Source organism: Hyphomicrobium sp. (genome assembly GCF_035548195.1).
In the GTDB taxonomy this organism is placed as follows: domain Bacteria; phylum Pseudomonadota; class Alphaproteobacteria; order Rhizobiales; family Hyphomicrobiaceae; genus Hyphomicrobium_B.
The window spans coordinates 1-57044 of sequence record NZ_DASZTY010000026.1; the positions used below are offsets into that span (position 1 = coordinate 1).

The 57044-nt window shown below is 59.0% G+C and carries 54 protein-coding genes and 1 tRNA gene (1 of these 55 running past the window's edge); 22 read left to right on the forward strand and 33 right to left on the reverse strand.

The features are described from left to right. Nucleotides 1–300 precede the first annotated feature (300 nt). The 3 genes from VHB22_RS11730 to uvrA all read right to left on the reverse strand — a co-directional run bounded on the left by VHB22_RS11730 (nucleotide 301) and on the right by uvrA (nucleotide 5021). Nucleotides 301–1005 carry a phage Gp37/Gp68 family protein gene (locus tag VHB22_RS11730; protein ID WP_325457243.1) on the reverse strand — a complete coding sequence of 235 codons (705 nt, stop codon included), beginning with the start codon at nucleotides 1003–1005 and terminating at the stop codon, nucleotides 301–303. 46 nt (nucleotides 1006–1051) lie between these two features. Then, nucleotides 1052–1939, reverse strand: coding sequence for a three-Cys-motif partner protein TcmP (gene tcmP, locus VHB22_RS11735; RefSeq protein ID WP_325457162.1), 888 nt, complete (start codon nucleotides 1937–1939; stop codon nucleotides 1052–1054). A 64-nt stretch (nucleotides 1940–2003) separates the two neighbouring features. Next, nucleotides 2004–5021: an excinuclease ABC subunit UvrA gene (gene uvrA / locus VHB22_RS11740; RefSeq protein WP_325457163.1), complete on the reverse strand. Its 3018-nt coding sequence runs from the start codon at nucleotides 5019–5021 to the stop codon at nucleotides 2004–2006. A gap of 460 nt (nucleotides 5022–5481) precedes the next feature. Here uvrA and VHB22_RS11745 point away from each other — a divergent pair, with 460 nt between their 5' ends. Further along, entirely contained in the window at nucleotides 5482–6102 is a 621-nt protein-coding gene (locus tag VHB22_RS11745; protein ID WP_325457164.1) for a hypothetical protein, read from the forward strand. Nucleotides 6103–6876: 774 nt separating this feature from the next. Here VHB22_RS11745 and rhuM read toward each other — a convergent pair. Together rhuM and VHB22_RS11755 are read right to left on the reverse strand one after the other, a co-directional pair. Continuing rightward, the gene (gene rhuM, locus VHB22_RS11750; protein ID WP_325457165.1) at nucleotides 6877–8007 is read right to left on the reverse strand and encodes a RhuM family protein; all 1131 of its coding nucleotides are present in this window, start codon (nucleotides 8005–8007) and stop codon (nucleotides 6877–6879) included. 135 nt (nucleotides 8008–8142) lie between these two features. Next, nucleotides 8143–8535 (reverse strand): YkgJ family cysteine cluster protein, encoded by a 393-nt coding sequence (locus VHB22_RS11755; protein WP_325457166.1) that lies wholly within the window; start codon nucleotides 8533–8535, stop codon nucleotides 8143–8145. A gap of 340 nt (nucleotides 8536–8875) precedes the next feature. On the opposite strand from VHB22_RS11755, the gene VHB22_RS11760 reads away from it, so the two are divergent. After that, complete coding sequence (locus tag VHB22_RS11760) at nucleotides 8876–9385, forward strand: single-stranded DNA-binding protein (RefSeq protein WP_325457167.1); 510 nt, start codon at nucleotides 8876–8878, stop codon at nucleotides 9383–9385. A gap of 927 nt (nucleotides 9386–10312) precedes the next feature. Here VHB22_RS11760 and VHB22_RS11765 read toward each other — a convergent pair. Further along, entirely contained in the window at nucleotides 10313–11266 is a 954-nt protein-coding gene (locus tag VHB22_RS11765) for a cation diffusion facilitator family transporter (protein ID WP_325457168.1), read from the reverse strand. 119 nt (nucleotides 11267–11385) lie between these two features. Here VHB22_RS11765 and VHB22_RS11770 point away from each other — a divergent pair, with 119 nt between their 5' ends. Beyond that, a complete protein-coding gene (locus tag VHB22_RS11770; protein ID WP_325457169.1) occupies nucleotides 11386–11583 on the forward strand; it encodes a hypothetical protein in 198 nt (65 codons plus the stop codon). A gap of 16 nt (nucleotides 11584–11599) precedes the next feature. Here the strand turns inward: VHB22_RS11770 and VHB22_RS11775 are convergent, their stop codons facing one another. After that, nucleotides 11600–11977 carry a c-type cytochrome gene (locus VHB22_RS11775; RefSeq protein ID WP_325457170.1) on the reverse strand — a complete coding sequence of 126 codons (378 nt, stop codon included), beginning with the start codon at nucleotides 11975–11977 and terminating at the stop codon, nucleotides 11600–11602. A gap of 147 nt (nucleotides 11978–12124) precedes the next feature. Further along, nucleotides 12125–12727 carry a PRC-barrel domain-containing protein gene (locus tag VHB22_RS11780; RefSeq protein ID WP_325457171.1) on the reverse strand — a complete coding sequence of 201 codons (603 nt, stop codon included), beginning with the start codon at nucleotides 12725–12727 and terminating at the stop codon, nucleotides 12125–12127. Between the two features lie 321 nt (nucleotides 12728–13048). On the opposite strand from VHB22_RS11780, the gene gyrA reads away from it, so the two are divergent. The 9 genes from gyrA (at nucleotide 13049) to tgt (ending at nucleotide 22009) form a co-directional block, all read left to right on the forward strand. Beyond that, nucleotides 13049–15823, forward strand: coding sequence for a DNA gyrase subunit A (gene gyrA / locus VHB22_RS11785; protein ID WP_325457172.1), 2775 nt, complete (start codon nucleotides 13049–13051; stop codon nucleotides 15821–15823). Nucleotides 15824–15942: 119 nt separating this feature from the next. Next, a complete protein-coding gene (locus VHB22_RS11790) occupies nucleotides 15943–17025 on the forward strand; it encodes a phosphatase PAP2 family protein (protein ID WP_325457173.1) in 1083 nt (360 codons plus the stop codon). 32 nt (nucleotides 17026–17057) lie between these two features. Beyond that, a complete protein-coding gene (gene coaD, locus VHB22_RS11795; protein ID WP_325457174.1) occupies nucleotides 17058–17561 on the forward strand; it encodes a pantetheine-phosphate adenylyltransferase in 504 nt (167 codons plus the stop codon). Continuing rightward, a complete protein-coding gene (locus tag VHB22_RS11800; RefSeq protein WP_325457175.1) occupies nucleotides 17558–17977 on the forward strand; it encodes an MGMT family protein in 420 nt (139 codons plus the stop codon). The genes coaD and VHB22_RS11800 overlap by 4 nt, the downstream gene beginning before the upstream one ends. A gap of 182 nt (nucleotides 17978–18159) precedes the next feature. Then, nucleotides 18160–18699: a peptidylprolyl isomerase gene (locus VHB22_RS11805; protein ID WP_325457176.1), complete on the forward strand. Its 540-nt coding sequence runs from the start codon at nucleotides 18160–18162 to the stop codon at nucleotides 18697–18699. Nucleotides 18700–18836: 137 nt separating this feature from the next. Then, nucleotides 18837–19313, forward strand: coding sequence for a peptidylprolyl isomerase (locus VHB22_RS11810; RefSeq protein ID WP_325457177.1), 477 nt, complete (start codon nucleotides 18837–18839; stop codon nucleotides 19311–19313). Beyond that, a complete protein-coding gene (locus tag VHB22_RS11815) occupies nucleotides 19313–19720 on the forward strand; it encodes a DUF423 domain-containing protein (RefSeq protein ID WP_325457178.1) in 408 nt (135 codons plus the stop codon). Before VHB22_RS11810 ends, VHB22_RS11815 begins: the two co-directional genes overlap by 1 nt. 23 nt (nucleotides 19721–19743) lie before the next feature. After that, a complete protein-coding gene (gene queA, locus VHB22_RS11820; RefSeq protein WP_325457179.1) occupies nucleotides 19744–20856 on the forward strand; it encodes a tRNA preQ1(34) S-adenosylmethionine ribosyltransferase-isomerase QueA in 1113 nt (370 codons plus the stop codon). 4 nt (nucleotides 20857–20860) lie between these two features. Beyond that, nucleotides 20861–22009 (forward strand): tRNA guanosine(34) transglycosylase Tgt, encoded by a 1149-nt coding sequence (tgt, locus tag VHB22_RS11825; RefSeq protein WP_325457180.1) that lies wholly within the window; start codon nucleotides 20861–20863, stop codon nucleotides 22007–22009. Here tgt and VHB22_RS11830 read toward each other — a convergent pair. Further along, nucleotides 21984–22889, reverse strand: a complete 906-nt coding sequence (locus VHB22_RS11830) for a DMT family transporter (RefSeq protein WP_325457181.1) — start codon at nucleotides 22887–22889, stop codon at nucleotides 21984–21986. The two genes, tgt and VHB22_RS11830, sit on opposite strands and share 26 nt — an antisense overlap. Before the next feature lie 268 nt (nucleotides 22890–23157). Between VHB22_RS11830 and VHB22_RS11835 the strand changes: the two genes are divergently transcribed. Next, nucleotides 23158–23232 (forward strand) — tRNA-Lys (locus tag VHB22_RS11835). Nucleotides 23233–23368: 136 nt separating this feature from the next. Here VHB22_RS11835 and VHB22_RS11840 read toward each other — a convergent pair. Continuing rightward, the gene (locus tag VHB22_RS11840) at nucleotides 23369–24583 is read right to left on the reverse strand and encodes a hypothetical protein (RefSeq protein ID WP_325457182.1); all 1215 of its coding nucleotides are present in this window, start codon (nucleotides 24581–24583) and stop codon (nucleotides 23369–23371) included. Next, nucleotides 24580–25818 carry an NAD(P)-binding domain-containing protein gene (locus tag VHB22_RS11845; protein WP_325457183.1) on the reverse strand — a complete coding sequence of 413 codons (1239 nt, stop codon included), beginning with the start codon at nucleotides 25816–25818 and terminating at the stop codon, nucleotides 24580–24582. The genes VHB22_RS11840 and VHB22_RS11845 overlap by 4 nt, the downstream gene beginning before the upstream one ends. A gap of 366 nt (nucleotides 25819–26184) precedes the next feature. On the opposite strand from VHB22_RS11845, the gene VHB22_RS11850 reads away from it, so the two are divergent. Continuing rightward, entirely contained in the window at nucleotides 26185–26736 is a 552-nt protein-coding gene (locus tag VHB22_RS11850) for a hypothetical protein (protein WP_325457184.1), read from the forward strand. 34 nt (nucleotides 26737–26770) lie between these two features. On the opposite strand, the gene VHB22_RS11855 is transcribed toward VHB22_RS11850, so the two are convergent. After that, nucleotides 26771–27886 carry an alpha/beta fold hydrolase gene (locus VHB22_RS11855; protein ID WP_325457185.1) on the reverse strand — a complete coding sequence of 372 codons (1116 nt, stop codon included), beginning with the start codon at nucleotides 27884–27886 and terminating at the stop codon, nucleotides 26771–26773. Nucleotides 27887–28173: 287 nt separating this feature from the next. On the opposite strand from VHB22_RS11855, the gene VHB22_RS11860 reads away from it, so the two are divergent. Both VHB22_RS11860 and xrtE read left to right on the forward strand, forming a co-directional pair. Next, the gene (locus VHB22_RS11860; RefSeq protein ID WP_325457186.1) at nucleotides 28174–28392 is read left to right on the forward strand and encodes a hypothetical protein; all 219 of its coding nucleotides are present in this window, start codon (nucleotides 28174–28176) and stop codon (nucleotides 28390–28392) included. Nucleotides 28393–28543: 151 nt separating this feature from the next. Next, nucleotides 28544–30103: an exosortase E/protease, VPEID-CTERM system gene (xrtE, locus tag VHB22_RS11865; RefSeq protein WP_325457187.1), complete on the forward strand. Its 1560-nt coding sequence runs from the start codon at nucleotides 28544–28546 to the stop codon at nucleotides 30101–30103. A 43-nt stretch (nucleotides 30104–30146) separates the two neighbouring features. Here xrtE and VHB22_RS11870 read toward each other — a convergent pair whose 3' ends face one another. The 10 genes from VHB22_RS11870 to VHB22_RS11915 all read right to left on the reverse strand — a co-directional run bounded on the left by VHB22_RS11870 (nucleotide 30147) and on the right by VHB22_RS11915 (nucleotide 42867). Then, complete coding sequence (locus tag VHB22_RS11870) at nucleotides 30147–30491, reverse strand: hypothetical protein (RefSeq protein ID WP_325457188.1); 345 nt, start codon at nucleotides 30489–30491, stop codon at nucleotides 30147–30149. 111 nt (nucleotides 30492–30602) lie between these two features. Then, nucleotides 30603–30974 (reverse strand): hypothetical protein, encoded by a 372-nt coding sequence (locus VHB22_RS11875; protein ID WP_325457189.1) that lies wholly within the window; start codon nucleotides 30972–30974, stop codon nucleotides 30603–30605. Nucleotides 30975–31173: 199 nt separating this feature from the next. Then, nucleotides 31174–34302, reverse strand: coding sequence for an efflux RND transporter permease subunit (locus tag VHB22_RS11880; protein WP_325457190.1), 3129 nt, complete (start codon nucleotides 34300–34302; stop codon nucleotides 31174–31176). 9 nt (nucleotides 34303–34311) lie between these two features. Beyond that, entirely contained in the window at nucleotides 34312–35316 is a 1005-nt protein-coding gene (locus tag VHB22_RS11885) for a hypothetical protein (protein ID WP_325457191.1), read from the reverse strand. Nucleotides 35317–35635: 319 nt separating this feature from the next. Continuing rightward, nucleotides 35636–36853, reverse strand: a complete 1218-nt coding sequence (locus VHB22_RS11890; protein ID WP_325457192.1) for an FAD-binding domain — start codon at nucleotides 36851–36853, stop codon at nucleotides 35636–35638. Nucleotides 36854–36910: 57 nt separating this feature from the next. Next, nucleotides 36911–37687 (reverse strand): 3-hydroxybutyrate dehydrogenase, encoded by a 777-nt coding sequence (locus tag VHB22_RS11895; protein WP_325457193.1) that lies wholly within the window; start codon nucleotides 37685–37687, stop codon nucleotides 36911–36913. Then, complete coding sequence (locus VHB22_RS11900) at nucleotides 37684–38442, reverse strand: acetoacetate decarboxylase (RefSeq protein ID WP_325457194.1); 759 nt, start codon at nucleotides 38440–38442, stop codon at nucleotides 37684–37686. The genes VHB22_RS11895 and VHB22_RS11900 overlap by 4 nt, the downstream gene beginning before the upstream one ends. Continuing rightward, on the reverse strand, nucleotides 38439–39584 hold the full coding sequence (locus VHB22_RS11905; RefSeq protein ID WP_325457195.1) for a patatin-like phospholipase family protein: 1146 nt from the start codon (nucleotides 39582–39584) through the stop codon (nucleotides 38439–38441). Before VHB22_RS11905 ends, VHB22_RS11900 begins: the two co-directional genes overlap by 4 nt. A 348-nt stretch (nucleotides 39585–39932) precedes the next feature. Next, nucleotides 39933–41534, reverse strand: a complete 1602-nt coding sequence (locus VHB22_RS11910; protein WP_325457196.1) for a DHA2 family efflux MFS transporter permease subunit — start codon at nucleotides 41532–41534, stop codon at nucleotides 39933–39935. A 31-nt stretch (nucleotides 41535–41565) separates the two neighbouring features. Next, nucleotides 41566–42867 carry an HlyD family secretion protein gene (locus VHB22_RS11915; RefSeq protein ID WP_414652739.1) on the reverse strand — a complete coding sequence of 434 codons (1302 nt, stop codon included), beginning with the start codon at nucleotides 42865–42867 and terminating at the stop codon, nucleotides 41566–41568. Nucleotides 42868–43033: 166 nt separating this feature from the next. Between VHB22_RS11915 and VHB22_RS11920 the strand changes: the two genes are divergently transcribed. After that, complete coding sequence (locus tag VHB22_RS11920; protein ID WP_325457197.1) at nucleotides 43034–43708, forward strand: TetR/AcrR family transcriptional regulator; 675 nt, start codon at nucleotides 43034–43036, stop codon at nucleotides 43706–43708. 4 nt (nucleotides 43709–43712) lie between these two features. Here the strand turns inward: VHB22_RS11920 and asnB are convergent, their stop codons facing one another. The 3 genes from asnB to VHB22_RS11935 form a co-directional block, all read right to left on the reverse strand. Further along, nucleotides 43713–45755 carry an asparagine synthase (glutamine-hydrolyzing) gene (asnB, locus tag VHB22_RS11925; RefSeq protein ID WP_325457198.1) on the reverse strand — a complete coding sequence of 681 codons (2043 nt, stop codon included), beginning with the start codon at nucleotides 45753–45755 and terminating at the stop codon, nucleotides 43713–43715. Nucleotides 45756–46045: 290 nt separating this feature from the next. Then, nucleotides 46046–46342, reverse strand: coding sequence for a hypothetical protein (locus VHB22_RS11930; RefSeq protein WP_325457199.1), 297 nt, complete (start codon nucleotides 46340–46342; stop codon nucleotides 46046–46048). Nucleotides 46343–46542: 200 nt separating this feature from the next. Beyond that, complete coding sequence (locus tag VHB22_RS11935; protein WP_325457200.1) at nucleotides 46543–47388, reverse strand: MoxR family ATPase; 846 nt, start codon at nucleotides 47386–47388, stop codon at nucleotides 46543–46545. A gap of 321 nt (nucleotides 47389–47709) precedes the next feature. Here VHB22_RS11935 and dksA point away from each other — a divergent pair, with 321 nt between their 5' ends. Then, nucleotides 47710–48444, forward strand: a complete 735-nt coding sequence (gene dksA / locus VHB22_RS11940; protein ID WP_325457201.1) for an RNA polymerase-binding protein DksA — start codon at nucleotides 47710–47712, stop codon at nucleotides 48442–48444. Nucleotides 48445–48559: 115 nt separating this feature from the next. Continuing rightward, entirely contained in the window at nucleotides 48560–48823 is a 264-nt protein-coding gene (locus VHB22_RS11945) for a hypothetical protein (RefSeq protein ID WP_325457202.1), read from the forward strand. 52 nt (nucleotides 48824–48875) lie between these two features. Here the strand turns inward: VHB22_RS11945 and VHB22_RS11950 are convergent, their stop codons facing one another. Further along, nucleotides 48876–49274, reverse strand: a complete 399-nt coding sequence (locus tag VHB22_RS11950; RefSeq protein WP_325457203.1) for a hypothetical protein — start codon at nucleotides 49272–49274, stop codon at nucleotides 48876–48878. A 227-nt stretch (nucleotides 49275–49501) separates the two neighbouring features. On the opposite strand from VHB22_RS11950, the gene VHB22_RS11955 reads away from it, so the two are divergent. After that, the gene (locus VHB22_RS11955; protein ID WP_325457204.1) at nucleotides 49502–52057 is read left to right on the forward strand and encodes a hybrid sensor histidine kinase/response regulator; all 2556 of its coding nucleotides are present in this window, start codon (nucleotides 49502–49504) and stop codon (nucleotides 52055–52057) included. An 83-nt stretch (nucleotides 52058–52140) separates the two neighbouring features. On the opposite strand, the gene purQ is transcribed toward VHB22_RS11955, so the two are convergent. From purQ to purC, 4 genes are all read right to left on the reverse strand, one after another. Continuing rightward, a complete protein-coding gene (gene purQ, locus VHB22_RS11960) occupies nucleotides 52141–52845 on the reverse strand; it encodes a phosphoribosylformylglycinamidine synthase subunit PurQ (protein WP_325457205.1) in 705 nt (234 codons plus the stop codon). A gap of 162 nt (nucleotides 52846–53007) precedes the next feature. After that, nucleotides 53008–53457, reverse strand: coding sequence for a hypothetical protein (locus tag VHB22_RS11965; RefSeq protein WP_325457206.1), 450 nt, complete (start codon nucleotides 53455–53457; stop codon nucleotides 53008–53010). 3 nt (nucleotides 53458–53460) lie between these two features. Next, the gene (gene purS, locus VHB22_RS11970; RefSeq protein ID WP_325457207.1) at nucleotides 53461–53700 is read right to left on the reverse strand and encodes a phosphoribosylformylglycinamidine synthase subunit PurS; all 240 of its coding nucleotides are present in this window, start codon (nucleotides 53698–53700) and stop codon (nucleotides 53461–53463) included. Nucleotides 53701–53783: 83 nt separating this feature from the next. Then, nucleotides 53784–54575: a phosphoribosylaminoimidazolesuccinocarboxamide synthase gene (purC, locus tag VHB22_RS11975; protein WP_325457208.1), complete on the reverse strand. Its 792-nt coding sequence runs from the start codon at nucleotides 54573–54575 to the stop codon at nucleotides 53784–53786. Between the two features lie 388 nt (nucleotides 54576–54963). Here purC and VHB22_RS11980 point away from each other — a divergent pair, with 388 nt between their 5' ends. Then, nucleotides 54964–55290 (forward strand): DUF1476 domain-containing protein, encoded by a 327-nt coding sequence (locus VHB22_RS11980; RefSeq protein ID WP_325457209.1) that lies wholly within the window; start codon nucleotides 54964–54966, stop codon nucleotides 55288–55290. Between the two features lie 212 nt (nucleotides 55291–55502). Here VHB22_RS11980 and VHB22_RS11985 read toward each other — a convergent pair whose 3' ends face one another. Further along, nucleotides 55503–56087 (reverse strand): RBBP9/YdeN family alpha/beta hydrolase, encoded by a 585-nt coding sequence (locus VHB22_RS11985; RefSeq protein ID WP_325457210.1) that lies wholly within the window; start codon nucleotides 56085–56087, stop codon nucleotides 55503–55505. Between the two features lie 142 nt (nucleotides 56088–56229). Here VHB22_RS11985 and VHB22_RS11990 point away from each other — a divergent pair, with 142 nt between their 5' ends. Continuing rightward, nucleotides 56230–56718, forward strand: a complete 489-nt coding sequence (locus VHB22_RS11990; RefSeq protein ID WP_325457211.1) for a ferritin-like domain-containing protein — start codon at nucleotides 56230–56232, stop codon at nucleotides 56716–56718. 64 nt (nucleotides 56719–56782) lie between these two features. Here the strand turns inward: VHB22_RS11990 and VHB22_RS11995 are convergent, their stop codons facing one another. Then, a complete protein-coding gene (locus VHB22_RS11995; protein ID WP_325457212.1) occupies nucleotides 56783–56968 on the reverse strand; it encodes a hypothetical protein in 186 nt (61 codons plus the stop codon). A gap of 64 nt (nucleotides 56969–57032) precedes the next feature. Continuing rightward, nucleotides 57033–57044, reverse strand: the 3' portion of a protein-coding gene (locus VHB22_RS12000; protein ID WP_325457213.1) for an ArnT family glycosyltransferase. 1497 nt of this gene lie beyond the right edge of the window; only the last 12 of its 1509 coding nucleotides appear in the window; its start codon lies beyond the right edge, outside the window — the gene reads right to left on this strand; its stop codon occupies nucleotides 57033–57035.

Here is a 57044-nt window from a genome sequence, read left to right on the forward strand (position 1 = left end):
GCTTGGCAGTTGCCAAGTAAAGGACCGTTGCTGATGCAGTTTTTTCCGCGATGCGATTTATGAGCCGCACGGCATGGCCATCGATGCGTGTCCGAGTTGGGTCGGAAGCAGACAGGTAAGGCTCTCAGCGAGGCTGCCCCATCCGAGCGCAGAGCTCCGCGCCCGGCGGCCGGCTCGACGAAGGAGAGTCGCAGGGCGGAATCAAAAGACAGCGCGGATACGCGTGGTCATCCGAAGCGCGATGCCTCGCCGAATGGGTGAAAGCATTATGGGGGCGGCTGAGAGGGCGGGGATAAGATTTTATTCAGCAGCCTGCAGCATGGCATCCGGATACTCGTCCCAGGTACGACCATTCAAAATACGTCCGGCTTTTTTTTTGTTCACGCCGCCCCATTGCTTGAAGAAGAAAGCAGTGCCGTACTTGTCGCACGCAGTTTGGATATCCGTTACCCACTTCTCATTCATGGGACGGGCAGAAGGACCGGATTCGCCGCCGACGATGGCCCACTGAATGTCTTTAAGCTTTGGGCGACCCACGGCGCCGATCAACGGCTCAAAGGAGATAAAGCGAACTGATGCAGGGATCGACCGTAGTATTTCGATGCGGTCGATATAGTCGGCACTCTCCACCGAAGTTCCGAGCCAGACATTGGGCAAGCGATGCAAACGCGCACGAGTGATCACGTCTCGCATGTTCTCGGGCCGCTTGGTTAGAATTTGATAGGAATGCCAATGTGCATCTTTCATCACCTGCCAAACTTTGGCGATGAATTCGTCTGGGACGCCGTCTTGAAATAGATCAGACATTGAATTGACGAAGATGCGTCGTGGCTGCCGCCAACGCAGCGGCACGTCGAGTGTCGGCTCATTCAGATGCAACCTCCCTGTCCAAACCGGCCGATTACCACTCTTGCGGATTACTCCTTTATACGACGAATGCTCCATTGCTTGCAGCCGTGCTGCCATACGCATAGCGTAGCAGTTAGTGCAACCGGGCGAGACCATGAGGCACCCGGAAACGGGATTCCACGTCGCATCAGTCCATTCAATGTCAGATTGACCTGCCACGGTTTCCGCTCCTCATAACCGCCCGCGCAAGTTTCATCGCAAGGTCTTTAGCCTTCGGGCTAGGGTTTGCGCACGCAAACATGAACGAATACCAGTGACCACCATTTCTGCCTAATGGCAGCCATTCATCCAACACTCCACCCTCGAATACGGTGGACATGCGTTCGTGCATAAATTTTGTGACTGACTCGGGAGTGGCCGTCTTAACGAAGCTAGTAGACGAGTCTCCAAACAAGTCGGGAGCCTCGTCGACGGATTCAATAAATCGCGTTCTCCACTCTGTGGTGCCTAAGATTCTGTCGAGCGATTGCTCGTGAGTGTAGTGGACGCTGCCGTTAGTGCCCAACTGTCTGTAAATGCTCAATCCCGCCGGGAATAAGTACCATAAATCGACGGCTTTAGTTTTTGCTATCGCGTCTAAGGTGCCCCATGCAACTTGGCTTCCAAATGGATCAAGAAAAACGACTGCTCTCGTCTTGCTCCAATCTCGCTGAGAACAAAGCTCAAGCAACCCATCGTTCGCATCGACATTCATGATCTGGATATGCTTGCGTTTGTGTTTGGAACGAACCTCTTCCAGAGCATTCGCCTTGCCTCGCCCCTTCTCGATGAAGACGTAGCTCCTAAAGCCCTCATCAATTTCAAGTGCCCGATTGACGGAACCTATGATGAAATCCTGGGCGTCCTGATCCAAGGGCAATTCGGGGTGTTCTGCCGACTGAGGGATCTTGCCTGTCCCAGCGAAGGCATCGATGTACACAGTTTCGGCCCAAGGTTTGTTTTTGAAAACTTTTACGTAAGCCCGGAGGTACTTCTCCAAGCAGTCCAACTTTTGGATTGTGTGCACACTGCCAAATTTAACTTGCGCCATCTTACGCCCCCGAATCGATCGGGAACAAAAGTAGAACATTTCTTTGTAATGCACAATAGGAGTTCTACTCCGCCGCCTGCTTCTTCCCCACCGCCTTCGCTCTTTTGTTTGCGGCTTCCGACTCCGCTCCGCGGAGCCGGCCGGAAGCCGCGCTTCTCGCCAACACCGGTTTCAAATACTGCCCCGTATAGCTCTCCTTCACCTTCACCACATCCTCCGGCGTGCCGGCCGCGACGATGGTCCCGCCGCCGTCGCCGCCTTCGGGGCCGAGGTCGATGATCCAGTCGGCGGTCTTGATGACTTCGAGATTGTGCTCGATGACGACGACGGTGTTGCCCGCGTCGGCCAGCTCGTGCAGCACTTCGAGCAGCTTCGCGACGTCGTGGAAATGCAGGCCAGTCGTCGGCTCGTCGAGAATGTAGAGCGTGCGTCCGGTCGCGCGGCGTGACAGTTCCTTCGACAGCTTGATGCGCTGCGCCTCGCCGCCCGAGAGCGTCGTCGCCTGCTGGCCGATGTGGATGTAGCCCAAGCCCACGCGCGCCAGTGTTTCGAGCTTGTCGCGGATCGACGGCACGGCCTTGAAGAACTCGGCGCCTTCCTCGACCGTCATGTCGAGCACATCGGCGATCGACTTATCTTTGAAGGTGACGGCGAGCGTCTCGCGATTGTAGCGCTTGCCCTTGCATTCCTCGCACGTCACGTAGACGTCGGGCAGGAAGTGCATCTCGATCTTGATGACGCCGTCGCCCTGGCAAACCTCGCAGCGCCCGCCCTTGACGTTGAACGAGAAGCGGCCCGGCTCGTAGCCGCGCGTCTTGGCTTCAGGGAGCCCCGCGAACCATTCGCGGATCGGCGTGAACGCGCCCGTGTACGTCGCCGGGTTCGAGCGCGGCGTGCGTCCGATCGGCGACTGATCGATGTCGATGATCTTGTCGAAGTTCTCGATGCCGGTGATCTTGTCGTATTCGCCCGGATGATCCTTGGCGTTGTTGAGCTTGCGCGCGACGGCCTTGAAGATCGTGTCGATCAGCAGCGTCGATTTTCCGCCGCCCGAGACGCCGGTGATGCAGGTGAAAAGGCCGACGGGGATCGAGGCCGTGACGTCCTTGAGGTTGTTCTCGCGCGCGCCGGTGACGGTCAGCATGCGTTTCGGGTCGGGCGCGCGGCGCGTCTTCGGCACAGGCACGTAGCGCACGCCCGACAGATATTCTCCGGTGAGGCTTTGCGGGCTATCCATGATATCCGCAGGCGTGCCCTGGGCGATCACGCGGCCGCCATGGACGCCCGCGCCAGGCCCGATATCGACGACGTGGTCCGCCGTCATGATCGCATCCTCGTCGTGCTCGACGACGATGACGGTGTTGCCGATGTCGCGCAGATGCTTGAGCGTTCCAAGCAGGCGGTCGTTGTCTTTCTGGTGCAGGCCGATCGACGGCTCGTCGAGCACGTAGAGCACGCCCGTTAGCCCTGAGCCGATCTGCGACGCGAGGCGGATGCGCTGCGATTCGCCGCCCGACAGCGTGCCGGATGAGCGCGACAGCGTCAGGTACGTCAGGCCGACGTCATTCAGGAATTTGAGGCGGTCGCGGATCTCTTTCAGGATGCGCGTCGCGATCTCGGTCTGCTGTTTGGTGAAGGTTTTCGGAATGTCGCGGAACCATTCGTTCGCGGCCTTGATCGAAAGATCACAGACCTCGCCGATGTGCTTGCCGCCGATCTTGACGGCCAGAGCTTGCGGCTTGAGGCGATAGCCGTTGCAGGCATCGCACGGATGCGCGCCCTGGTAACGCGAGAGTTCATCGCGCACCCAATCCGAGTCCGTTTCCTTGAAGCGCCGCGTGATATTGCCGATGACGCCCTCGAACGGCTTCTCGGTCGAGTAATGGCGCGTGCCGTCCCAGTAGGTGAAGACGACGTCTTCGTCGCCCGAGCCGTAGAGCAGCGCCAGCTGCACGTGCTTCGGCAGCCGCTCCCACGGCGTCTTCATCGACACCTTGTAATGCTTGGCGAGGCTTTCGAGCGTCTGCTCATAATAAGGAGACGACACGCCGGTCTTCGCCCACGGATAGATCGCGCCTTTCTCAAGGCTGAGCGTCGAGTCCGGCACGACGAGGTCAGGCTCGAAGCGCAGTTCCGAACCGAGGCCGTCGCACACCGGGCAGGCACCCGCAGGCGCGTTGAACGAGAACAGCCGCGGCTCGATCTCGTCGATCGTGAAGCCCGAGACAGGGCACGCGAACCGCTGCGAGAAAACAATGCGCTCGTGCGTGTCGTTCTTGGATTTGTTGGCGCCCTCGGTCTCCGATTTCGGCAATGCCTTATCCACGAATTCGGCAATCGCCAAACCATCCGACAGCCTCAGCGCCTGCTCGAAACTATCCGCCAGCCGCGTCGCGAGATCCTTCTTCACGACGATGCGGTCCACGACGACATCGATGTCGTGCTTGTATTTCTTGTCGAGCTTAGGCGCGTCGCCGATGTCGTACACGGTGCCGTTGATTTTGAGGCGCTGGTAGCCCTTCTTCTGCCACTCGGCGATTTCCTTGCGGTACTCGCCCTTGCGGCCGCGCACGACCGGCGAGAGCAACAGCAGTCGCGTGCCTTCCGGTAGCTCCAGAACGCGATCGACCATCTGCGAAACCGTCTGGCTTTCGATCGGCAGACCCGTTGCGGGCGAGTAGGGAACGCCGACGCGCGCGAACAGCAAACGCAAATAGTCGTAAATCTCGGTGACCGTGCCGACCGTCGAGCGCGGGTTCTTACTCGTCGTCTTCTGCTCGATCGAGATCGCAGGAGACAGGCCATCGATATGATCGACGTCCGGCTTCTGCATCATCTCCAAGAACTGCCGCGCGTACGCCGACAAGCTCTCGACGTACCGCCGCTGACCCTCGGCGTAGATCGTGTCGAAGGCGAGCGACGATTTTCCCGAGCCCGACAATCCCGTGAACACAACGAGCGCGTCGCGCGGGATTTCGAGATCGACGTTTTTCAGATTGTGCTCACGCGCGCCGCGCACGTGAATGGTCTTCATGAGCTCTGAACCGGCGCGGGCGGCCGGCTTTTTCGTCGGTGATTTCATGGGCTACGTCTATCCGAGGGCTATCCGGGCGGCAATGCGACCCGAGCCAGCGCCCACACATGACCCCCGACGTCCCCGTTTTCAAGGGCTTGGACCGTTCACGTCCACGTCACCAATCTCTCACCCATTCCCTCCCCTTGCGGAGAGGGGTTAGAGCCTGCCCCGGCGAAGGCCGGGGGGGTGGGGGGCGATCCGGACGTGATGTGGCGGTGGACGCACCTCTTCGCCGAAGCAGCGGCGTTTGCTTGCCATGTAGCTGACAATCCGCCTGATCTTTCACCCCACTCACGACCCCTCCCCATCGAGGGGAGGGGAGAAGTGCGCGCGCGTGCCTGCATCTTCGTTGTCGAAGGTCGGGGTGTTCACACCCCCGTCAGCAAATCGACAGCATTCAGCCTTGACGGCATCTTATGAGTCCTCGAAACCAATTTCGTTCGTTTGTTGACGGGGGAATTCAAAAATGACCGATACGTCGTCACTTCTCAATCTTTCCAGTCCGTCCCATCCCGTGAACCGCACGCTGACGCTAATCAAGCTGCTCGTGCTCGCCGTCTCGGTCGCAGCCGCGATCCCGACCGCGCGCAATCTGTATTTTTCTTGGAAGAACGACGTGCCCTTCGATCAGGTCGATCATCGTCTCGCGCAAGCGGCGCTTCTAGAAAAGAACTTCGATTGCAAAATCGACTATCGCGCGCTCGTCACGCAAGGCAATGCGCGCGTCGAGGTCGGCAGTTGCCCCAAGACGGGCGACATCTCGATCCGTGTCAAGGGCACAAACGGCCAAGTGAATTACGAATGGATCGCGTTCGATCGCCTGCCGAAGCCAATGTCGGCACACACAGCGAGCTTGCTCGACTTGATCGTATCGCCTGCCCATGCGGCGGAAACAGCAACGCGCGTGGATCAGTCGTTTGACGTCGCGCAAGACATGTCGGTGCTTTGCCAGGCCAAGTCGGGTAACAACGTTATCCGCGTCGTGCAATCGGGCGGCAAGTGCACGCGCGAAACGGTGTCCATTTTCCGCGGCTCGGTCGAGAAAAGCGAAACCGTTCCGTGCGACAAAGCCTGTCCGATAAAGTAAATCAGCAATAGACATCGCACGTGAAGATCGCGCGGCGTCATTCACATTTTTTCCGTCCTGGCGCACGCCGACTTGACGACACCGCAATTGAGGCACACATTTATTCTGTGACGGTGCTGCTGTCGCCGTTGCATCGCATGAAGCGTCTCGGCCGATGAGCAGCGAGGCGATGGGCGAGCTGTGTAGCCGGCTGGCGCGTAAGAGCCGTCGTCTATGTGGAAGAAGGCAGCAGGCGTGACACGGCGAAACAATCGAGGAAGGAGATGACTCCACCGGGTTATCAAACGAGACCTCGAGAATTCTGGTTCACGAGGTCAGCAGCTTGACGAGCGCTCTCGAGAATTTGGCCGCGCTCACGACGGCTGTCGGATTTACAATTTGGATCTATCGCACGAGGGCGGCTGCCGTGAAGGTGAGCCAGAGCCTCGCTTCAAAAGCCCGGTTATAATCTGGGCAGACCATCGAAGGTAAACACAAGCCCCGCGCGCATCCGAGGATGCGGCGGGGTTTAGCTTTTGTGCTTGGCGATTTGCGTTCCTCGACCCGCGCCAAGCCGCGCTCCACATGCCATCTTCAGCCGCGAGTATGCGAAGGCGGAATGCAGCGCAGGACTTTAGAAGAAGCAATGTCCGACCTTGGAAGCTTTTCCTAGTCCTCGATTGGAAACTCAGAATATCAGCGTGCTCGGAGGGGCAGAAATGCCGAAAATGATAGACGGCCTCGGTGATGAGTTCGGAAGATCTTGAATCGAGGATTCTGCGCAATATTTTGAACTTACTTTTTCTTGTCGACCTTTTCCGGTTTTCGGGCCTCAGCTTCGGCTTTCATTCGCTCTCTATAGAGTTCAAGTTGCTCAAGCGCGTGGGCGTCGGCGTCCTCGCGTTTGCTGAGACCGAAATCTTTGAGCAGAGGCCATTGGTTGAAATTGATAAAGCCGATGAGCTTTTCCCGGACCGCAGCCATGGTCGGCAATCGCCCTTGATCTAGCTGTTCTTCCACGTAATCGAGCCACATCTCGGTTGCCCGGTTTTTTCGTTCGGCTTCGCCCTGGGCGAGATAGTTGTTACCGATCTTGACGTCATTTTGCGTAGGACCACGTTTCCCCGCGTAATACGTCAATCCGAGATCGGGTTTCTCCGCATCGCACCGTTCCAGGATGAGCTGCGGTGCCGTCCTTCCGCTAGAAGCCCACAGCAGCTTGTTTTCCATATCCATGAAGAACGCGCGAGCGGCCGCGATGCTTCCGTCGTAGTCCGAACAAAGTGTGCAAAGTCGTAGAACTTCACGATACGAATTTCGTATTGAGGTTCGAATTTCGCGCGCAATCTTGCGAAACTCATCCAGGGCGCCGGGCTCGCCCTGATTCTTCAAGCGCTCGACGTCAACGTAAAAGCCCTTGGTCAGGATTTGAACGAGCTTGTCCGTCGCCCAGATGCGGAACATCGTACCCTGCGTTGAGCCGACGCGATAACCTACGGAAATCATTGCATTGAGATTATAAACGGGTCTCTCTCGCCGGACACTCCGACTGCCTTCTTGTCGAACCTGTGAAATTTCTTCACAGGTTGCCGCTTTATGAAGCTCACCCTCCGCGTAGATGTTCGCCAAATGCTTTGTGATGGATGTGCGATCTACGCCGAACATTTCGGCCATTTGGTCTTGTGTCGCCCAAAACGTCCCATCTCGGAACGGCAATTCGACGTTGATGCCTTTTGGAGTCGCGTAGATCAAAAGAGGATGCGCCGAATCCTCGTGGCCGACAAGTCGAACCGGTCTTTCGGAATCTTCTTTAGCAATCTCGGCGTCGACTTGCTTTGTATCCGTTCGGGCGAAGCGCCGTAGCGTTTCGTCAAAATCTGCGTCAATCGCGGGCGGTTTTTGATGTTTGCGAGTGAACTTGGCCATGTGCGAGAACCTTCTCGGTCAGTCGCCCTACGACTTGCAATAGAAGGTCATTGACGCGTCCACCTTCCTCCGTATCGCGGCGGTTGTAGCTTTAGCACATTTCGCCGATGACGGCAGTCGGGGTACTTGTAATTGTCAATCCTTGTGATTGGTGATCGCGACGAACGTGTCGTCGTTCTGGCAGCGCCGCTCATGCATCAGGAAGTCGTAATATCCGCACCGGCCGCTGCCGGGATAGGCGCGGCATGTGCTGGGGCGCGCATGGTAGATCGTGCAGCGGCGCTCTTTCGTATCGAAGAACTGGCAAATGCGCCCGTAGTGTTTGTCGCCCTTGCGGCGCATCAGATATTTGTGGCCGTGCCCTTCGCGTGTGAAGCGCTTCTTTGCGGTGTCGTATTTCAATTTGAAATACTTCGCGAGGCGTTCGACGTCGCGCTTGGTCAGTGGAATGACCGGATACGAGCAGCAATAGCCCGGGCAGTTCAAACAGTTGTATTGAGCCATCGTCGGCTTGGATGCTCCGGTCATGCGCGGTGGCGGCGCGGGTAATCGGGACAACCGCCATAGACGATCGACTCGGCCAGTCAAGCGCCGCCGAGAATAAGATCGATCCGGCGACATGGAATCCGCTTGCGCTGTTGCCGCCGCCTTCCTATATTGGAACATAATGTGAACATAGCCGCGCGCAAAGGCGTGGAAAAAGCAAATGATCTGCGGCAGCTGGATCACCTAGCCTCTAATGTAGGCTAGAGATTCTGCGGCGCTGCCGCCGATACAACTAAATCTTTCGCGACGCTCGTTTCGACTCGGGCCGTACGCAGGCGTCACCGACGTTCAGTTCAAAACACGGTTTCAAGGAGATCTGCGAATGGCAGGTTCGGTCAACAAGGTCATTCTCGTCGGCAACGTCGGCAAGGACCCCGAAATTCGCCGCACGCAGGACGGCCGGCCGATTGCCAACATCAGCTTGGCGACGAGCGACACCTGGCGCGACAAGCAGACGGGCGAGCGCAAGGAAAAGACCGAGTGGCATCGCGTCGTCATCTTCAGCGAGCCGTTGTGCAAGATTGTTGAGCAATACGTGAAGAAAGGCGCGAAGCTTTACATTGAAGGCGCGCTGCAGACGCGCAAGTGGACCGATCAATCGGGCGCCGAGAAGTATTCGACGGAGGTCGTGCTGCAAGGCTTCAACGGTACGCTGACGATGCTCGACGGCGCGAGCGGCGGCCGCGGTTCTTCGGTCGGCATGCAGGAAAGCGGACCGGATTACGGCTCCGACGGTGGCTTCGGTTCCAGCGAGCCACGCCGTGTCACTAAAACGGGCGGCGGCGCAAAGGGTGGCTTCGACCAAGCCCTCGACGACGAGATTCCATTTTAATGATGCGTGGCGCTCGGGTTCCGCGCGCCGGCGGAACCCGAGGGATGTTTCGTCCGGTAACGGGTGCGATCTATCTTGCGTTAAATGAATGTAGACGCGCAATGCGATTGAGGTTGGAATGCCATACTTCAATCTGGCAGTGGGCTCGAAAATCTTATCGGCGGTGGCAAGTAGTCGAGCTGAGGCACTCGAAATTTTTGGTAGCGCTATCGGCGAGGCATTGACCTTCGAGAATCAAGGCTGCGTTGCTCAGCATATGTTGGACGAGTGGACAAACGGACCGCATGGGGTGAACCCACACGTTCCGATTTGGGTGAAACCTAAAAGGCAAGGTAGCAATCCCGTCTTCACTCGACGTGACGCCAGTTGAGCAGTCTGGGTGCCGACCTCCGTCGGCATGACGCTGATGTGGCTGCGTTGCGGCCGGAACGCCGGAAGACGTGGTAAATGTGAAGGAGAGCTAAACGGCGCAGTATTTGAAGCCGGTCCTCGGACGGAAGCCGAAGCCTACTTCGAAAAAAGACGCAGTAGAATAACTCTTTCCGCTTGAGTTCGGACGCCTCGACACCGTCATCCCGGCGAAAGGCCGGGATCCAGCCAAGCCTGAACGAGTCGTAGTTTAGCCGGCTTGCCTAGGCTCCGACCTGCGTCGGGGTGACGGGCGAGGAAAGCGCTGACAGTCCCCGCCTGCGCGGGGATGACGACGTTGAGACGGCGTGCTTCCACTTACGAGTGTCATCATCGGCTTCATGCCGAGATCCAAGCGATCAGGAAGCCCGATGCGCGATGGGTCCTCGGGAGAAGCCCAAACAAACGTCATCCCGGCGCAGGCCGGGATCCATTCCAGGTTTCGGTAGGACGTGGATGCTTGAACAGATCCCCGCCTGCGCAGGATGACGAAAGTACGGGGCACAACCCCCGCATTCCCTAATGCAGCGTCACGGCGGCCGGAACGAATGTGTCTTCCGACTGTACTTCGATGAACAGATGGCGCACTTCCGGAAAGCGCGTTTTGATCGTGCTTTGTAGCCGTGCCGTAACCTGTTCGACTGTCCGGGCGCTGACGCCGTCGTTGAAATCGACACTCGCCGTAACGAGAACGTCGTCGGGCCCCAAATGCATTGTGAGGATGTCGTTGATTTTCCGGATCGGTTTTCCGGATCCGATCTCGCTCCCGACGATCTCCCGAATCCCCGCCTGCACAACGCGTGAGGCCGCTTCACCGACGATCAGCGATTTGATTTCGCGCGACATGAAAATCGCGACGGCTGCAAGCACAAACCCGATCAGTATCGAGGCGACGCCGTCGGCGCGTTCATATCCGCCGCGATCCGACGCAAGCGTTCCGATAAATGCGATCGATAGCCCAATCACGGCCGCCGCATCTTCGAGCACGATCGCAAACAAACTGGGATCCTTCGAACGTCGCAACGCTTCGAAAACTCCGTGGCGCGCCTCCCGGCGGCCGCCGAGTTCGCGAATAGCTTTGAAAAGCGAATAACCTTCGAGGCCCATCGCAACGGCCAGCACCGCATAGAGCACGATAACGTTTTCCAGCGGGTGCGGATCCAGCACTTTCAGGATGCCCTCGTAGATCGCGACGCCTGCCCCAAGAGAGAACAGCACCATCGCGACGATAAAGCTCCAGAAGTAGATTTCCTTGCCGTGGCCGAACGGGTGCTGGTCGTCGGCCGGGCGTTTGGCGCGTGTGATGCCAAGCAGCAGCAAACCTTGGTTGGCCGTATCCACGAGCGAATGGATGGCCTCGGAGAGCATGGCGGACGATTGCGTCCAGGCCGCCGCCACGAACTTTGCCGCTGCGATACCGAGATTGCACCCGAGTGCAATCAGAACGACAACCTTCGAACCACCCGCGTCCACGTCGCCCCCTTCAACTGCGTGTCGTCATATCTTGCCACGGTGTGGTGAGTAACATAAGCCCTGAACGGCCCAAATGACCCAAGCCCTGTGTCGTTAACGGCGAAGGCTGGGAGAGCGCCGTGAGCCGCCTGTTAGCCGTTCTGATCGCTGGCATTGTCCTCGCGCCCTCCGCAGGTCAGGCGGCGCGGTGTCAGTTGGCGTCTAGCTCCTGGACGGATCGCGGCATCGACGCGCTATTGCCGACCGCAAACGTCGCGCGTGAGAGTGGAATGAATGTCTCGCCCGGAGTAATTCTGGGCCAACAGCGGGCGTGGTGAACGCGCAACGCACTGATTATTTCGATTTCAAAAACTCGATGATTGCCTTCCGCGTGTCGGCGTCGGCCACGCCTCCGAACGGCTTCATGTTATTGTTTTGAACGACGCTATCCGGATTCGTGATGAACTTGTCGAGCGTCGCTTCATCCCATGTGATGTTGGCTTGCTTCATCGACTGCGAATAGTTGTTGTATCCTTGGAGCGATCCGGACTTGCGGCCCACAACGCCATGCAGGCTAGGACCGAGCCGGTTGTCGCCCTCCTTCCATGAATGGCAGGTGCGGCAATTGTTATTGAATGCCTCCTCGCCCGATGCTGCGCTGTCCGCCGCGCATGCACCACGGCTGATAAGCGTCGAGAGCAGCAGGACGGCGGCAGCAACGAATAAATGCATCGGATATTCCTTTCCTTAGCCTGGACGCGGTTCAAGCTCCGGCTGCCGCGAAATGGCGGCGCCCGTAGGAAAAGAACGCAAAAAACCCCGGCGCTGTTCCACGCCGAGGTATCGTCAGGACAGCAAGCAGATTTAGCGTCTGCGAAATTAGTTCTTCGGCTCGTCTTTCGACGCGTCTGAAGGTTTGGCCGCCTCTTTTGCCTTTTCGATCGCGTCCTGAGCCTGTTGCTTGGCTTTTTCGATTGCAGGTCCTGCTTTCTCTTTCGCAGACTCATAAGCTTCCTGCGCGGCGGCCTTGGCCTTTTCATACGCGGGACCGGACTTGTCGCGAATTTCCTCTCCCTTTTCGACGGCGCGCTGCAACCAGCCCTTAGGCGGATTCGCCCGAATGTAGGGTTTGGCATTGGCCAACGCGTCTTTGGTCGCCGCGGGCATCGTGATGACGATGCCCTTATCCGTCGACTCGATGTTGAGCGCCGAGAAGCTCACGCCGACTTTTTTCTCGCCGACGCCAAGAAATCCGCCCACGCCGATGATTGCACCGATGATTTTGTTATCGCTATCGACGATAAGATCTTCGATATCGCCGACAACCTTGCCGTCGCTGCCGTGGATGTTCGCGCCAAGCAGACGGTCCTTGGCCAGATATTCTGTGGGTTTCTGTTGAGTGAAAAAGAGATCGTCCGCACGCGCCGGAAGCGTCACCGCCGTAAGTGCAAGGAAGACGGTTGCGAATATCCTCGGAGTCATGTCGAAGTCCTTTTTTGTGAGCGCGCGGTTCGCGGAATCGCCGCGCCGGTCGATGTAGCCTAGGGTCAGCGACGCTAAATTCGTACCGGGACGGCTCTAGCTTTCCACTGTGTCCGGAGCAAGTCGTGTGCACGGCTGCGGTGATCCAAAACGGATCGCATAAGACATTGAAATAACTTATCAAAATTTCCTCTACAATCTCGCGTCATGTCGCCGCGCCGATAGCATTTCCGCCTCGTTTCAGGTAAGCTCCAACCTGACGTTCCGCACCAGCCGCTGCCTTGCGCTGTAGTCGCGATTGCCTCCAGGAAAGAGCTGACTTTGACCGATAATAACGACGACGAAAGACCTGCTGGCCGCGAGCCGAGCGATATCCGTCCCGTGTCCATCTCGGACGAGATGAAGAAGTCGTATCTCGACTACGCGATGAGCGTCATCATCTCTCGTGCGCTGCCGGACGTGCGCGACGGACTGAAGCCCGTCCACCGCCGCATCCTCTTCGCGATGAACGAGCTCGGCCTCGACTGGAACAAAAAATACGTCAAGTCGGCGCGCATCGTCGGCGAGGTGATGGGCAAGTATCATCCGCACGGCAACCTCGCGATCTACGATGCACTGGTGCGTCTCGCGCAGGATTTCTCTATGCGCGTCCCGCTGGTCGATGGCCAGGGTAACTTCGGCTCGATCGATGGCGACCCGCCCGCGGCGGAGCGCTACACGGAATCGCGTTTGGCGAAAGTCGCAAGCTTCCTGCTTGACGATCTCGACAACGATACCGTCGATTATCGTGACAACTATGATGGCACCATCCAGGAGCCGTCCGTTCTTCCGGCCAAATTTCCGAACCTGCTCGTCAATGGCGCGGGTGGCATCGCAGTTGGCATGGCGACCAACATCCCGCCGCATAACCTCGGCGAAGTGATCGACGCCTGCATCGCCGATCTCGACAATCCCGAGATTGGCATCGACGAGCTGTCTCAGATCATCCAGGGCCCAGACTTCCCGACGGCAGGCCTCATTCTCGGCCGCGGCGGTATTCTGTCGGCCTATCACAAGGGTCGCGGCTCGATCATCATGCGCGCGCGCGTCAAGGTCGAGAACATCCGCAAGGACCGCGAAGCGCTCGTCGTCAGCGAGATTCCCTATCAGGTGAATAAGCGCACGCTGATCGAGAAGATTGCCGATCTCGTCCGTGACAAGAAGATCGAAGGCATCTCGGATCTTTGGGATGAATCGAACCGCGAAGGCATCCGCATCGTCATTGAGTTGAAGCGCGATGCAGTCGCCGATGTCGTGTTAAATAACCTCTACAAGTATTCCGATCTCCAGACGACGTTCGGCGCCAACATGCTGGCGATCAACGGTGGCCGGCCGGAAAGCCTGAATCTCAAGGACTTCATCTCCGCATTTACGAGCTTCCGCCAGGAAGTCGTGACGCGCCGTATCAAGCATCTGCTTGCAAAAGCACGCGACCGGGCTCACGTCCTCGTCGGCTTGGCGATCGCCGTCGCCAACATCGACGAGGTCATCAAGCTCATTCGGACCTCGGCTTCGCCCGCCGAAGCCAAAGAGCAGTTGATGACGCGCGACTGGCCCGCGAAGGATATGGCGCCGCTGATCGAGCTGATCGCTGACCCGCGTCACAGGCTTGCGGCCGACGGAACCTATAAGCTCTCCGAAGAGCAGGCCAAGGCTATCCTTGAACTGCGCCTCTCTCGCCTGACCGCTCTCGGCCGCGACGAGATCGCCGACGAGTTGAACAAGATCGCGACCGAGATCAAAGAATATCTGGCGATCCTGGCGTCGCGCGCGCGTGTCGTCGAGATCGTCAAAGGTGAGCTAATCGCCATCAAAGACGAGTTCGCCACGCCCCGCCGTACCGAGATCGTCGACATCGAAGGCGAGGTCGAGGACGAGGACCTGATTCAACGCGAGGATTGCGTCGTCACCGTCAGCCATAAGGGTTACATCAAGCGCGTGCCGCTCGCGACCTATCGTGCACAGCGGCGCGGCGGCAAGGGCCGCTCCGGCATGTCGACGCGCGACGAAGATTTTGTCACGCAGTTATTCGTAACGTCGACGCATACGCCTGTCTTGTTCTTCTCCTCGCGCGGCATGTGTTATCGCATGAAGGTCTGGCGTTTGCCCGCAGCATCCCCACAGTCGCCAGGCAAAGCGCTCGTCAACCTGTTGCCGCTCAGCGAGGGCGAGGTGATCACCTCGATCCTGCCTCTGCCGGAAGATTCATCGACTTGGGGCGATCTGGAACTGATCTTCGCCACGCGCTCCGGCAACGTCCGCCGCAACGCGCTATCGGATTTCGAAAACATCAATCGCAACGGCAAGATCGCGATGAAGCTCGACGAGGGCGATCGCATCGTTCAGGTAGCAATCGCCAAGCCCGATCAGGACGTGCTGCTGACCAGCGCAGATGGACAATGCGTCCGCTTCCTCATCAGCGACGAAATCCGCTTGTTCAAGGGCCGTGACTCGACCGGGGTGCGCGGTATCAGGCTCGCCGAAAACGACGAAGTCATTTCGATGGCAATCCTCGATCACTTCGACGCCTCGGCCGAAGAGCGCGCCGCCTATCTTAAACAGGCGGGTGCTCTCCGCCGTTCAGAAGATGCAGAAGAAGTCGAAACGGTCGCCGATGCAGATGCCGAGGACGTCAGCGCCGAGGCCGTAACCCTCAGCCCCGAACGTTTCGCGGCCATGCAGTCGGCCGAACAGTTCGTGCTGACGGTTTCGGATAAAGGCTTCGGCAAGCGCTCTTCATCGTTCGAATTCCGAACCTCGGGGCGCGGCGGCAAAGGCATCGTCGCTATGGTCGTTAACGACCGCAACGGCCGCCTGCTTGCCTCTTTCCCGATCGACGAGAACGACCAGATCATGCTTGTCACCAACGGCGGCCAGCTGATCCGCTGTCCGGTCCACGATATTCGTATCGCCGGCCGCAATACCCAGGGCGTCCGCATCTTCAAGACGGACGCTGACGAACGGGTCGTCTCTGTCGAAGGCATCACCGAGGACGAGGATGAAGAGCAGGGAGCCAACGGCAATCCAGCCGACGCCCCGCCAACTTCTTCCGAATAAGATAAGATATTGATTGCGAAATATCTTCTTCCCCTTTGGGTAGGTGATCTTTCGCCGGTTAACGGGCTTTTCAGGCTTCCTGTGGCAAGACAGCAGTCTTGAGTGCAGGGGCTGTCCCGATGAGTATTGCGTTTCGCGCCGCGCTGCCCACGCCAACTTGGCGGGAGGCGGGGAAGAAAGTTCACGACGGTTTCGCCGCGCTGTGGCCGCGGTCCAATCGGCTTGCTTGGATGATCATGGCGACTTGCGGGGCGTTCGCCGTCGTCCTGATACTCGCGCTGGGCTTCGATTACCCGCCGCCGACCCTGGTCGCGCGCATCCTGATCATTTCGTCTCTGGCGGCACTGTTGGCTGGCGCCGGGTGGCTAAGACCCGCGTTGATGCTTGAAGCGTTTGCTCTCTCGCTCTCGGCAATTCTGTTCGTTCCGTCTTTAACGTCGATTTGCGCCGCGATGGCCATGCCGCTGCAGGACGCTACACTCGCCGCGATCGATCGTTGGATGGGGATCGATTGGGTTGCGATGGCGTTCTGGTTCCGAGCGCACCCGGAACTGTCACGATTTCTGTGTGATGCCTACGCAAGTATCTTATGGCAGCCGCTGCTGCTCATCGGTCTCCTGGGTCTCGCTGATCCCGAGCGCCTCCGCCGTATGATGACGGCCCAGGCTATTACGCTCGCAGCAACAATCGTCGGCTTCTTTCTGGTCCCCGCTCTCGGGCCGTATGCCCATTTCGGTTTTACCCGCGCCGATTTTCCCGATGCACTGAACATCTCGCCCTGGATTCAACCCGGTCTGATCGAAGCTCTGCGCGACGGTTCGCGGAAAATCGTATTCGAAGGTATAGTATCCTTCCCGAGTTACCACGCTGCGACCTCGATCTTGTATGCGTTCGGCTGGCTCGGCGTGCCGATCATCGGCGTTCCGCTCGTCCTTCTCAATGTGGTGATGCTGATTTCGACCGTCCCGATCGGCGGGCACTATATCGTCGATGTCATCGCTGGAGTGACGATCGCACTCACGAGCATTCGCCTCTCCAACCTGTATTTTGCGAAGATGGACACGCTTCCGGCGCTTCAGACATGGGACCGGACATCGGAAGGCCGCCGGTTAATGGCTGTCATGACCGGCTGGCCGGTGGTCGGCGCGCTGATCCGCCGCCCGTTTAACGCTTCTCCTGAAGAACACGCGGCAGCAACTTGATCTTGGATCGGTTGCACCGGTACAAGCGGAACATGACGCGCACAGGCTTCTATTCCGGGTCGTTCGATCCCGTGACACTCGGGCACACCGACGTTATTCGCCGGGCCGCCGGTCTGTTGGACAGGCTCGTTATCGGCATCGGCGTCAATCCCGGCAAGGTCGCGATGTTTCCGACCGCCGACCGCATCGCGATGCTCGAAGATGAAGTGCGCCCTATCGCGCGCGATACGAAAACGAAGATCGAGGTTGTCACCTTTTCCGGGCTTGCAGTTGACGCTGCGGCGTCTCATGGAGCGTCCGTCATCGTCCGGGGCCTCCGTGACGGCACCGATTTCGATTACGAAATGCAGATGGCCGGCATGAATGGTGAAATGGCGCCGGATATTCAAACGGTTTACGTCGCAGCGTCGCCTGCCGTCCGCCACATCGCCGCGAACCTCGTTCGCGCGGTCGTCTCGATGGGGGGAGATCCGTCGCCCTTCGTCTCGAAGGATGTGCTGAAGCGGCTCAAGACCAAATCCGCCAAAGGGAAATGAAAAGAGCTCCGCCGCCTCGTTTGCGCAACAACGCGTCACTGATGCAGCTTCTGCAGCGCGTTCCGTCCGGACGTGTGACGACCGTCGAGGCACTCGCTGAAAACCTCGGGGAGCCGGCGGCGCTCGTCCGGTCGCGCCTGTCCCAATTGACCGAGGACGAACGCGACCTTGTGCCGTGGCATCGCGTCGTCGCGAAGGGCGGCGCCATCGGCCGCGGTCCGCATCGCGATCAGCAGTTTGCGCGATTGGCGCGCGAAGGCGTGCTCGTTTCGCCTGCCGGTATCGTCCATGATCTGCCGCGCTTTGCCGTTACGACATTCTCCGGCGCGTTGGAAAATAATGCTGCCGCATCCGGTAAACCAACCGTCGCCCCCGCAATGCTAAGCCGCTCGCGCGGCATGAAATCACATACGTGACCCCAATGAATGCCGTCTTGCGGGCCCGCGGCAATCAAAACGCAAGGCTTTATCGGATTGCCAAGTTTTCCAAGGCTTGCAGCTAAGCCGTCAAATCGCCATAAGGGCGGCAACACTGCGGCCCGCACGACAGAGCGGCACTCGCCGGGCTCTGGAAATTCCCAATAAGCTTGAGGAGCGCCATGATCCGCTTTTTATCTTTCGTCTTCGCGTCCGTCATCGCGATCACCGCATTCGCCGGCACGCCGGCGCAGGCCGCCGGAGACAAGCTTGTCATCGAATTGAAAACGGGCAAGGTCGTTATCAAACTCCGCCCCGATTTGGCGCCGAAGCACGTCGAACGCGTGAAGACGCTCGCGAGCCAGGGCTTCTATAACGGTCTCAAATGGCATCGCGTCATCGACGGCTTCATGGCGCAGACGGGCGATCCGACCGGCACCGGAATGGGCGGCTCGAAGTTGCCTGATTTGCCTGCCGAATTTTCTCAGGAGCCATATAAGCGCGGCACCGTCGGCGCGGCACGGACCTCCGATCCGAACTCAGCGAACAGCCAGTTCTTCATCTGCTTCACGGACGACGGCTGCTCAGGGCTGACCGGCCAATATACGATCTGGGGAAATGTGATCTCGGGAATGGAAAACGTCGACAAGATCAAACGGGGGGCGCCCGGCTCCGGCACCGTCACGGATCCCGACACGATGCTGAAGGTTTACGTCGAGTAGGAACGCTCCCTCTCCCCATGCTGCTTCGCTTGGCATGGGGATCTGGTTGGGGCGAGGAGTGGCAACTTGCTCCAAACGAGCGGCGGCCACTCATTCTAACCCTCTCCCCGAGAAGAAAAAGAGAAAGGAACTCAGAAGTGGCCGAATACAAAGATCCCGAAAACACGCTCCTTATCGAAACAAGCAAGGGGCCGGTCGTGATCGAGCTTCGCCCTGATCTTGCGCCGAAGCATGTCGAGCGCATCAAGAAGCTGGCGCGCGAAGGCTTCTATGATGGTATTGTCTTCCACCGCGTCATCGACGGCTTCATGGCACAGACCGGTTGCCCGCAGGGTCGCGGCACGGGTGGGTCGTCTTACGAAAATCTGCCGGCGGAATTCAACGCTGAGCCGCACGTTCGCGGCGTCTGCTCGATGGCGCGTGCGCAGAACCCGAACTCGGCCAATAGCCAGTTCTTCATCGTCTTCGACGATGCGACGTTCCTCGACAAGCAGTACACCGTCTGGGGCAAAGTCATTGAAGGCATGGACAATGTCGACAAGATCAATCGCGGCGAACCGCCAAAAGCCCCGGACAAGATGATCAAGGTCCGCGTCGCGGCGGATGCCGCGTGATGTCGGACCTTGGCGAGACGAACCGAGGCGCGCTTTGCGGCGCGCCTTTTCTCATTCTGGCGTGGGCGGGCCTTGCAGGTGCGGCAGGCGTTTCGTTAGCCGCGATGGCCGCGCATAAGGTCGATAGCCCCGCGCTCGCCACGGCAGCAACGATGTTGACGCTGCATGCGGCCGCCGCCGTCGGGCTTATTGCCGTGGCGCTGCGTGCCTCGCGCCCGTGCCTGTGGAGCGCCGTCGCCGCGTTGATGCTGGCCGCCGCATCGCTCTTTTCCGGCGAGATCGCCTTTCACACGCTGACCGGCAATGCTTCCTTTCAGATGCTGGCGCCGGTTGGCGGAACGCTGATGATCGCCAGCTGGATTTTTGCTGCGGGGCTTGCGCTCGCCGGCGCGTTCGGAAAGCGCTGAGCAGGCAGAGCGGACACGTTGCAATGCGCACCGACCTCTTCGATTTCGAATTACCCGATAACGCCATTGCGCTGCGTCCGGCGGAGCCGCGAGATTCCGCACGCCTGCTCGTCGTTCATCCGGTGAAGGGCGGCTGCGCCCGCGACGATGCCGATTTGGCGGACAAAACGGTGAGCGATCTGCCGAGCCTCCTCAATCCCGGCGATGCACTCGTCTTCAACGACACGCGCGTCATTCCTGCCGCGCTGTCGGGTATGCGCACACGCGGCGAAACGCAGGCGAAAGTCGATTTTAATTTGACGAAGCAGGTCAGCGACAGCGCGTGGCGTGCCTTCGCACGTCCGGCCAAACGCCTCGAAGTCGGAGATCGTGTGCATTTCGGTCACTCCGGCGAAAGCTGCATGCTCGGTGCGCTTGACGCGACCGTGTCCGCAAAAGGCGAAGCCGGAGAGGTGGAACTCGCGTTCGATTTTTCCGGCAGCGTGCTCGACGACGCGATCCGCGCCGTCGGTGTCATGCCGTTGCCGCCCTATATCGCGCTGAAACGGGAGCCAGACGAACGCGATCGCCAAACCTATCAGACCGTTTACGCGAGCAAGGATGGCGCCGTCGCCGCCCCGACCGCCGGACTGCATTTCACGCCGGAGCTGTTCGCAGCACTCGACGCGCGCGGTATCTCGCGCCATTTCGTGACGCTTCATGTCGGCGCGGGAACGTTTCTCCCGGTGAAGGCCGACGATACCGACGGCCATGTCATGCACAGCGAGTGGGGCGAGGTATCCGCTGAGACAGCCGCCGCACTCAATGAGGTGCGCGGCCGCGGCGGTCGCATCGTCGCTGTCGGCACGACGTCGCTCCGGCTTCTCGAAAGCGCCGCGCGTGACGGCGGACTGATTGCGCCATGGTCCGGCGAAACGGCAATCTTCATCACGCCCGGCTATCGCTTCAAAGCTGTCGACGTGCTGATAACCAATTTCCATCTACCGCGCTCGACGCTGTTCATGCTCGTGGCTGCGTTCTCCGGCCTCGGCACCATGCGCGCCGCCTACGGCCACGCCATTCACTCTGGCTATCGCTTTTATTCCTATGGTGACGCCAGCCTGCTATTCCGGGCTGATGCAGGATCTGGCGCATAATTCGATGACGGAAAAGTTCGCCTTCCATCTCAAGAAAGCAGATGGACGCGCGCGTCTCGGAGAAATCGAGACGCCACGCGGCGTGATCCGCACGCCTGCGTTCATGCCCGTCGGGACTGTGGGGACAGTCAAAGCGCTTTATCCCGAACAGGTCCGCGAAGCCGGTGCCGATATCATCCTCGGCAATACGTATCATCTCATGCTGCGCCCAGGCGCCGAACGCGTCGCCAAGCTCGGCGGTCTGCATAAGTTCATGCGCTGGGACGGTCCGATCCTGACGGACTCCGGCGGCTTCCAGGTCATGAGTCTCGGCAAGATCCGCAAGATCACGGAAGAGGGCGTCACGTTTCAGTCGCACATCGACGGTTCGCGTCACATGCTGTCGCCGGAACGCTCTATCGAAATACAATGCCTGCTCGGCGCCGACATCCAGATGCAGTTCGACGAATGCATCGAGCTTCCTGCCGAGCGCCGCGAGGTCGAGCGCGCGATGGAATTGTCGCTGCGCTGGGCCGAGCGTTCAAAGCGCGCGTTTGAGGCACAACTTTTGGCAGGTGGCGCAAAGCCAGGCCAGGCGCTGTTCGCCATCGTGCAGGGGGGAACCGACGCGGAGCTAAGACGACGTTCGGCCGAAGTGCTCGTCGCGATGGATTTCCCAGGGTACGCCGTCGGTGGGCTCGCCGTCGGCGAAGGCCACGACGCGATGATCGCCACGTTAGGTGAAGCATTGCCCGTGCTTCCTGAAAACAAGCCACGTTATCTGATGGGTGTCGGCACGCCGCTCGACCTGATTGAATCCGTTCGCCTCGGCGTCGATATGTTCGACTGCGTCATGCCGACGCGAAATGGCCGCCATGGCTACGCATTCACATGGAATGGCCCGCTCAACATGCGCAACGCTAAGCATGCGGAAGATATGTCGCCGCTCGACGAATTGAGCCGCTGTCCCGCCGCGCGCGACTATTCAAAAGCCTACATCCACCACCTGATCAGGTCGGGCGAATATCTCGGAGCCATGATCCTGTCGTGGGTTAACACCGTCTTCTATCAGGATCTGATGGCCGCCATGCGCGAAGCAATCGCCGAAGGTCGCTTCGACGATTGGGCGGCCGCGACGAAAGCGGCCATCACGGCGCCGCCTGCTGCTCCATAGCCCCGGCGACACTGGCCTTATGTAAAACGCGCTCGCGATGGACGAGGTAAAGGCCCGAGGCGATAACGACGCTCGTACCGATGAGAGTCCACTGGTCGGGCACGTCGCTGAACACCAGATATTCAAGAGCGATCATTCCGAGCAGTTGAAAATAGAGAAACGGTGACACCGACGAAACGGGCGCTAGGCGATAAGCGTGGATCATGAGAAAATGCCCGGCGCCGCCGAGTGCACCAAGCATCAGTAGGAGCAAACATTCAAATAGCCCGTTCGGCCAAACCCATTGCGGGATCGCAAAAAAGCCGCCCGCCAAAACGCCGACGACCAGCCCGTAACCAAGCGTCACCAGCGGAGGATCGTAGCTCGATAATTTGCGCGTCACGATCATGAAGAAAGAATAGGCGATCATCGATAGCAGAGATGCAGCGATGGCCGGATGTATGGTCGCAAATCCAGGCCGGACGACGAGCAGAATTCCGAGAAAGCCCGTCGCAATGGCAACAGTTCGATGCCATCCGACATACTCCCCGAGCAGAGGTCCCGCGAGCGCGGCCACCATCAACGGCGTCAGAAATGCGATCGAGATCGTCTGATCGAGACGCAGGTACTGGATCGCAAGAAAATTGAATCCGGTCGTCGCCATCATTAGCGCCGAGCGCGTGAGCTGAAGTTTCAGGTTCCGGGTACGCAACAGATCCGGTACGGCGCGCGGGCCGAATATGGCAACCATCAGCAAAGCCTGGCCTGCGAAACGCACCCAGACGATCTCCCACGTCGGCACGCCGAGGTGGCCGCCGAGATATTTCGCGGTGGTATCGAGACACGCGAACAGCGTCACCGCCATGCACATCAAAAGAACGGCTTTGAGGCGGTCAGGCATCTGGGCGTGGGTTTATGCGTTGCATCTTATGGGCTAATACAATCGGCCGCTGACACGTCGGGATGCGGCACGCAGGTGTTCGAAAAGAGGTTAAGAATCGGCGCGACCATATCGTGCCGGCACGCCACCGCGCCGCTGCATTTAGCCGCTCGACCATGAATGACGTGTGTAAATCTGTCTCTGTTTGCCGCTGGAGCGGAATTCGAGGCGGTTGCGGCCACCCGAGGCTTGCGCTTCCGTGAAAAGGCAGGTAACCGGACGCCTTCGGGGGCCCGTAGCTCAGCGGTAGAGCATCTGACTTTTAATCAGAGGGTCGTTGGTTCGATCCCAACCGGGCTCACCATTGTTTGCAAGTCTGTGGATGTCGGCAGCCTGCAAAATTCGCCGGCTGCGATCCGCGTCCGGCATTCTTTGCCGCCTTGTCGGCCGCACAGCGCAAGGTTCCAAATCGAGTCCGGAAGCTCTTCTCCTGTCCAACCCTAAACAGTGAAGCTCAGGCGGTCGAGGATCGCAGATTCATCCCACGGCACATCGTGATAGACGCCGGGTAGCGGTCCGTGCGCCAGATGCTGCTGCCAATAGTCGGGAAAAAGTGCGACTTGCTCGCTTGCTATGGCATCCCGTATCGCACGAGGCTCGGATCTAGTGACCGCTCGGTAGAGCGCCGACGGCAAATGGACGTCGGCAGAGACGGCAAGATGCGAAGTCGGCGTCGCTCGCGGATTCAATTCGAGCAAAAGCGCTTCGCCGGAAGGCGTAACTACGAAATCCAGCCCATGGAAACCCGATAGCCCAAGCTTGCCGGCGAGTAACTCAGCCGTCTTCGCCATCTGGGGATGATCGATGAATTTGATCAGCGACGCCGGTCCGACAACGCCCCACGTATCAAGCGCGAGGGCGCTAAACCCCGCGAGAACCTGACCCTTCCAACATACGATAGTGCGGTTGGCCGGCGTGCCCGCCACGTAAGATTGCGCTTCAATAAATGAAAACCTCGAAGCGACGCGCTCGATGAGAATTTTTATTCGCCTTGACTGAAATGCACATTTCGCTGCTCGAAGCAAGCTAGTGAGACCTGCGATACGAGACCAGCCGTTGCTCAGTTCCGATGCGTCTTTGACAATCGTGACACCCGTGCCGCCCCAGGTCGAATCGCGCTTGAGGACGAGTGGATAGCCCAGAGCTTTCCCTAATTCTGGAAGTACCCTAAGACTGCTAACCGGTAGCGAACGCGGCACCGCCAGACCGAGTGAACTGGCCAAGGCCATCAAGTTACTTTTACGTCGCGTAAATTCGAACATCGCCGGATTTCCGAGCGAGCGCTCGATAAGCTCGGAATATGCGCTGTCCGGTTCTCTCGCATGCAAGCGATGTAGAAGCGCCACGGCCGGCTCATCGCAAGGGACAAGGATGTCGGGTTCGGCAAGATCTATCGCCCGTTTGATAGATCGCAGTTCCGAGAAGTAGCCGAGGCGGTGCAGCCGTGGCGGCGCTTGCAAATAGCGAATGGGATGCAGCCGGGCGCAGACAGCTTCGACCTCGAAGCCGACGGCGCAAAGCGCTTGTGACAGCCGCGCGCTCGAAAGCGTATGCAAAGTTGCAATTAAAAGAACGCGAGGCAATCGTCCTGCTGAAGATTTATCCTGGTTCTCCTCTCGACTGATAACTGGCTCACCCCCGTCGGCCATCATCATTTTTGCGCCCCCGATTCCGGCAGCAAATACGGAAAACTCTCAACGTGGCTTGACGACAGTTGCTGGCTAAGTGTCCGCGCCAGCCAATACGACGTGAAGCGCGCGCCCGCCACGAATCGGAAAAGCGGACCGAAACAGGGGCTCGATGCGAAGCCGATGAAGTACAGTCCCTTTTGCGACGATTGAAATCGATAATCGAGAGTTGGCGCACTCTCCGTGCGACGAATTCGTTTCCGAAGATGAGGATCGATGAACGACAGACGATCGACGTCCGCTACAAATCCTGTGCCGGCGATAACGTGGTCGCAATCCAATTCCTGAGAGATGCCGCCGGTTCGTAGTTGGAGCCGCAGACGTTGGCCGTTGGGTTCGGCACCGACCAAGGCACAGTTGGTTATGATGGGTATTTTTCCGACAATCCGATCTTTTAACCACCACGCTCCCTGCGGTCCAAGAAAATGTCTGGTGAACGGCAGCCGCCAGTAGTCGGGCATGAAATGCATCAGGATGGGAACGCGTTCGAGAAGGAAACTCTTGAGTCCGGGCCCGAGGCCGCTCTGAGGCCGCCGGAGACATTCCCACAAGCTGCGCTTTAGCGGCATCTTCTCGGAAAAGCTGAACGAAGGCTCGCGAATAAGCAGCCGCGGTCGTGCTCCGGCATCCAATAACAGACGTGCGGCCTCGAACGCAGACTGTCCCGCCCCAACGACGCAGACGTCTTTATCCTTGAAATGGGAATAATCGCTGTGATCAGCCGTGTGGCTTGCAAACTGGTTGGGCAGCGCCGCCAATGGGTCGGGTATGCGTGCGAAATATGTGAGACCGACGGCAATTACGACGTGGCGCGCACTGATCCGCGAGCCGTCGCTCAATGTCATCGAATATCGTTGACCATCATGCCCGAGATGGACAACGTCCGCTTGGTGTAATTCCGGAAGGAGCGTTTCCTGTACCCAAACACCGTAGCGCGCAAAATCGGCCATCGAGCAAGGTTCGAAGGACTCCAGATTCCGATCGTTGCAATAACGCACGAACGTGTGTTCGCCGGACGGATCATAGACGTTGGTGGCAAACCCAAAGGATTTGAGATGCATGCCTTGGGGCATGGCTCGCCACGTTTGCATTGGCCGGCCAAAGATTCGAAAATCCAAGCCCTTGTGTTTTAAATGCGCAGCAAGCGAAAGGCCGTATGGGCCCGCGCCAACGATCGCGACGTCAGTCACCCTGGAATCCATAGAAAGCACCCACCTCAAGGACCAATCTATACCGAAACACCGGGGGAGCAGTCGAAAGCGTGACTTAAACTTTGTGACAGAGTTAAATCATCTCTAGGCTGTATTTCGAGTCCGTCTTTTGGGGGCGTGCTTGTCCTGCGCGATATGGAAAGCAAGAGTCGACAATATCGTGTGAAGCAGGAAAGATGCCCGAGACGGGATTCGACGTCCGAAGCATTCCAGACCCCGTCAAAACTTTTGAGGGTTCCGGTCGCGGCTCATCCCCGAAGAAATACAATAATTTACGTGGCCATACCGTAAATGATGCGCATTAATTGGCGCCTCTGCGTGTCTCCGACGATCGATAACGCGGTGAGCTAATCTCTGATGAATGCGCCATGGACCCGCCGGATCTTGCTCCTGCTTTTGGCCGGTATCGCATTGGCCGCGCTATTGGCCGTCCTCGTGCCCCATTGGGCTCCTCAGCGATCCCCGGCGCCGGAGACAGTTGCACCGCAACAAGAACGCGCTGCAAACATGGAGGCTCCGTCTCTCAGTTGTTTATTCTATGATTTCACTCACTCACGGCTCATCGTAGGATTCGATTTCGCCGTCGCAAGTTCGAAGGATGCCTCGCTCCGCTTCCATGAGCGCGCAGAAGCGCATGACGGCAAGCAAACGACTTTCGATGCGGATCATAGCCCAGTCTGGGCTTATTCCCGCGACGACGATGGCACACCGACGATCACGTCTCCAGACGGTGCAACACGTATCGTACTTTATGGGCTAAAGCCGGAAGCCGTAGGCACCGTTTTCATCGAAGCAGGCGTCCGGAGCAACGAGTACAAAAATCTTGGCGGCCAATGCCGTCAGGTCAATCTCGGCGGCGGTCACAAAGTTCTCCAGGATGCCGTCTCGGGCGGCCGAGACGAAAAATGAGGGGCAACAGCGCCCCTCATCGCATCTGACAGGATCAATGCCCGTGATGGGCCGACGGATAGACGTCGAGTTTATTCTTGTGCAGCCAGCTCGAAAGCAGATCCGCAACTTTGAGGTTGTTGAGATCGGCGAAGGAGAAGTGTGTATTCCCATGTAAGCCATAGTCGGGAAGGTGCACGATCTGCGCGTGACCGCCGAGCTTGTTGATCGTGTCACGCATCAGCATGCCCATCGCCATCCGGTTGCGCCAGAGATCGACCCGCGGATACGGGCTTGGCCTGTTTTGGGGCGGGATGCCGTCGGAATACTCGATGACGATGGGGATTTTCGTGAGTTGCATGAAATCCTTCATAGACACCACGTTGGGACTTATCCCGCCGATCGTCGGCGGCACCATGCCTTCGGGGAAGACATAGCCCGTCGGCTCGTAGGCATAGATTCCCCTGATGTTTCCTGTCTTGATCGCGGCCAACCAACCCGGATATCCGCTTGCCGAGTGTGTAAGCAGCACCGACGGGCCGATCCTGTTGATCGCGGCCATCACGCCCGGAACAACGACGTTATTGTCCGACGGGCCTGTATCCGGCGTCATCTGTCTCCAGAATTGATTGAGTGCCTGAGGGCCAGGAGGAAACTGCGAGTTCGGATAGAGGTGAGGCCAGACGCCAAGGCGCCAAGCCATGAAGAGCGTTTCGTTGCTCGGCGTCGGCACCAGGTCCTTTCCGACCGTCGTATTGCCCGCACGCCCCCGTCGGGGTTGATCCAAGAGATAGACTGAAAAATTACGCCGCAGGAAAATGCTTTGGTATCCCTCGCGTCCGTCGACGGTGGTTTGCCATGTCTTCGCCATTTGTCCGCCGCCGTGCCACATCACGAGCGGATATTTCCGTGGCTTTACCGGCGTCTGATATTCGACGTAGGAGTGATCGCCATAGAGCGTCATGCCAACGGGGTTATCGCTCTTAGGATCGAAGGTTCCGTCCTGTTTGAGGATCGTACCGCCGGCTGCGAATGCGCCCTGGCTCTTGATCACGAGCGGAGGCAACTCTTTCGGCGGCTTATTCCGATTGTCGTGCGCTGCCGCGCCGGATGCGAATGCCGCGCAACCGGCGAGAATGGCGATGGGAAACAAACGGCTTTGTTTTTTCATGTTTGAAACCTCCCTGGTTCGGTGACAGGGGGAGTGTTTCAAAGGATGCGACCGACCGCTTGTCGCAGCGCGAACGCTTCAGTCTCTCAGCGCACGGAAAAAAGCGGCCGAGCGTGCGAAACGCGCTTAACGATCAGGTAGCGTCGAAGAAGACGGCTCAACGGACATTGCAATAGGCACGAACTTTAACCATTCGTTAACGAACAGATTGAACGCGGATCAATCGCCGCCGTAACATTGGAGGCGGTAATTTTTACATAATCAATCGCGCCGCTAGGGAGACGGGAATGGCAAAGCGATTAGGAGCCTTTTTTACGTTTCTATACGCTGCGCTCTGGGCTAACTCTGCCTGGGCAACCTGCTACTTCGGTTTCATCTGTTTACCCGGCGGCGGTCATGGGGGGCCAAGCCCGGCTCCTGAGATCGATGTCTCCGGCGCTTTCGCAGCCGCTGCCGTACTCATAGCAGTCGGCGCTATCGCATACCGTCGGCTGCGCGCGCGCTGACGCAATGACCCTGGCGTATTGTTTGCATGCGTGGGAGTGAGCAAAAGCTCACCGCGATCAGAGCTCCTTGATGTCCCGCTTAGCGACAACGGCTCAATTCCCATATCGAAGGATCGCGAGCCTAATATTTATTGCGGCCATTGAATTGGCGATGGCGAAGGCTCTCTTTCCATTGCCCAACGTTTGGACGATGGGGCTAGCCGTTGCTTCGGCGTACATGATCGCAAAGGCGACGGTATTCGCGATCATTATATTTCCTCTGATCGCTTGGCAGCGCCGTCACGAGCTTTGGGCGGAAATGCGCGTTTCGGACAATGAGCGGATCCCAGGCACTACGCTCGGCGCAAACATAGTATCGTTTGCGCTTCTCTTGTTCGCGAGGCGCGAGCTTTCCGAAGCTGGCGAGACGACCACCGCAGTTTGGCAGTTCACATATTCAATCCTCGTTCTGACGACTGCGCTCTCTCTGCTCCTCTTCATTTTTCCGCAGCGCTTCATTGCGAGCCTGACGGGCTCTTGGCGTCGCGAGAGTGCAATTGCCCTAGGAGGCGGCTTTTTCGGCATTTCCGTCGCGGAACTATTCAATCAATCCGCATTAAACGTTCTGTCTGAGAGCGACTGGGATGCGCTATCGAGCGTAACATTGCATTTCTCATATTGGCTTCTGGCACTCTTTCAAAACGACGCCTTCGTCGATTCCCAAACCCGCGTCCTCGGCGCGGGAAATTTTAGCGTCGAGATTTTTGTCGGTTGTTCCGGATATGAGGGAATGGCGCTGATTGCGATCTTTCTCACCGGATATCTATGGATCTTCCGCCGCTCGCTCCGCTTTCCGCAAGTCCTCGTTCTTTTCCCGCTGGCCATGGGAATTATCTGGCTCTTCAACGCCGTTCGCATCGCGCTGCTGGTCGCGATCGGCGCGAATATCTCGCCGGAGGTTGCGTTAGGCGGCTTCCATTCCCAATTCGGTTGGATTTCATTCTTGCTCGTCGCGATCACGATCATGACGGTCGCGCAGCAAATTCCTTTTTTTTCGACAGTCTCGTCACGTCGCGGCAGCGGAGCTCCCGTCCCGTCGAGGAGCGCCGACGACGAAATCCTGTACTTTCTTGCACCTTTCATCGCGATGATGGCCGCGCAGATAGCCATTCGTGCATTCGCGCCGCACGACCAGCCGCTTTATCCGTTGAAGGACCTTGCCATTGCTGGGGCGATATATCTCTATCGTCGTGGTTATACCCAATTTGCCGAAGTTCCTTCGATCTTCTCGATCGTGCTTGGCGCTCTGGCTGGCATTCTTTGGGTTGTGACGGACCCTGGTGTTGGCTCCGAGACCGCCCTTTCGAGATGGATTGCCGAGCTGACGCCATTGGCCTTCGTCGCGTGGCTTTGCTTCAGAGGCATCGGCACAATCATCATGGTGCCGATTGCCGAAGAACTCGCGTTTCGCGGCTATCTCTACCGCGTGGTGATCGCTCGGCCTTTCGAAAGCGTCGATCTTAAAGCCTTCAGCATGCGCGCTCTGATCGTTTCATCGGTGCTCTTCGGCATGATGCACGACCGTTGGATGGCCGCCGCGCTCGCGGGCGCGCTTTACGCGTTGCTAATGTGCTGGAGAGGCCGCTTATCGGATGCGATCACAGCACACATGACGACCAACGCTGTTATATTCGCGTGGGCCGTCGCTACGGGACAATGGTCGTTGCTTTGACGAATGCCTGATAGTCCGCGTTTCCGAAACGACGGACGATTCGTTACCGCGATCCCACGCGCCGGAGATTGGCGATGTTCAGGCCCGTATGGTCCAGCGTGTCCGCAACGAGCACAACGGGCGAATTCGCATCATAGAAACGACGCCGCAGATGCACATAGCGCTTCCGCGCCGGGCGCGACGGCGCACTCGCGGTTTTTGTGCTTTTGCGTGCGTGCCGCGGCATGGCTCTGACCAACCCGCCGCCGAGGCCCATATAACCGCTCGTCCAGGCGGATTCGAAGGCAATGGATGTGTCGGCGTTCAGGCTCTGCGCCGCAACCTCATTCGATGCGGTCATTGTTGCGGCGAGCGCTCCGGTCGCAATGAGAAAGCGAGATAGCTTCACGAGATTCCACCCGATGCAAGAAGACGACTGCGATGCGTCAAGTTCGAAATGCTTCGGGTTAATAAAAGATTAACAGTCGTGCGATCGTAAGCGATGAACGCAATATCGAACCTATCGGATTGTCGGCGCCGGTGGCTTCAGCAACTCCTGATCGATGTCGACCGGCGTGCATCCTGTTCCCCGCATAACCCGGTTAAGATCGTCGGCTTCCTGCCGCATACGCGCAAGCCGTTCGGTCTTATCGTGATCGACATAACGCTTGCCTTGCATCAAATCGAACACGCCCTCCATCGTGTTGGGGATCGACTGTTCCTTTTCCATCGCCTGCTTGAGGACGCGCATGCTCTCAAGCCGCTTGGTCATGTAACCGCCGAGCGTCGTGCAGGGATCTTGCGAGAGCTTTTGCTTCGAGTGCCGCGCCCAGGAGCTGGGGCTGCCGAAAGCGATGCCGCAGGCGATTGTTGCGATCGCAAGCATGCGCATTCCAGAGCACTTTCCGCTCCGCGCGCGTCTCGTGCGCCCGTTTGATATTTCCATAAAGAACTTCCCGATTAATTGTCTCAGCGAGCCTTGGTGCGCACGATCTTCAAGACCCCTATCGACTCCGTCGATCGAAATTGCGGCGCAGGCAATACCGCACGACGCCGATGGTGCAACGTGGGGTTTAGTCGCTCTTTCGAGCCTAAGGGCTCTGAACGGCGGGCAGCCTGGCGTCGTCGCGAGGCGCTTTTCTTGCGAGACGCGAAATGCCGAGAAAGCGCCCCAGCCGGACAAGGGCTTCCGGTAGCACCCCAAGATTGAGCAACGTCGCTGTGTTCAATCCGCCGAGCACGGTGATGGCCATCGGTGCTTCGATTTCGTGACCGGGACGTCCGAGACCGAGCGCCAGGGGGACAAGGCCCAGCGCCGCCATAAGCGCCGTCATGAAAACAGGCGCGAGCCGCTCGGCCGCCGCGATGCGGATGGTCTCAGCATTCCATTGCCGTCCTTCCGCGTCGGCGACATGCTCGACGTGCGCCAGCATCATGACCGAGTTCCGTGCACCGATCCCGAAGACAGTGATCAGCCCAACGAGACTACCGAGCGTCATGCCGATGCCGCTCGCGACGATAGCGGCAATGCTGCCGATGAGACAGAACGGCAGGTTGATCAGCACCAGCGCTGCGAGCCCGCGCCGCCGGAAGGCCATCGTCAATGCGGCGACGATCAGAAGGATGCTGACCGTCGTCAACCCGGCGAGCCGGATCTGACCTTCGCGCTCCGCTTCAGCCTGTCCAGCGAACGAGATGTAGACATCCTTCGGCAGGTCTAGGGCCGCAACGCGCGCCCGCGCCGTCTTGACGATATCCCGCAGCGAATAGCCTCGCGCTCCGTTGAACGTCACAGCAACGCGCCGCTGGGCGCCGGCATGCTGAATGTTCGAGCGACCGTCTGTAATCGAAATCGTCGCGACATTCTTCAGGAGTGTCTTCGTCGTGGCGTTGCCGATCATCAGCTTGTCGAGTTCTCCGATACGGTTGCGCGCATCGGGCGGCAGGATGACGACGACGTCGACGGTGCGCGCGCCGTTATAGGTTTGTCCGACCGTCGTGCCCGCAAACGCGGTTTGCAGCGCATCGAGTGCATCGCGCGGCGTCAGGCCGTAATTCGAAAGCGCAACCGGCTTGAGTTGCACGGAAATCGTCGGAACCGTGGCGCTGCGCGGCATCCTGAGATCCGTCACGCCGGGAATATCGGCGACCGCGCCCTGGATCTCCGATGCCGCTTTCTCCAGCGAATCGAGATTGTTCCCCTTGACGTTGATGACGACCTGCGCCGTCTCTCCCGTAAGGCTTTCGCTGATGCGATCGCCAAGGAATGTCAGTGTCTCGGAGCGGACCTCCGGAAATGCGCGCAGCGTTTTCCGGATGGCATCCTCTGCATCTTCCTCGCTCACCGTATGATTGGGCTTCAGCTCGATATGGAACTCGCTGCGATCCGGACTCCAGGTATCCTCGCCGAGTTCCGCCCGTCCGATCTGATGCGCCACCGTTTCGACGAACGGCAGTTTGAGGATAGACTTAGTGATCCGCTCGCCGACCGCGACGACGTCATCGACGGACGTGCCTGGAGAAGCCATCGCCATCTGCAAGACGAAATGGCCTTCGCGGAACTGCGGCAGCAACTCGCTGTGAAGATAGGGCACGATGCTGACGGCGGCACCTGCACCGATTGTCAGCAAGAGCACCGTCGCCCACCACGCGCGGTGCACGACATTGAGTATTCCGGCTTGCGCAACTTTCAGCCATCTGACGAGCGGCGACTCCTTTGTGTCCTTCTGATTTGTAAGGAACAGCGCACAGAGAGCCGGCGTCACCGTCATGGCGACGACCATCGATGCTAGCACGGCGATAATGAATGTCAGCGCCATCGGCCCGATGAAACGCCCTTGCACCCCGCCTGCGAACAAGATCGGGAAAAACGCGAAGATGACAGCAAGCGTGCCCCAGAACATCGAACCGCGAATTTCGATCGAGGCATCCTCGATGACTTTCAGCCGATCGGCGCCGGGCGGAGCCTGACGCAGACGGCGGGCGATGTTCTCGATATCGATGATCGCATCGTCGACGAGCACGCCGAGCGCCAGCGCGAAGCCGCCAAGCGTCATCGTGTTGAGAGACTGCCCGTACTCGCTCAGCGTAACGATGGCAGCCAGCAGCGATAAGGGGATCGCAAGGAACGAGATCAGCGACGCTCTAACGCTTCTGAGAAACGCATAGAGTACGACCAGGATCAGCGCCGATCCGAGCGTCAACGCCATTTCGAGGTTGCTCAACGCGCGAACGACGAACGTCGCCGGCCGGTGCAGGGCTGGATACATCTTGATCCCGCGCTTTTCGAGCGTCGGCTTAAGATCAGCCAAAGCCGCTTCGGTCGCCTTGGTCGCTTGAAGCGTGTTAGATCCGAACTGCCCAGAGACGGTGATGAGAACGCCTGGTTCCCCCATGATCGTTGCGTCGCCGATTTTCGGCGCGGGCGCGATCGTAACGGTCGCGATGTCACCGAGCCGGATCGGCTTGTTGTTTTTGACAACAACGACAGTTTCGGCGATGGCGCGCGGATCGGGGCGCGGCGGAGGCGTTTCAATCGTGATGCGCTGGGCTGATGTCTCGACCACGCCGCCGCCTCTGAGCGCAATCGCGTCTCTCGCCGCCGTCATGACGTCGGTGATCGTCAGATCGAGCGCGGAAAGGCGGTCCAGCTTCGGCTGTACCTGGACTTGCCGGATGGCTCCGCCGTAGACGGTGACGCGGGCGATGCCGGGAACGGCCAGCAGACGCGGCTTGATCGTCCAATCGGCGATGTCGCGCAGCGTATAGGGATCGACGCGATCGGACACGATACCAAGCTTCAGCACGTCCATTGTGCTCGATGTCAGCGGCGTCAGTCGCGGCGGCCCAAATCCGATTGGGAATTTGCCGTTGAGCGTCGCCAGACGTTCGGCAATGCCCTGGCGCGCGGCAGTCGGGTCGACGTTCTCGTCGAACGTGATCAAGACGACGGACAGCCCATAAATGGATTCTGACCGGATAGAGTTGACGCCAGGCCCCCCGACGACGGCCGCTTCAATCGGTCCGGTAATGATCTGCTCGACCTGTTCCGGGGCGAGCCCCGGCGCCTCGGTTTGAATCGTGACTTGCGGCGGCACGAATTCCGGAAAGACGTCGAGCGGCGCGCGCATCGCGAGAAACGTCCCGGCAACGAGCCAGACGACCGACATCAAAGCAACGAAGCCGCGGTAACGTATCGACCAGCGAATGAGCGTATTCATGCCGCACGTCTAGTCCGTATCGGTGCGAGCCGTAGCGCGGCTCAGCACCGACGCCGATGCAGCCGGCTTCTTTTCGGGCGGAGGCGCCGGCGCATCATCGTCGTCATCGTCATAGCTGCCCGGCTCCGCTTCACGCGCCAAAAGTAGCGATGCGCCGCGCACGACGACTCGGTCCCCTGGTTTGAAACCGGAGCGGACAAGAAAACCATCGTCGACCGGAGATTCGAGGGATACGACCTTGCGTTCATATTTATGCGGCGCGCTTTCGACATAGCACCAAGACTTGCTTTGGAAGACGACGATGGCCGCGTTCGGAATAACGACTCCCGGGTTCGCATTTGGATTATCGGCGACAAGCCGCGCTCTGTCGCCCACCCGCAGTCCTGGGCCTGCTGGTATGATGCCGAAAAACGAAACCCCCGGCATCGCAAGGTTGCCGGATGGAGCTGGCCAGATAGGATCGACCGGAACTTCCGCGCCGCCTCTGAGGGGAGCAACGCGGACGTTGCGGGGCTGCCCGCCGCTCAGATCTGGAAAATCGAAACGGACGATCGCGCGCTTGCCGCCGCTGATCTCTGTCATGAGCTTCTGTCGCGCATCGACGTCGAGGAACGGCGCGCCGTCGCCCCACGTCTGGCGCAACCGGGATTGCAGCAGCTTTAGATGCGAGGAGTCGACGCCTTCCTGCCGGACAGCGGTCGCGAGCATCTGTTTGGAAAGCAGCGTCGATGTCCGGAAGCGTGCCAATTGACCCCGGCTGAAGTCCGCCGCGACCATGGCCGACCGGATATCGGCATCGAGTTGCAACAGTGGATCGGTATTGAGGATCGCGGCGACGCCCTCTAGTTTCCCGCTGTCCTTTGACGCCGTCAGAGTTACGGTCTGCACCACCGGAGCGGGAGGATCGGCATCGCCGTTACTTTTATTTGCTTCTTCCGAATGCGGTGCGGTGCAGCCGGCAAGGAACATTGTTCCCAATAACACCGCCAGTCGGGCTGCATGCGCCGCTTTCAAGCTAATTTCCTCCAGTGCTCAGGAATAGCTTCCACAAAATTCGGGAAATTATTCCTGAGTTCCGGGAGAATGCTCTAAATATGAGCATCAAGCTAGGGCTTTCTGCGCCCATATCCCCGCCCTCCGGCCTTAGGCGACCCGGCTTCGGACGAGATGCTAAATCTGCGGAGTCCCTGGGTATCGCGACGGAAGGCGTCCGGCATGCCCGTATGTTATATTCTATAGATGTAGCGGATACCTTAATGCCTTGGGAGGGATCGGGGGTGCCGCATTCGCTGGAATCGGCGCTGGCATCCGCCTTGTTCGGCACCCGCGTCCGTCAGTCGGAACGCGAATCCGCGCCACCCGGCGGCCACGCATACTCGGGCAGGCTAAGGGCGTCGATCATGTCTCGCCCGACAGCAAACGTCGCCAGTCCAGGTATGGCGAATGACTTGATCACAAGGTTGCGGAACCACAATCCGAACGGCGTGCGCGGCGCAAGGGCAGCCGCAAAACGCCCCGCGCCGCGTTGCTTCTTGGCGATGAAGTCGCGCAAAATCGCTTCATAATTTTGAAACGCAGTCTCGTGGCGTCCTTCGGCGCGCAAAAGCTCGCCCGCAAGGACGTAGGCTGAAATCATCGCCAGCGCCGACCCTTGACCTGCGGCGAGCGAAACGCAGAACGCGGCATCACCGATCAGCGCAACGCGTCCCTTAGACCATCGGTCCATCTGAATCTGGCTCACGCGATCGAAATAAATATCGTTTGCAGCGCTGACGTCGTCGAGGATGGGTGGGCATTCCCACTTTCCGTCGGCATAGCGTCTGCGAAGCGTTGCCTTTTGCGCATCAAGCGCCTCCGGCAAAGGATCGTTCGCCGCGGTGAAGACAAAGAGGAACAGCGTCCGGTCTTCCCGCAATGTGAAGCGGCCGAGCATTCGTCCCGGAAGCCCGTACATCAAATAGATGTCCTCATCGCGCGGACGGTAACCGGCGACCTCGACCGCGGCGACTGCATAACCCAGCGACTTTTCGAATTGATGTTGCGGCCCGAACGCGAGGCGACGCACGCCCGAATGCAGGCCATCCGCCCCGATAACGAGATCGAAGCGGCGTTCGCCGCCATGCCGAAAGCGAACTTCCACGCCGTCAGCCTGCTCGCGAAGCGCGACGATCTGATCGCCGAAAATAACGTCACTCGCACTCTTGGCTTTTTCGAACAGCAGCCGCGAAAGGTCGCTCCGTCCGACCGTTACATAGCGGCCGTTGGTGAGTTCCTGAAAGACGCTGGTCCCAAACCCGGCCAATCGCTCGCCGCGATCGCCAACAATCCGAAGCTCACGCGCATGGTAGCCGATGCGATTGATGTCGCTGAGAAGGCCCATGCGCTCGGCGATGTCGTAACCGAGCCCCCAGAAGTCGATGACGTAACCACCACTGCGGAGCGCGGGCGCGCGCTCGATCAGTGTCGGTCTGAATCCCGCAACCGAAAGCCAATAGGCGAGCGTCGGTCCGGCGATGCCGGCGCCCGCAATCAGGACGGTCTTATCGCGCATGCACGGACTCTAGACTCTGACGTCCATGACGCAAGTGAAACCGCCGGGAAATCGTCTCTAGTTCATATGCCAGCCATGGCTGACGATGATGCTTTCACCCGTCAACGCATTGGTTTTGAAGGCGGCGAGGAACAGTGCAACCTCGGCGATGTCTGTCACCATCGTGAATTCCTTATCGACGGTCTCGCCGAGCATAACCTCCTTGACGACCCGTTCTTCCGTAATGCCAAGCTCCTGCGCTTGCTCCGGGATTTGCTTTTCGACCAGGGGCGTGCGCACGAAGCCCGGACAGATGACGTTAGCGCGAACACCGTGCTTCGCGCCTTCCTTCGCCATCGTCCGCGCTAACCCCAGCAGACCGTGCTTTGCCGTGACGTAAGCGGACTTCAACGGCGAGGCTTCATGGCTGTGCACGGAACCCATGTAGATCAGCGCGCCAGAGCCCTGTTTGTACATGTGCTTGACACACGCTTTCGTCGTCAGGAAGGCGCCGTCGAGATGAATAGCAAGTAGCTTTTTCCAGTCTGCAAACGGAAAGTCTTCGATTGGATGCACGATCTGGATGCCCGCATTCGAGACGAGAATATCGATTGTACCGAATGCTGAAGCGGTCTTCTCGACGCCCGCATTCACTTCGTCTTCCTTGGTAACGTCCATCGCGACAGCAATCGCGTCCTTTTCGCCACCGAGTTCCTTCGCCGCCGCCTTGGCCGCATCAAGATTGAGGTCAGCGATGGCGACGCGCCCTCCCGCTTCGACGTAACGCCGCGCAATCTGATGACCGATACCGCTCGCTGCGCCCGTGATAAGGGCGACTTTGCCGTCGAGTTTCATGACGCGCGCTCCTGTTTTTTGTCGAGGTAATCGTAGACGACCTTGCCGAGCCCAAGGGTCAGATCGGCGAGGATGTGCGTAGCGGAGATGACTTCGCGCACCGGCAGATCGGCGATCGGCGCCAACGCGTGGGGCCTAAGATCGAGCGCACCGGGTCCGCTCCACGCACCCTTGATGGTGACATCCTCAAGACGGTAATCGACAAGCTCAAGAATGCGCGGACTGCCGTCCACATGCGGAATGATTTTCAAAAGATAGTTCGGGATCGCGAGCGACTTCGCGACGGCTTTCGGATCGAGTGCCTTGTGCTTGTAGCCCATCGTGCCGGTCGCGATCCGCACGTTGCCGTAGTCGAGCGTGCCGACGAAGGTATCTTTGTCCGGTCCAAGGGACGGTTGCGCGTATTTTTTTGGAAAACCCCAGAGCTCACGGCCACCGTAGATCGGCGGGCCGTCATTCAAAAACATCGCGTGCGTGTAACCGCCTTCGACACCGTTGAATCTGACCGGGATAACCTGACCTGATTCCGTGTAGTCGCCGAAGCCCGTCGAATCCGGCATGCGAATGAACTCGTATTTGACGATGGGCTCGCCGAACGTCAGCGGCTCGGGAACGACCTTTTCAAGCGCTTCCTTGTCGGTGCGATAGGTGATGATCAGATATTCCCGGTCAATGAAGCGATAAGGGCCCGGCGGGAAAGCCGGACTCGTTAGCGGCATCGCATAGGCGCGTTTCTTGACGTCGGCGATTTTCATGAGTGCGTCTCCGATGGGGTTGGCGCTAGGTCCTTCGTGCAGTCGAGCACCAACACCCCGTTCTTCGGCCGCTCGCGATTGATCCACTCGGGATTGCTCAACGTGCGCTCGACGTCCTCGGCTCCGGCCCGCCAGTGCTCGTTGACGGTGTAGCGCGAGAATTCATAGTCATTGGATTGCGTGGAATAGGCAGCGCGGCGGTGAATGAGATGCACGATCGTGACCGCCGCATTGCAGCTGAACGACGAGAGCACCTTCCAATCGAAGCCGGATTTGATTTCGTCCGGCACAACGGACTCCAGACGGCGCACCGCACGGCGCATCGATTGGACTCGCCTGAAAAAGTCAGTATTCAGCCGGGTGCGGCTCGAATAGCGAATTTCTTTTTCGCGCTCCTGGACGTCGAACAGCGTCCGAGGAATGGTGCCGCGCGCGCTGAACAGATCAATCTGGAAAACGCACGTGTCGACGCGAGGAATTCCGCCATCGAGCACGTATTGCAGCGGCGTGTTGGAAACGATGCCGCCATCCCAATAGAGTTTGCCGTCGATCTCCACCGGCGGGAAACCAGGGGGCAAGGCACCGCTGGCCATAATATGCTCGGGCCGTATTTCCACCTCTGTGCTGTCGAAGTAGTTGAGGTTTCCGGATGCGACTTCGACGGCGCCGACGCTGAAACGAACTTTTCCGGAATTCAAAAAGTCGAAATCGACGAGTTGAAGTAGTGTCTCCTTGAGCGCGCCGGTGTCGTAGAGGCTGATCGCCTGCACTGTTCCGGGCGGGTGAAAAACGGCGGGCGGCAGGCGCGGGTCGAAAAAGCCCGGCGCGCCGGTCGAGGCGACAAATGCGGCACTCGCTTCATTGAAGAGTTTGCGCGAGTTAGAATCGGTCGCAAGCGGTGGCAGCGTGAGATGGCTCGAAACGAGATCCCAGAATTTACGCAGATGGGGGACGCGTTGATCGTGCGGATGACCCGCGATGATCGCGGCGTTGATCGCGCCGATCGAAATTCCCGCGACCCAGTCGGGTTCGATACCGGCCGCAGAAAGAGCCTCGTACGCACCTGCCTGATACGCCCCGAGTGCTCCGCCGCCCTGCAGCACAAGCACATTCTTTTCCGGGGGTACTTTCGGATCTGTCATATCGTCGATCTGCCTGAACCAGGGGAAAACGAGCAGACGTAACGTTTGTCTATCTGGGTGACAGCCGTGCGATGTTGCAATGCGGCAGGCCGTCGTGCAAGTGCGCATGAGGCTATTTCGGCGGCGTGCCAGCTTTTCAGAGTCAAATTGCCGTTAACGTGCGAAGCGTCTCGCGCTTTTCGTCGGCAATTTTCCCTAGGCACATCCCGCATATGCCGGGGCGACGAAGATACGCGAAGCGCATCGCAATAATGTGAGGGGCGCCGCGCGGGGGAAGGGAGAGCGGCGGCCCCTCACTCTGGTCCTCTCCCCGGAGTGCAGGAGGGGAGAAGAAAAATATCGTCGCGACTAATGACCTCCGGCTCCGGCCGGAAGAGGCGCCGGCTTGTGCATCATCAACGTGAAGATTGCCGCACTCGCGAACAGCACCGTAAGGACGACAAAGATATCTGCGAACGACAGAACATTGGCTTGCGTGCGAACCAGCCGCGCGAGCTGCTTAATCGCCGACAGATCGCCATCGGGAAGCACTTGCGACATCGACTGTTGCATCGAGGCGAGTTGATCTTCAGCAACCGCGCGGCCCCACGAAACGCTTTCGTGCAAGCGTTCGAGATGCAAATCGAGGCGCTTGTTGAGGATCGTATTGATCATCGCCAGCCCGAACGCGCCGCCGAGGTTTCGCGTCAGGTTGAAAAGTCCCGACGCATTTTTCAATTGCTCTTTCGGCAAAGTGCCGAGTGACAGATTGTTGATCGGCACCATGCACAGCATCAACGAACAGCCGCGCAGGATTTGCGGCAGCAACAATTCATAGAAGTCCCAGTCCGACGTGATGTTCGTCGTGATGTAGGTTCCGGCCGCGAAGCCCGCGAACCCGATGAGCATCATCGCGCGGGGATCAAGAAGGCTCGCAAGCCGTCCCGCAATCGGCGCAGTCATGAACATCGCGACTCCCGTCACGAACATCGTCTCGCCGATCATCAAAGCGTCGTACCCGCGCACCTGTGCGAGGTAGACGGGGTAGATGTACGTCAGCCCATAAAGCCCGATGCCCATCGTAAAGCTGAAGAATGATCCGAACGCGAAATTGCGGTCGCGGAAGGCGCGTAATTCCACGATCGGATCCTTCGCGGTGAACGCGCGCCAGAAGAATACGAGCGCGCCAACCACCCCGACGACGGCGAACGTCGCAATCGTCTGATCGTCGAACCAATCGTAGCGCGGACCTTCTTCGAGCACGTACTCCAGCGAGCCGAGCATCAGCGCCATGCTGATGAGTCCAAGATAGTCGAACCGGTCGAGCAGCGAATAATCCGGCTTGTCGAAATCGACGAGGAAGTAGACCGCAATTGCGACAAGGATTCCGGGCCCGACGTTCACAAGGAATAACCAGTGCCACGAATAAGAGTCGCTCAAATAGCCGCCGACCGTCGGCCCGATTGTCGGCGCGAGCGTTGCGACCAGCCCGATGATCGGCGACACGATGTTTCGTTTTGACGGCGGAAAGAGAGAGAAGGCGACCGCGAAGACACTTGGGATCATGCCGCCGCCGATGAAGCCCTGAATCGCTCGATAAACGATCATCTGATCGATCGAGGTCGCGGTAGCGCACAGCGCGCTGGCGGCGGTGAAGCCGATGGCCGCAGAAAGAAACAGCACGCGCGTCGAAAGCGCCCGCGCCAGAAAACCCGACAACGGGATCATCACGACTTCCGCGATCAGATACGCCGTCTGCACCCACGGAATTTCATCCGAGCTGGCCGAAAGACCGGCCTGGATTTCCGCCAGCGATGCCGAGACGATCTGAATGTCGAGGATCGCCATGAACATGCCGAACACCATCGCAAGAAAGCCTGCGAGTTGGCGCGGCGTCACGCCGATCCAGGCGAGGGTGCCTGGCGGGACGTCGGACGCTGGCGGCGATGTCGGTGTCTGAGACGTGCTCATGCCTCGTCCCTCCGGCTAACGATCCGGTCGGTTAGTTTGCGGCCTGCTTTTGAGCCGACCCCTTCGGCGTCGTGCGCGTGTCGATGTCGACCACAACTGACAGTCCCGGACGAAGCCTGCCCTTCGCTTCGGATGCGGGAATTGCAATGCGAACCGGTACACGTTGCACGATCTTCGTGAAGTTGCCCGTCGCGTTCTCGGGCGGCAGCAGCGAGAACTGCGATCCCGACGCCGGGGCGACGCTGACGACCGTACCCTTCAGAACTTCACCGCCGAGTGCATCGACTTCGACATCGGCCGTTTGACCGACGGTAACCGGTCCGAGCTGCGTCTCCTTCAGATTTGCGTCGACATACACCTTATCGAGCGGAACCACGGCAGCCAGCCGCTTGCTGGGCGTAACGTAGTCGCCGACTTGCACATTGCGATTGCCGATGACGCCGTCAAAGGGCGCGCGGATGGTTGTGAACGAGAGATCGCGCGCCGCCTGATTGACGGCGACCTGCAATTCCTTTGCGACTTCCACGGCCTGATCGCGTTGAGCATGAAGGAGCGCCACATTTGCGTCCGCCGACTGGATTGCGGCCTCATTGGCTTTGAGTTGAGCGCGTGCGGAATCGCGTGCTGCGATAGCCGCGTCGAGCGAAGCCTTCGTTGAGTAATCTTTGGCGGTAAGCGCGTTTGTGCGGGTGTAATCGGCTTCCGTCTTGACGACGGTTGCCTTCGCGGAATCGAGTTGTGCGCGCGCCTGTGCCGCGGCCGCTTCGGCCGCCTTGATCTGCGCGTCGAATGTGACGATTGCCGCGTTCTGCGTCGCGAGCTTCGACTTTGCCTGATCGAGCGCCAGTTGGTAGTCGCCGCGGTCGAGACGAACGAGCACGTCGCCTTGTTTCACGAATTGGTTATCGACGATGGGAACGTCGGTGACGTACGCGGAAACCTTCGGCGAGATTATCGACATGTGGACGCCGACATAAGCGTCGTCGGTCGAAACGATGAAACGGCCGACGGTGATGTATTGGTAAGCGAACCACGCGCCGGCTGCGAGCACGAGCGCGCCGATGCCCATGAAGATCGGCTTCCGCCGCGAGCCGGGCTTCGCCACCTCGGCATTTTCTGCCTTGACGGCGGTGCCTTCACGAGCGGTAGGAGGCTCCCGCGTTTCCGCAGTCGGCGTCGCCTCCGCCTTCATTGGAGGAAGGTGAGAGACTTTTGCGGCGTCGGCGACCGCATGCAGCCGCGCATCTGCAGCCGATGATCGAGGCTGCACGACCGAACGCTCGATCGCGTCTTGGCGCTCCTTTAAGACGGTGTTCAATTTATCTCTCGACATGACGCCAATCCTTAACGAAGATGGGCTTATATTAAACCGAACGGTTCAGTTCTGGCTTGACATACACGCTCGGAAGACGGATATCAAGTCGAAACTGAACCGTTCGGTTCCGTTATTTGTGGATTTCAATGAAACGGGCGTTATCCGCTCGTATAGGATTGAGCGCATGGATTCGCATTCAGCACCTTCGCCGGGGCGTCCGGAGCGACGAGGCGGCAGGCCCGCCGCTGGCACCGACCCGCAGAAACGCCGGCAAATCCTGGATGGTGCCGGGCGCATTTTCTCGACCTTGGGCTTCGACGCGGCGAGCATGAATGACGTGGCTCGCGAAGCGCAGGTATCGAAAGCGACCCTCTATGTTTATTTTCAGGATAAGGAACATCTCTTCACGGCCATCTGCGCCGAGCGCCGCGACCGGAATATCTCCGAGTTGATCGCGCTGCTCGATCGCGAGCAACCGCTGGAAGACGTGCTGACACGGTTCGGCATCAACGTAATGACGATTATCGCGCAGCCATTCGTCATTGCGGCTCATAGGATCGTCATCGGCGTAGCCGAACGGATGCCCGAAATCGGAAGGGAATTCTATGAGGCCGGCCCGCAACGGACGATCGACGCGGTGGCAGCTTTCATCGACCACCATGTCGCCGCAGGCAATTTGAAGGTCCCGGATTCTTCACTCGCCGCCGCGCAGTTTCTCGAACTCGTGCAGACGGAGATCATGCGGCCGCGCCTCTATGGCGCAATCTCGGAGCAGGCGACAGCTCAGGACATCGAGCAGGTCGTGAAATCGGCGGTGAGAATGTTTATGGCCGCCTACGGCGCGGCGGAGCGCAGCTGATCCCTCAGCCGGCGGCAGCACTCGCAGGCATCTCTTCCGCAAATCCAAGATCGCGAACGTCTCCGGCGACGCCTGAAAGCGAACGCCAGTCGGGCAAACTCGCGAGCGAAGAGTCGACAAACGTTTGATGCCAAAGCTGCGTCGCAAGAACCGCGACAAGCCCAAGTTCGACCGAGCTTCGGCGATAGAACCGTGTCGTCAGTTCGCGATACTTGGTTCGCCAGATCTGCACGGCTTTCGGATCGAAGTAACCGGTTTTTTTGAGCGACTCTTCGCTCAGAAGCTCGTCCACATACGGCAGTCGCTGATCGAGGAAAAAGCCATCGAGCGGCGCCCGGAACATACCCTTCGGCCGCCAAGCGACCGACTTCGGCAGCCACCGTTCGGCGACGCGCCTCAGGAGATATTTCTCCTTGAAGCCCTTGAGCTTCCAATTCGGATCGATGTTCGCAAGGAAATCGAAGACGTTATTGTCAAGGAACGGATAGCGCATCTCGACCGATTGGCTCATCGCGATGCGGTCGCCTTTGAGGCTCAGAAGCTGGCCCGGAAGATGAATTCGTCCGGCCCAGTAGATGGCGCGATTGACCGGATGCCACTTCTGAGCGCGGCCGAGATCGGGCGCGAAGTCCGCGTAGGGATCGTGTCCGGAAAGGTCGGACAGCATGCTTGCGCTGTAAAAACGGAAGCGCGATGCACCGAGAAGATCGTAAAATCTTTGGAAGGCATGCGGGCCGCCGGCCGATGGGACGCAACCGTCCAGATACGCGACACCATCCTTCGAGCAGCCGAGCCACGTGAACGCCCGCCTTCGCAGAGCCACATCGAGCGTGCCGCCCGAAATCGCGCCGAGGCCCTCGAAAACGCGATTGATTTTATACCACGGATATCCGGCGAGCCACTCGTCCGAACCTTCACCCGTTAGCGCAACTTTGAAACCTTCATTGTGGACTTTGCCCGCAAGCAGCATCAGCGCAGTGCAGGACGTGTCCGTCACGGGCGCTTCCGTCGCGACGAGCAGACGCTGATAGTTTGAGACGATCTCTTCCGATCCGCACGGGACGACATGCGGATTGGCATTGAGATGTCGCGAAATGACCGCCGCCTGTTCGGTCTCGTCGAGCTTGGGATCGCGAATTTTGACGGTGAAGGTGGCGGGCGCTGCACCGAGAATATCTCGCGCCATCGCAACCACGGTGCTGGAATCGACGCCGCCGCTCAAATACGAAGCAACCGGAACGTCGGCTCTGAGACGCCGCTGGACGGCCGCGTAAAGAACGCTCTCGAATTCGTTGACGAGCGTCTTTTCATCCTGCCCGCCAATTTCATTCCCCTTGTCGGGGAAATCCATCGTCCAATAGCTGCGTTCGGAGATCTTCGCGCTTTCGCCTGCTCGCCCGCGCGTAATCGTCAGAAAATTTCCCGGCGGCAGGATGTTGATGCCTTCGAAGCAGCTGAACGGCCCCGCGACTGCGAGAAAGTTGAAAACCGCATCGATGCCGCGACGGTCGGGTCTAGCCTCGACAAGACCGGTCGCCAGAAGCGTCTTGATCTCGGAGCCGAAGATAAGCCAGTCCGTGCCGAAGCGCGTCGTTCGCGTCCAATAGAGCGGGCAGATGCCGAAGCGATCGCGCGCCAGGACAAACGTCTGTTGACGTTCGTCGAATAGCGCGAACGCAAACTGCCCGTTGAGCTTCGCGAACATGTCTTGCCCGTACTCCTCCCACATGTGCGGGAGAATTTCGGTGTCGCAATGCGTGGTGAGCTTGTGTCCGCGCGTCTTGAGATCGTAGCGCCAATCGTTCTGATCGTAGATTTCGCCGTTGAAGACGACCGAGACGCTCTTATCCTCGTTGAACATCGGCTGTTGACCGTCGGCCAATCCGACGATGCTCAAGCGTCGCGAAGCGAAGCCGAAGCCGGGACGTTGCAGATATCCCTCTTCGTCCGGGCCACGGTGATGCATGGCGTCGGCGGCGCGCTTCAAAACGGACGCCGGCACGCTGCGGCGCCCCTTCAAGTCGATGATGCCGAAGATGCCACACATAGACGATCCAAAGCGCTCCAGAAAACTGCGCGCGAATTCGCACGACGGGCCAGGTTTTAAGTTTCGCGGCGCCGCGGCCAAGGCTTGCCCAAGCGAGATAGAACGCCTGGCAATAGCTCGCAAAGGAGCTTCAGATTGCGCAGCGATCTTCTATATGGCCAGGAGTTCGCAGAATGGTGGTTAGCGCTCGCGACAAATACGCACAAGCAAAGAAGCAGAGCTAGGCCTGGTGGCCTAGCTCCTTTGTCGAAAAGCGCACTGTGCGATCGTGAAATTCCGCTGAACCGCGATCAGGGGCTCGGAGCGGGAGCCGGTGGCGAAGTCGTTGTCGAACCGCTATCCGCAGGCGTCGTCGTCGCGGGTGCGGCGGGTGTGGTTTCCGCTGGCTTTTCTGCAGCAGCCTTATCTGCCGCGGCTTTATCGGCTGCCGCCTTATCGGCGGCGTCTTTGGCCTCCATCGCCGCTTTGTCGGCGTCGGCTTTATCCGCGGCCGCCTTATCTGCTGCGGTATTTGCCTTGTCTTCGTTGTTGCACGCGGCAAAGCCAAGCGTGCTCACAACAGCCAACGCCACTAATAACTTTCTCATTTCAAATCTCCCTAGCCGCAATCGCTGATCCATCGGGAAAGGCCGAGAAAGCCATTCAGGCGCAACCATCGGCTGAAATCAAGCTGAAGCACGCGCTCAAAATATCGAACAAAGTTTCTTTAAACTGGGCGGACGTAACAGGGTAACGCCATACGGCTGGAAATTTCGGCAATGCAAAAAGGAAATATCGGCAACGATCCCTAATCTTTACGCCGCCGCGTCATGAACGCGAGACGTTCGAGGAGATGGACGTCCTGCTCGTTCTTGATGAGCGCACCAGCGAGCGGCGGCACGAGCTTCCTCGGATCGCTTTCGCGAATAAGAGCTGGATCGATGTCTTCGTTGAGGAGCAGTTTCAGCCAGTCGAGCAGTTCCGAGGTCGAAGGCTTCTTCTTGAGCCCCGGCACATCGCGCAGCTCATAGAAAATTCGCAGCGCATCGCTGACGAGACGGTTTTTCAGCCCCGGAAAATGCACCTCGACGATCCGGCGCATCGTTTCCGCGTCCGGAAACTTGATGAAGTGAAAAAAGCAGCGCCGCAGAAAGGCGTCGGGTAGTTCCTTTTCGTTGTTCGACGTGATCAGCACGATCGGCCGTGTGGTGGCTTTGATTGTCTCACCGGTTTCGTAGACGAAGAACTCCATACGATCGAGTTCTTGCAGAAGGTCGTTCGGGAATTCGATGTCAGCCTTGTCGATCTCGTCGATCAAAAGCACGGAGCGCTCCGGCGCCGTGAACGCCTCCCACAGCTTGCCGCGTTTGATGTAGTTGGCGATGTTCTTGACGCGCTCGTCGCCGAGCTGCCCGTCGCGAAGTCTCGAAACGGCGTCGTATTCGTAAAGACCTTGCTGCGCTTTCGTCGTCGATTTGACGTGCCATTCGATCAAAGGTGCGTTGAGGGCACTTGCAACTTCGGCAGCGAGTACCGATTTCCCCGTTCCCGGTTCGCCCTTGATCAGGAGCGGACGCTGAAGCCGGATCGCGGCATTGACCGCGACCTTGAGATCGTCGGTTGCAACGTAAGAGGAGGTGCCTTCGAATTTCATGGAGTGATGGGTCTCATTAGCTGGCATGCCGCTAGCCTAAGTGCGGACTGAAATCTCAAGCAAGATGACCGAAGCGCACCGTCCGACAAAAGTATTCCTTGCGCGTAGACGCGAGCGGATGGGGTGGCGTATCGTAAGCTTTTGTTATCACAGGGATAAATAGTCCAACCTTGATTGGGCGGCATCCTTGGCTGCGGCTTGACTCGGAGGGCCCTCCGCATAGATAAGGGTCGGCCGAAATACGGGCCCGATTCCTTGAGGCGGTCTCCTCTTCGGCGACGATTATCAGCTCGAGTGCACAAGCCTCAGGAGAGGCGGACGATGAGCAAGACGATCGCGGCAAAGGCGGCAAAGGGCAAATCCGCCGGGAAGAAATCTGCGGGCAAGCCTGGCGCGGCTGCAAAGGCCGGCAAGGGACAGGCAGCGAAAGCCGCTACCGCCGAAAAGAAGAAGCCGGCAAAAGCTGCTGCGAAGTCGGCGCCGGTCAAGGCATCCATCAAGGCACCCGACAAGGGCAAGCTGGGACATCAGAAGCCCGCTCCACAAAACGCCGCAACGCGGGTAGTAGCGGCCGCGAAACCGGCGCCGCCGAAGAAGTCAGAGGGTACGAATAAGAAGATGGCTCCGCGCGTAAAGATTGCCGACATCGTTTTGCCGCCAGGGTACAAGCCCTCGGACGACGAGCCGTTCATGAACGACATGCACAAGGCTTACTTCCGCAAGCGGCTGCTTGAATGGAAAGATGAAATCCTGCGGCAAACCCGCGAGACGCTGGCAATCCTGCACGAAGATTCGACTCAGCACGCGGACCTTGCCGATCGCGCCACCTCCGAGACGGATCGGGCGACCGAGCTTCGCACGCGCGACCGCCAGCGCAAGCTGATTGCCAAGATCGATGCGGCATTGGGCCGGATCGAGGACGGCACATACGGCTATTGCGAGGACACAGGCGAGCCGATCGGCTTAAAGCGCCTCGATGCGCGTCCTATTGCGACGCTTTCCGTCGAGGCTCAGGAACGCCACGAACGTCGCGAGCGCGTCTACCGCGAGGAATAGCCAGCCATCTGGCGCGCGCTCTAATTGTTCCGTTTTCGGACAGACTTTACGCCGCGTTAACGGATTCCGCCGACACTCGCCTTGTCCGGAGCTTCTGCCTGGAAAGGATCGTGCCGTGTCAGTCTCGGTTTCTTCTAAGATGTCGGCTGTCGTGATGGTCGCGGTCGCGGGGGCAATGTTGTCGTCGGCGCCGTGGCTTAAAACATTCAAGCTCCCCTACGTTGATGCTTCGGCAAGTCCAGCCATGTGGAGTGCTCGCGCCAACCACAAGCACCGCAAAGCCGTGTTGGTGAGCGGCTCGATCGCAAGCGCCACGAGCCCATTCAATCTTCGTAAGCTGACAATGTCCGACTTCGGTGACGTCGAAGGCGCGCGCTAATCTGCACGCTTTCTGTATCTCGGTCTAAGACCTGAAACCCGGCACCTAATCCCTAGAACCCAGCACCTTGTTCCGGATCGGCGGGACCTTGGTTCTGCTGGACCCGCCCAAGAATGGGGGGACGGCGAAAAGCGGCCTGCTCGCGAGGCGGCGGCGCGGCTGCGGGTGTGCCCTGTGCAGCGGATGCTGCAATGCCGGTCTCTATGACAACATCGACAGGACCACCGGTCATGACGAGATGCTCGACGTCGTCTCGCCGGATCAGCAGTAATTTTCTGCGGCTATCGACGTTGGCGTGATCGACGACCTCGAGCCGGCGCTCACCTTTCGGCCGGAACAGCATCGCAGCGGGTGTGGTTCCATTGAGATAAGCCCGGACGAAAACCGCGATTCCGGCGCAGAGCAAAGCCAGCACCGCCAGGAGAAACGTCCAGAAAATGTAGGTTTGCATGCTGCCTCGCCGCTTACTGTCCAATGGCTCGATGGCGCCGCACAAAAATTAGCGCCCCGTCAACGATCGTTACTCTCGAGTTGACCGCATGTTAACCCTCTTGAGAGAAGTCTTAGGCAACCAAAAACCGCCGACTCGTTGCGGCACAGTTGTAGTTGCGTTTGAGTTCCAGTCCCATGCTCCAGTCTGACGTCCCGCTGATCGAGAATCAGTTAGATTCCAATTCCATGAATGATCGCGAGGCGTTGAGGGTCGATGCCGCCCCGATCGATCCGCTGATGACGGCGGAAGGGTTTGGCGGGTTCCTCCCGATAGCACTGATCGTCGCGGCTGCTGCGGCGCTGGTCTTTGGCCTGCTCGCTAGTGGCTCCGGCGAGCCGTTGCTGCTGACCGTCATCGCGGTTCTGGCGATGCTCGGCATGTTCCTGATCTTTGGCGTTGCCGCCGGTCATATCCGCATCGGCGCACGCTTGGCTCCAGGCGACCTCCTGAAGGCAGCAGCCGACGCCAGCGACCAGCCACAAATCATAGCGCAGCTCGATGGTTCCGTCGTCTATGCCAATGGCGCAATCGACGATATGTTCGGACGCCACGAGGCTGGACCGTTCGCCGCGCTCGAAGCCGCGATGAGCGTGGAGCCCGAAGCGACGCAGGCGCTCTTTCGTCTGACGCGCGCCGTCGAGCGCGGCGAGACGCGCAGTGAAGAAGTGCGCTTGCGGCCGGGGCCAAGCAGCCGGCCGTCATGGGTACGAATATCCGTTCGTCCTTTCGCATCGACCGGCCGGGATGTTGATGGCAGCCCGACACGCCAGCGGTTGGCGCTATGGCAGGTCAAGGACGTTTCGAGCGACAAGACGAAGGAAGCACAACGCATCGGCAGTCTCGAAGCTTCGCTCGCGGCCTTCGACTCGATGCCGGCAGGCTTCATGTCGATCGCAGGCGACGGCGCCATTCTTCACGTCAATGCCGCGTTTGAGCAATGGCTCGGTTATCCCGTCGGCTCGTTGCGGACCCACAATCTGCGTCTCTCGGAATTGGCAGGGGAGGAGGGCGCGCAGCTTCTGGAGCGCATGTCCGAAATCGCCGATGCCGAGCAGCGCGTCGTCGATCTCGACCTGACGCGCCAGGACGGTCGCATGGTCCCGCTGACGCTGTTCGTCGAGCCCGCCGGAGAGCAGGCGAGCCACGGCTTCACGATTACGGCGATCAACAGGCTGACGGCCGGTCTTGGCGATCGCTCGTATCAGGATGTCCGCGCCTCGCAGTTCTTCCAATCGGCACCTTTCGGTATTGCAACGCTCGACGGTGAAGGCCGCATTGCAAACTGCAACCCGGCATTCATGCGCCTCGTTCTCGATGGGAGCCCGGCGCAGGATATGCTGGCCTCCGACGCATTGTGCCGGACAGCGGAGCCCGAAGAGCGCAGTCGCATTGAAGCCAATCTCGCCGAGGTCCTGGCGGGCCGCGGTCACGTTCAACCCGTCGAGATCACCGCAGGCGAACAGAAGCAGTTCAACTGCCGCGTTTTCATGTCCCCGCTCGCGGCTGTCTCGGGTGGCGCCGCGGCCGCGCTCTACGTCATCGATGCGACCGAGCAGAAGAAACTCGAAGGCCGCGTCGCCCAGGCGCAGAAGATGGAAGCCGTCGGCAATCTCGCAGGCGGCATCGCACATGACTTCAACAATGTCCTGACCGCAATCATCGGCTTTTCCGATTTGCTGCTGCAAACGCACCGTCCGAGCGATCCGGCCTATAAGGACATCAAAAATATCCAGACGGCGGCCAATCGCGCGGCCGGTCTCGTCGCCAATCTCTTAGGCTTCTCGCGCAAGCAGACGCAGCAGGTGACTGTCGTCGATCTCGGCGAGCTGATGACCAATTCGAAAGCGCTTCTGAAAACCTCGATCGACGAACGAGTCGAGCTGAAGATACAAGCCGAGCGCGATCTCTGGTACGTCCGGGCCGACAGCGATCAGCTTTTCAATATCGTTCTCAATCTGGTCCGCAACGCTCGCGACGCCATGCCGTCGGGCGGCAAGATTACGATCCGCACACGCAACGTCACCGAGCGCGAAAGCCAGAAGATGAGCGCGGTCGCGGGCTTCAAGACGGGAGAATACGTGCTCCTCGAAGTCGCCGACACCGGCACCGGGATGAGTCCGGAAGTGATGGCCAAGATCTTCGAGCCTTTCTTTACGACCAAGGGCGTCGGCAAAGGCACGGGCTTGGGCCTCGCGTCAGTCTACGGCATCGTCAAGCAGTCGGGCGGCTTCATTCAGCCCGAAAGCGAGGTCGGCAAAGGCACGACGTTCAAGATCTTCCTCCCGCGCCATGTCATCGAGGATGACGACGTCGAGGCAGCGCGGCCGCAGACTATTGCCGCCGCGAAGAAAGAGCTGAAAGCGACGGATCTCACCGGCACCGGCCGCGTCCTGCTTGTCGAAGATGAGGTCGAGGTTCGCCAGTTTGCCGTCCGCGCGCTGAAAAGGCAGGGTTACCAGGTGCTGGAAGCGACCGACGGCCTCGAAGCACTGGAGATCATGGCGGCAAACGAAGGGCAGGTCGATATCGTGGTTTCGGACGTCGTGATGCCTGAGATGGACGGTCCAACGCTCTTTAAGGAATTGCGCAAGCGCAATCCGGCGATGAAGGTGATTTTCGTATCCGGTTATCCCAACGAAGCGTTCCGCGAGAGCATGGGCTCTGACGATTTCGCGTTCCTGCCGAAGCCGTTCTCGCTTCCCCAGCTCGCCGCCAAGGTGAAAGAAGAACTCGCACGGTAGAGCGCGCAAAGTTCGCGGCAGCGACGCGTAGTGCTGGTCTATTGTCATCCCGGCCCGCGCTGGGATGACGAAAAGAAGAAAGTTCAGGTCGCGGCTTCCAGCGTCGAAAGCAGAATGCTTTCAAATACGCGACGCCCGTCTGTCCCGCCAAGAGCGGTTTCATAGAGACGCTCGGGATGAGGCATCATGCCGAGCACGCGGCCCGTCTCATTGACAATCCCGGCGATATTGCGTTGTGCCCCGTTAGGACATGCCTCCGGCGAAACGTTCCCGTCCCCGTCCGAATAGCGGAATGCGACGCGCCCTTCGCCTTCAAGCCGGTCTAGCGTATCGCCGTCGGCAAAATAATTGCCTTCTCCGTGCGCCACCGGAATTCGGATCACTTCGCCCTTGCGGTAGCACTTCGTGAAGAACGTCTCGTCGTTCTCGACTTTCAGAAACACGTCGCGGCAGATGAAATGCAGCGAGGCATTGCGCATCAGCGCGCCCGGCAGCAACCCAGTCTCGCAGAGCACCTGAAAGCCGTTGCAGATGCCGATAACGGGCGTTCCCGCTTTCGCCTTTGTAACCACGTCCTTCATGATCGGCGAATGCGCGGCCATGGCGCCGCATCTCAGATAGTCGCCATAGGAGAATCCGCCCGGCAGCACGATGACGTCGGACGAGGGGACGCTCGCATCGCCGTGCCAGACCATTTTCGGCGCGAAGCCAGTGATCCGCTCGATCGCCGTTTTGACGTCGCGATCGCAGTTCGACCCCGGAAACACGATGACGGAAGCGCGGAGCATCCTCGATAGCCTCGATTATCCGTTGTAACCGCCGTCACGCATATCCTGACGGCGCGTCAATTCAGAACTGACAGAGGTCAGGTAATGCGACTCCGGCGCCAAGTCCACTCGCCGCCCCGTCGCGCCTGGAACAACCCTACTCCCTTCCCCTTGCGGGGATCTTTAAGGTCCCGGCGCGAGCGGCGACCGTTCGCTCTTCTGTCGCGCGACCTCGTCTCGGGACAGATTGGTCAGCCTCGTGTCTTCGGCTTTGATCTGTGCCAGCAATGCCTCAAATTGCGCTTTATCGCCAAAACTGCACGCCTTGCTCTGCGCCGTCCAGACGCCGGTGACCTGTTTTAGAAACTTGCGCAGGATGATGGCGGGATGCCCGGGCTCGCCGGGGTTGGTGAAGGTAATCTCCACACGCCAGATCGTGGGCGCCGAAAGGGTAATGACATCCTTGCCGTCGCGGGACGTACGGTCAGCCCCGGGCAGCCAAGCCGCCCAGTTCCGAAGCGCCTCGAAACCTTTGCTGCAATCAAGATCAGGCGGAGGCGGGATAGGATCGGCGGCGGCCCGGCAAATACCGAGCACGAGCATCGCAAGGATCGCCGCGAGCCGCGCCGCCATCGATCAGCTGATCTCGTAGCTATAATTTTCAATGACGGTATTCGCGAGCAGGTCTTTGCACATCTGCTCGACGATGGTCTTCGCCTTGTCGGGGTCTGTCTCGACGAGGTCGACCTCGATGTATTTGCCCTGACGCACGTCGCCAACGCCGGAAATCCCAAGCCCTTTGACGGCGCCCTCGATGGCCTTGCCCTGCGGATCGAGGACACCGTTCTTCAGCGTAATTCTGATGCGGGCTTTCATGCGCTTCGCTTTTTAGGGATCGGGTTTAGGGGCTAGGTTCTAGGAAAAGTCGCCCTAAAACCTAATTACTAGCCCCTAACCGTTCAATTGGGTTTGCCACTAACGGGATTCGATGCAACGAGCACCGGACCCGCGCCGCGCGGGCGTGGATTTTCAGTCAACACGCCAAGCCGCCGCGCCACTTCCTGATAGGCTTCGAGCACGCCGCCGAGATCCCGCCGGAAACGATCCTTGTCGAGCTTGTCGCCCGACTGCAGATCCCAGAGCCGGCAGCAGTCCGGGCTAATCTCGTCAGCAAGAATGATGCGAACCTGCTCGTTATCATAATGGCGGCCGAACTCGACCTTGAAGTCAACGAGCCGAATGCCGATGCCGAGGAACAGGCCCACCAGGAAGTCGTTGATCCTGAGCGCCAGCTGCATGATCTCGTCGATCTCTTGCGGCGTCGCCCAGCCAAACGCCGTGATGTGCTCTTCCGAGACCATCGGGTCGTTCAGTTCGTCCTTCTTGTAATAGAACTCGATGATCGAGCGCGGAAGCTGCGAACCTTCTTCCAGGCCGAGACGTGTCGAAAGCGAGCCCGCCGCGACGTTGCGAACGACGACTTCGAGCGGAATGATCTCGACTTCTCGGATCAATTGCTCGCGCATGTTGAGACGCTTGATGAAGTGCGTCGGAACCGCGATCTCTCCGAGTTTCATAAAAATGTATTCGGAGATGCGATTGTTCAGTACGCCCTTGCCTTCAATCAACGCGTGTTTCTTCGCATTGAACGCGGTCGCGTCATCTTTGAAATGCTGAATGAGGGTTCCCGGTTCGGGACCTTCATAGAGGACCTTTGCCTTGCCCTCGTAGATGCGGCGACGCTTGTTCATTCCGGGTCCTCTGAGGATCAACAGCTTGCTCTCACTCATACGTAGATCGGATTTTTCTCAAGAGTACTGTGTCAGACGCTGACGCGTTGATTTTCCAACTTGTTTTTTGCATGTCGGGGAAGGAGTCGCGCGCCTTTTCGCGCCCGAAAGCCTTGTCCGGAGACTAGCCGAACGCGGGGGGCGACACAATGTAGACCATGAGCCGCAGCGTCCTTCGGGAGGCTCTCAGCCAACCCGTTGATTTCGTTCAGACCGCCGATTAATGCTGGTGAATGTCAACGGAGCGGCTGGCTATGCAACGCGCGCCCCCGGCGCGCGTGATTATCATACACAACTATAAGTTGCGACCGGTGGGCAGCCGGGAATGCTGAAAGGGAGCTTTGACGAAATGACGACGTTCAACGATCGCGAGCAGGGATTTGAGAAGAAGTTCGCTTTGGATGAAGAGCTGAAATTCAAAGCCGAGAGTCGGCGCAATAAGGCGGTCGCGGAATGGGCGGGCGCTAAGCTCGGACTGACAGGCGACGCGCTCGAAGCCTACATCAAGGATGTTCGCAAAGCTGACCTTGCAGAAAAGGGCGACGACGACGTCTTCCGCAAAGTGAAAGCAGACTTCGCAGCAAAGGGCATCGCGGTCGACGACGCCGAGATACGGACGATCATGGCCAGTGCCCTCGCCAAAGCCGTTACCGACCTCGAGTCCGCAAAGGGCTGATTGTCTGGGATTCGATCGTTTCCCTTTTAGCACCATGGCCGCCCTCCGAGGCGGCCATCCGGGGCAACACGACGGGACAGCGAAGCAAGCGGCTCTAGATGGCCGGGTCAAGCCCGGCCATGGAGTTGCGAGGATGGGACCTCACCGCATTGGACCGCGGGCTCTCCACTCGTGATGTCGTCCCAACCTGCGAGGGATGGCGTCATTTGCACTTACCCGAGCTGGCTCAGGAACTTTCCGAACTGCAGCAACCCCTCGGGCCAGGGGCCGTGACCCGATTCCACGTTGATATGGCCGCTTTCCCCCGCGTCGCTCAGCGTTGCACCCCATTTGTCCGCGAGATGCTCCGCACGTGCGTAGCTGCAATAGAGATCGTTGTTTGCAACAACGAGATGCGACGGGAACGGCAGGCGGCGCTCCGGCATTTTCTCAAATCCGCGCGGACCCTTTTCGGGCGGCCACCGTCTGCCGCCGGTATCCGGCCAGAATTGAGCGTAGTCGACATCCGCCGGAGCGACGAGAAACGCTCCGATTACGCCGCTGCGCTTGAGTTTGTCGGCAGCGTAAACAAGCGCCGGGACGCCCAGCGAGTGCGCAACAGCGACCACTGGTTGCGTTGCGCCGCTGGCAAATTTCGCCATCCGGTCGCCCCAGGTCTCGACGTCCGGATTGTCCCAGTCTTCCTGAATGACTCGGCGCGCCGTCCTCAAATTCCGCTCCCAGCGAGTCTGCCAGTGATCGGAACCTGAATTCTGCCAGCCAGGTACAATGAGAATGTCGACGTCGGAGGTTTTCATCGCCGATGCATAGCGAAGCCGCACTCAGGATGGAAGAGCGCCCCTTCGCATGCGCGGCCTACACTTATGCGGGTTCGGGAACCACTGCGCCCCGCTGGCGTTGCAGCCAGACACGATTCCCCCCGCGTATAGGAGATGCCCAATGAAAATCGAAAAACTGGAAGATCTTTTTATCCATACTCTCGAAGACGTCTATTTTGCTGAGGGCAAGCTGGTGAAGGCCCTTCCGAAAATGGCCAAGGCTTGCGACTCTCCCGATCTCGCTAAGGCGTTCATGGGCCATCTCGAAGAGACCAAGGAGCACGTCGCGCGCCTCGACGAAGTCTTCAAAGCGCTTGGCCGTAAATCGAAGGGGGTTGAATGCCCGGCGATCAAGGGCATCCTTGAGGAAGGCGAGGAGCTGATGTCCGAGGTCGAAGATCCCGACACACGCGACGCCGCGATGATTGCCGCCGGCCAAGCCGCCGAGCACTACGAAATCACGCGCTACGGAACCCTTGTTTCGTGGGCCAAACTTCTCGGCCACAAGGACGTCGCCGCCATTCTTCAAAAAACGCTGAAGGAAGAGTACGGCGCTGACGACAAGCTGACGAAACTTGCCGAGAGCCGTCTTAATAAAGAAGCGGCCTGATTATTCGGCGGTTTGTTAGATAGGTTCGGCGAGACCTGCATCGGTGGCCAGGTCTTGCCGTCCGTCAATCGATATTGCGGCGCGCTTCTGCAATCAAAGCGTTGAGTTGTTTTTGTAGCGCTCTGCCCGTCACCTGGTTGATCGAGTAGCCCTCTTTCTTCATGTCCCGCTTGACCTCTTGCACGGTCGCGCAGCGACCGGATTTGGCCAATTGGAAGGCGCGCTCAAGTGCGGAGGTATTTTGATCCATGACCAACCCTAGCACGAATGACGATCGTTCGTACAAACGCCAAAAAGCGCCCTTCGTGAAAACATTAAATCGGCGG

Coding starts and splice junctions, on each gene's coding strand:
- VHB22_RS11860 (WP_325457186.1), top strand. CDS start 28,174: ATGGCAAAGCGATTAGGAGCCTTTTTTACGTTTCTATACGCTGCGCTC.
- coaD (WP_325457174.1), top strand. CDS start 17,058: ATGACGCGCACAGGCTTCTATTCCGGGTCGTTCGATCCCGTGACACTC.
- dksA (WP_325457201.1), top strand. CDS start 47,710: ATGAGCAAGACGATCGCGGCAAAGGCGGCAAAGGGCAAATCCGCCGGG.
- VHB22_RS11780 (WP_325457171.1), bottom strand. CDS start 12,727: ATGACTCCGAGGATATTCGCAACCGTCTTCCTTGCACTTACGGCGGTG.
- asnB (WP_325457198.1), bottom strand. CDS start 45,755: ATGTGTGGCATCTTCGGCATCATCGACTTGAAGGGGCGCCGCAGCGTG.
- VHB22_RS11930 (WP_325457199.1), bottom strand. CDS start 46,342: ATGAGAAAGTTATTAGTGGCGTTGGCTGTTGTGAGCACGCTTGGCTTT.
- VHB22_RS11990 (WP_325457211.1), top strand. CDS start 56,230: ATGAAAATCGAAAAACTGGAAGATCTTTTTATCCATACTCTCGAAGAC.
- VHB22_RS11805 (WP_325457176.1), top strand. CDS start 18,160: ATGATCCGCTTTTTATCTTTCGTCTTCGCGTCCGTCATCGCGATCACC.
- VHB22_RS11800 (WP_325457175.1), top strand. CDS start 17,558: ATGAAAAGAGCTCCGCCGCCTCGTTTGCGCAACAACGCGTCACTGATG.
- VHB22_RS11915 (WP_414652739.1), bottom strand. CDS start 42,867: ATGTCGAGAGATAAATTGAACACCGTCTTAAAGGAGCGCCAAGACGCG.
- purQ (WP_325457205.1), bottom strand. CDS start 52,845: ATGCTCCGCGCTTCCGTCATCGTGTTTCCGGGGTCGAACTGCGATCGC.
- VHB22_RS11850 (WP_325457184.1), top strand. CDS start 26,185: ATGAATGCGCCATGGACCCGCCGGATCTTGCTCCTGCTTTTGGCCGGT.
- VHB22_RS11980 (WP_325457209.1), top strand. CDS start 54,964: ATGACGACGTTCAACGATCGCGAGCAGGGATTTGAGAAGAAGTTCGCT.
- VHB22_RS11920 (WP_325457197.1), top strand. CDS start 43,034: ATGGATTCGCATTCAGCACCTTCGCCGGGGCGTCCGGAGCGACGAGGC.
- xrtE (WP_325457187.1), top strand. CDS start 28,544: ATGGCGAAGGCTCTCTTTCCATTGCCCAACGTTTGGACGATGGGGCTA.
- tcmP (WP_325457162.1), bottom strand. CDS start 1,939: ATGGCGCAAGTTAAATTTGGCAGTGTGCACACAATCCAAAAGTTGGAC.
- VHB22_RS11755 (WP_325457166.1), bottom strand. CDS start 8,535: ATGACCGGAGCATCCAAGCCGACGATGGCTCAATACAACTGTTTGAAC.
- VHB22_RS11845 (WP_325457183.1), bottom strand. CDS start 25,818: ATGGATTCCAGGGTGACTGACGTCGCGATCGTTGGCGCGGGCCCATAC.
- tgt (WP_325457180.1), top strand. CDS start 20,861: ATGACGGAAAAGTTCGCCTTCCATCTCAAGAAAGCAGATGGACGCGCG.
- uvrA (WP_325457163.1), bottom strand. CDS start 5,021: ATGAAATCACCGACGAAAAAGCCGGCCGCCCGCGCCGGTTCAGAGCTC.
- VHB22_RS11875 (WP_325457189.1), bottom strand. CDS start 30,974: ATGCGCATGCTTGCGATCGCAACAATCGCCTGCGGCATCGCTTTCGGC.
- VHB22_RS11955 (WP_325457204.1), top strand. CDS start 49,502: ATGAATGATCGCGAGGCGTTGAGGGTCGATGCCGCCCCGATCGATCCG.
- VHB22_RS11760 (WP_325457167.1), top strand. CDS start 8,876: ATGGCAGGTTCGGTCAACAAGGTCATTCTCGTCGGCAACGTCGGCAAG.
- VHB22_RS11950 (WP_325457203.1), bottom strand. CDS start 49,274: ATGCAAACCTACATTTTCTGGACGTTTCTCCTGGCGGTGCTGGCTTTG.
- VHB22_RS11900 (WP_325457194.1), bottom strand. CDS start 38,442: ATGAAAATCGCCGACGTCAAGAAACGCGCCTATGCGATGCCGCTAACG.
- VHB22_RS11880 (WP_325457190.1), bottom strand. CDS start 34,302: ATGAATACGCTCATTCGCTGGTCGATACGTTACCGCGGCTTCGTTGCT.
- purS (WP_325457207.1), bottom strand. CDS start 53,700: ATGAAAGCCCGCATCAGAATTACGCTGAAGAACGGTGTCCTCGATCCG.
- VHB22_RS11895 (WP_325457193.1), bottom strand. CDS start 37,687: ATGAAACTCGACGGCAAAGTCGCCCTTATCACGGGCGCAGCGAGCGGT.
- VHB22_RS11995 (WP_325457212.1), bottom strand. CDS start 56,968: ATGGATCAAAATACCTCCGCACTTGAGCGCGCCTTCCAATTGGCCAAA.
- VHB22_RS11790 (WP_325457173.1), top strand. CDS start 15,943: ATGAGTATTGCGTTTCGCGCCGCGCTGCCCACGCCAACTTGGCGGGAG.
- VHB22_RS11730 (WP_325457243.1), bottom strand. CDS start 1,005: ATGGTCTCGCCCGGTTGCACTAACTGCTACGCTATGCGTATGGCAGCA.
- VHB22_RS11905 (WP_325457195.1), bottom strand. CDS start 39,584: ATGACAGATCCGAAAGTACCCCCGGAAAAGAATGTGCTTGTGCTGCAG.
- VHB22_RS11935 (WP_325457200.1), bottom strand. CDS start 47,388: ATGAAATTCGAAGGCACCTCCTCTTACGTTGCAACCGACGATCTCAAG.
- VHB22_RS11815 (WP_325457178.1), top strand. CDS start 19,313: ATGTCGGACCTTGGCGAGACGAACCGAGGCGCGCTTTGCGGCGCGCCT.
- VHB22_RS11840 (WP_325457182.1), bottom strand. CDS start 24,583: ATGATGATGGCCGACGGGGGTGAGCCAGTTATCAGTCGAGAGGAGAAC.
- VHB22_RS11985 (WP_325457210.1), bottom strand. CDS start 56,087: ATGAAAACCTCCGACGTCGACATTCTCATTGTACCTGGCTGGCAGAAT.
- VHB22_RS11745 (WP_325457164.1), top strand. CDS start 5,482: ATGACCGATACGTCGTCACTTCTCAATCTTTCCAGTCCGTCCCATCCC.
- rhuM (WP_325457165.1), bottom strand. CDS start 8,007: ATGGCCAAGTTCACTCGCAAACATCAAAAACCGCCCGCGATTGACGCA.
- VHB22_RS11775 (WP_325457170.1), bottom strand. CDS start 11,977: ATGCATTTATTCGTTGCTGCCGCCGTCCTGCTGCTCTCGACGCTTATC.
- VHB22_RS11910 (WP_325457196.1), bottom strand. CDS start 41,534: ATGAGCACGTCTCAGACACCGACATCGCCGCCAGCGTCCGACGTCCCG.
- purC (WP_325457208.1), bottom strand. CDS start 54,575: ATGAACAAGCGTCGCCGCATCTACGAGGGCAAGGCAAAGGTCCTCTAT.
- queA (WP_325457179.1), top strand. CDS start 19,744: ATGCGCACCGACCTCTTCGATTTCGAATTACCCGATAACGCCATTGCG.
- VHB22_RS11890 (WP_325457192.1), bottom strand. CDS start 36,853: ATGCGCGATAAGACCGTCCTGATTGCGGGCGCCGGCATCGCCGGACCG.
- VHB22_RS11855 (WP_325457185.1), bottom strand. CDS start 27,886: ATGAAAAAACAAAGCCGTTTGTTTCCCATCGCCATTCTCGCCGGTTGC.
- VHB22_RS11830 (WP_325457181.1), bottom strand. CDS start 22,889: ATGCCTGACCGCCTCAAAGCCGTTCTTTTGATGTGCATGGCGGTGACG.
- VHB22_RS11965 (WP_325457206.1), bottom strand. CDS start 53,457: ATGGCGGCGCGGCTCGCGGCGATCCTTGCGATGCTCGTGCTCGGTATT.